Source organism: Providencia sp. wls1943 (assembly GCF_009706275.1).
Lineage (GTDB): Bacteria > Pseudomonadota > Gammaproteobacteria > Enterobacterales > Enterobacteriaceae > Providencia > Providencia zhijiangensis.
On record NZ_WLTU01000020.1, the window covers coordinates 1 to 57,671 of the forward strand.

Below are 57,671 nucleotides of genomic sequence, written 5' to 3' on the forward strand. Positions count from 1 at the left end.
GAGGCGCGGAAGTTATCGGAGCCCGCTTTCATCACTAAGCGATACACACCGACTTTACGTGGTGCTTTAGCGATAATCGCATCCGAGATAAAGTCTTTACGGGTGCGGTTTGATTCGACAATCGCGTTAATCAGGTTATTCGGCACATCATCGTAGTTCGCCAGTAACTGCTTGGTGTCTTTCGGTAAGCAGTAGCCACCATAACCGAATGATGGGTTATTGTAGTGGCTGCCGATACGCGGGTCTAAAGAAACCCCTTCAATGATTTGACGCGCATTTAAGCCACGGCTTTCTGCGTAAGTATCTAATTCGTTGAAGTATGCGACACGCATCGCTAAGAAGGTGTTTGCGAACAGTTTAACCGCTTCGGCTTCAGTCCCGTCAGTGAACAGCACCGGTACATCTTTCTTAATCGCACCTTCTAACAGTAAGTCAGCGAAAATCTGTGCACGTTCAGAACGTTCTCCCACCACGATACGGGACGGGTACAGGTTATCCCACAGCGCGCGTCCTTCACGTAAGAATTCTGGGGAGAAAATCACGTTGGTGTAACCAAACTCTTCACGCAGACGCTCCGTAAAGCCCACTGGAATGGTAGATTTGACGATAATGGTCGCTTCCGGGTTCAGTTTGTTCACATCATGAATAACGGATTCCACTGAATTGGTGTTGAAGTAGTTAGTTTTTGGGTCGTAGTCTGTCGGGGTCGCCACAATCACGTATTGTGCGCCCATATAGGCTTCGACTTTATCTTCGGTCGCACGGAAATTGAGTTGCTTTTCCGTTAGAAACTGTTCGATTTCAGTGTCGATAATCGGGGATTGCTTATTGTTAAGCATCGCCACTTTTTCAGGGATGATATCGACCGCCACCACTTCGTGGTGTTGGGACAGTAACATGGCGTTAGATAGACCGACGTAGCCGGTACCTGCGATTGCTATTTTCAAACTTGCCTCTCAAATCCTTCTGCGGATATTACAGGTGGTTTATGGTATCGATGGTCAGTATTAACGGTGATAATACGATTTATACCAGTCAACAAATGCCTGAACACCCTGTTCAATAGAAACTTGTGGGCGATAGCCGGTGACGTCAAACAGGTCTTCGGTGTCTGCCCATGTCGTGTAAACATCTCCCGCTTGCATCGGTAAGAAGTTCTTAATGGCTTCTTTTCCTAACGCATTTTCCAATGCAGAAATAAAATCAATCAGCTTCACTGGCTGACCATTACCAATATTATAGATGCGGTAAGGTGCGCTACTTTGCGCTGGCGAATCAGAACGATTTTGCGGGTCTGCTTGCGGGATTATATCTGAAACGCGAATAACACCTTCGACAATATCATCAATGAAAGTGAAATCACGGCTAAGATCGCCGTTATTATAAACATCGATAGGTTCACCCGCTAAGATAGCTTTGGTGAATTTAAACAGCGCCATATCCGGGCGTCCCCACGGACCATACACGGTGAAAAAGCGTAAGCCAGTCGTCGGCAGCTGATAAAGATGCGAATAAGAGTGCGCCATTAACTCATTAGCTTTTTTGGTTGCGGCGTACAATGAGATAGGGTGATCGGTGGACATGTCCGTGGTGAATGGCATTTTATCGGTTACGCCATACACCGAGCTCGAAGAGGCATACACCAAGTGTTTTACTTTCGCTTGGCGGCAGCCTTCTAAAATCGCCAAATGCCCATTCAAGTTACTGTCCGCATAGGCAAATGGGTTTTGTAATGAGTAACGCACCCCTGCCTGCGCGGCAAGGTGGATAACGCGGTCGAAATTCTCTTGAGTACACAACACCAGTACTTTTTCGCGGTCAGTGATATCAAGATGAATAAACCGGAACTGCGGATATTGTTCAAGAATATGCAGTCGAGACTGTTTCAATCCCTGATCATAATAGGCGTTCATATTATCAATACCGATAACTTCATGCCCACTTTCTAACAGTCTTTGACACAATCTAAAACCAATAAACCCGGCACTTCCCGTGACCAAATATTTCATATTCGTTATCTTCTTACGTTATTAAATGATGGTTTATCAACATTCTAGCACTAATTAGAGATAAACTACTTGGTCTCATCTTTATTGGCGACACCGAGCACATGATAAACATAGTGGCGATAACCATCGAGCAACTGCTTATCTTCACAGTCATTCAGTTTACCGTCGCATAAATGGCGCATCTTAATGTTTGCTTCATAGAATGGCGATACTTTTAAGTTCGCGCGTTCCAATAACATTCCACCAAGGAATGAAATATCCGTTAACTCACCCGTTTTAATTGCGGTACCCGCTTTGAGATTATCTCTTAGGGTAAACTGCGTCGCATAAGCAGGAGACGATAATGTGGACTTATACTTGTCCAAACTGATCCCCGGTTGATGGTCACCAAAATAGAGGAACATCAGTGGGCGCTGGCGCTTTTCCATAAACGAAACAAAGTCACGAATCGCATCGTCGGAGTGGACGATTTTTTCCATATAATGACTAAATTCGCCTGCAGAATCTTTATTATCTAGCTTATCTTTAATTCCGTAATCATCACTGTGCCCTTCTTTATAAGGCCCGTGTTCATACATGGTTAATGCAAAAATAAAGACGGGCTTGTCCGTTTCTGTTGCCAAAATTTCTTTCACGTACTTCAGCATATCTTCCGTGCTGATCGTCCATAAATTATCTTGCAACTTACCGGGATAGCCTAACTCTTGAGGCTGAATGATACGGTCAACGCCCAACGTTTCATAAGCGTGACCTGAATGATAAGCCCCTTTATTAAACGGTGTCAGGACGACCGTGTAATAGCCATTGGCTTTCATCTCTTTAAATAAGCTGTTATTTAAATGATCGACCACAAAATAGAACACGCCACTTTTTTGTGCTCCGAAATCATCGCTATTTAATCCCGTTAATGCAGAAAACTCGGATAACCATGTTCCGCCACCGAAGGTTTGTACGCGCATCGGACTATGTGCAATCATATTGGCATCTTGCTGGAACATAAATAACTCTGGCAGTTTCGTTCCCGCAGGTAAATCATAAACTTTTGGATCAACCGTGGATTCTTGTAATAACAACAGAATGTCAGGCTTTTCGGTTTGTTCATTCTTCACCAAAGCAACATTGGCGGCTTTTTGCTCAAAATAGCTCGCATCACCCACAAAATGCGGTGATTTGTATTTCGCATTCTGTGCAGTCATCACCAAGTTAGTGACTGTACCGCGCCCTTTCGGCAAGGTTTGTGACCATTTATCAAAGTAATGCGCACTTGCCCAATCCGCCCCGAAGTAACCCACGATAACCATCAGCACGCTAACCACGCGTGATACCTTACGTTTACATGGTGTAAATAAACGCCAGCTGATCACACCGTTGATGATAAGCAGAATAAATAACGCAAGTACCGCCACACCCGCCAACCAATAGTGACCTAATGTCCCTAAGTTGGAGGTATCCGTCATCAAATTAATATCAGTGAAGAAAAGTTGCTCTTTATAATAGTGAACTTTCAACTGGTTAAAGATTTTGATGATAATAAACAGGGTACTCGTAATAATTGCAGAGAAAACCCAACGAGCAGTGACTGTAAATAAAACGCCAAATATGACAGCGTAAACACAAATGGAAATCAGACCAGGATAAATAACGCCACTTTTTTCAAAGACTAAAAATAGCGAGCCAATAAAAATCAGCGCCAGATAAATACTCGCAATTAGTTTTTTATTCATTTGACTTCCACAATTCACAAAAAGGTATCGAGGTTAATAAAACTGTCAGCATTATAATGGCGGAAACCCTACAACTTATTCAACAAAAATGCCTTTGTCTCGTAAATAATGCCCATCTTCTTTACGACGAGTAAAGCCGCTTTTATCAAAAAACTCGAGAATTTGAATCGCCAGTTTGCGACCAATACCCAATTCATTACGAAAATCAGCGGCAAAAATCACCTCGTGCTCAGCACAGTGGCACGAAATAATTTGGGCAAATTGACGGATCTGTTCGCTGCTATAATACCTATCGCGCACAATCGCCACGATCAGCCCCATTTGTGCGGCTTTTTTCAATATACGGCGAATAGTATCTTCATCGTGACCCGTTTCTACGGCAATATCGCGTACCCAGCGAGCTTCCGGATGTGTAAATAGCCCTTCCACTTGTTGCCAAATACCTTGCTGCTTGGCATCAAACACTAACCCATGCTGCGGCATATGCAGCCAGCCACGAGTCTGCTTAATCGCCCCCTCGGCAATCAAATCATTAATCAATTTGAATACCAAGGTTTCATCCATCGTGGGTAGCGCCATTCGTTTCAATCGCGCTTTACCTACACCTATCTGGTCACTATGAACTTCATTGAAGTTTTCGAGGGACTGAATCAATTTATCCTTGGCAACCTGCGCCTTAAACGCCGAAAGTACTACATCGCCGACACGGACGATATCAACTTGTTCCAGCAAGGAATCTAATGCCAACTGAGTTAACTGACGCGACCAACCGTAACTGTTTAAGTCTAGCTCACCACTAGGTAACTGTAAGTTAAGCTGCGCCAGCTCATCATCCGTAGCACATAAACGAGATAACCAATCGAGGAACTCAGGCTGTCTCTTACCACGACGCGGAGAGACTAAGCGAATAACACGCGCACCAGCTAGGGTTTGTCGCGCACTAATATCGCGAATAATTAATCGGTCATTATCCACCAGCCACAGTGGCGTATCTAAAATCAGCTCGGCCAACATCGGCGTTTCGCCTGATTCCGTCAGCAAAGAGACTCGCCCTGTAATGTGACTTGCACCGTGGTAAAGATGCACGGGTTGCCAATGTTTGAGTGGCGCATCGCAGGTCAGTTCCACTATCACCCGAGAAGCGATAAAAGCAGGTTGTTCTGCCAGCAGCCAATCACCGCGGGTTATCGATTCTTTATCTATGTTCCCCGTTAAATTCAGCGCGACGCGATCTCCTGCTTGAGCAAACTCAGCCACTTGGTTTTGGCGATGAATACCACGAATTCGGACTGGAGTATCCGCCCCCGTCACCCATAAGGACTCACCCACATTCACTTTACCCGCAAGCGCCGTTCCTGTGACCACAATCCCCGCCCCTTTCACATGGAAAATACGGTCGATGGCTAAACGGAAACGCTGTTGCAGGTCAGTAGAAGAATTGTGTTGTTGGTGCAGTTGCTGCAAGTATTGACGCAGCGCATCAATACCCAGCCCTGTACTTGCTGAAGTAATAAATAGTGGCGCATTCGACCAGCCTTGGCGACGCAGTTCCGCATGAACCTGCTGAGTAACGTCTGCCACTCTCTGTTCATCAACACGGTCGGCTTTGGTTAAAATCACCGAGACATCTTGGCAACCCGCAAGTCGTAAAATCGACAAATGCTCAAGGGTTTGCGCCATTATTCCATCGTCGCACGCCACCACCAGTAAAGCATGATTAACTCCACCGATCCCCGCCAACATATTTGCGAGGAATTTCTCATGCCCAGGAACATCAATAAAACCGATTGAGCTACCATCAGATTGCGGCCAATACGCATAGCCGAGGTCGATAGTCATTCCGCGTTTCTTCTCTTCTGGAAGATGCGCGGTGTTCACGCCTGTCAGCGCTTGAATTAACGATGTTTTACCATGGTCAACATGACCGGCTGTCGCAAAAATCATGACAATAACGCCTGCACTAACTCGTGTTCATTCTCAAGGCAACGTAGGTCTAGCCACAATTTGCCCTCTTTTAAGCGCCCGATAACTGGCTGAGGTAATTGCCGCCAGCGGCTGGCAAGACGCTCTAAATTACCGCCTTTTCCATCAAGAGGCGCGAATGTAATCGCATAGCTGGGTAATCGGTCAACAGGAAGAGAGCCGCTACCAATTTGCGATAAGCAAGGCTCAGCCTCGACAAAGAAGCGATCCCCATAATAGGCTTGCAGCTTCACGAGGATATTTTCGGCACTCTGCCTAATTTCTTCTTGAGAACGAGTTAACCAGCGTAATGTTGGCAGTTCAGTGGTGAGTTTTTCTGGGGTTAGATAGAGTTTTAGCGTCGCTTCTAACGCAGCCAGCACCATTTTATCTACGCGAAGGGCGCGTTTTAAAGGGTGTTTTTGAATGGCATCAATCCATTTTTTCTTACCGAGAATGATCCCCGATTGAGGCCCCCCCAGTAATTTGTCTCCTGAAATAGAGACTAAATCAATGCCTTGAGATAAATATGCTTGTGGCATCGGCTCCGCAGGCAATCCATACGCGGTCATATCAATCATCGACCCACTGCCTAAATCAATCGCCGTCGGTAATTGGTATTTTTGCCCTAAAACAGCCAGCTCTTCCCCTTCAACTTCCGCGGTAAAGCCTTCAATGCTGTAGTTACTGGTATGCACCTTCATTAACAACCCAGTTTGGTCATTAATGGCATTTTCATAATCCCGTAAATGAGTTCGGTTCGTGGTACCCACTTCAACCAATTTACAGCCAGCCTGAGCCATCACATCGGGGACGCGAAATGCGCCCCCAATTTCCACCAGCTCACCGCGAGAGACTATCACCTCCCGCTGCGGGGCAACGGTAGCTAATAACAGTAAAACCGCTGCTGCATTGTTATTCACAATACAGGCATCTTCTGCTCCTGTGAGTTGGCACAGTAAATCAGCAATGGCGCGGTCGCGATGTCCTCGCGTTGCGCCATCAAGAGAATATTCTAACGTGACTGGTGAACTCATCACTTGCGAAACAGCATGAATGGCAGAGTTGGACATCACTGCACGCCCTAGGTTGGTGTGCAACACAGTCCCCGTCAAATTAAAGACGTTTTTTAACGCACTGTGTTGCAACTCATCATGGCGAACAGAAAGTTCTGCTAACCAATCACCGTGCCAATCCGGTAAACATCCGTCTTGTGCAATAGACGCTCGCGCTTGTTCCTGCATTTCACGTAGGCATTCTGTTACCCAATGCAGACCCGATTTTTCCACCAATATCTGTGCTTCATCGCATTGCAAAAGCTTGTCGATGGCAGGTAACTGGCGGTATAGCGCGACATTCGATTCATCCATAGTCACTCTTCTCTTTTCTTACTGTGTCGCTAACAGATTATTTTTCGCCCGGGAATAAGAATGGGTTAATGCTGCTACGAGCAAAACCTTCTTCTTCCATACGCGCATCTAAAATGATCGAAGCTAAATCATCCGCTACCGCTTCCACTTTGGCTTCTTTCTCTTGATATAACACTTTCAGATAGCTACCGCAGTCACCACAGCTTTCCGCTTTCACTGCTGCATTTTCATCATCCAGTGACCAGTAGTTAAGATCACGAGTTTGTTCGCAGTTACTGCATTTCACACGAACCATGTGCCACTCTGTTTCACACAGTGTGCAGTGTAAATAGCGTAAACCTTGGCTAGTCCCAATTTGTACAATGCTGGAGACAGGCATACTGTTGCACACAGGGCAGTAATGACGGTGATCGCCGTGCTCTGCGCGAGCTTTACCCGGAATATTGGCCGCCATTTGTGCCCAATAGACAGACAATGCCGCCCAAATGAACATAGATTTATCCGCAGGGACTTTTTCAAACTGTTCGTTTAATAGCGCAGTTGCCATCTCTTCGAGTTCAGCTTCTGAGGCTTTTTCTAAGTTTTCGAGTGCAGTATGCACAGAATCTGGCACGATCGGCATCAATTCGGCGATGATTGAACGTAATAATTTGTGCCAGTGATCCGTACGTGGAAATGTTTTTGCGTCTAATGGTGCGGTATTCGTTGCCATTGAACGTGCTAAAACCGCTTCCATATCCATCTCTAATGGATTGTCATGCTGCGCATTATTTTGCGCCGTTGCCACTTCCGCAGCGAAGTTCAGATAATCTGCAAAAGGATGTTCACCAACGCCTAGCTCTTTTAATCTTTCTGCACGACGTTGGTAAAGGCTTTTTAAATTCGGGAATAAAACAGGCGGAATAAAACCGATGCCTTTCTCTTTTAATCTTTCTTGACCTAATTCTTCTTTCGGGACGATACGAATACCCATTGCTCTCTCTCTTTTATATTTTTTATAACAACTTACCCCGAGAAATTGCCTATTCGCATTTCCCCGCAAGCCTCTAAGAAAATATTCGATTAACCAGCAAGTCTTGCCGTTGTACCCGTCAGGATAAAACAAAAGTCACTGATAGGCTACTCTAGCCCTCCGAATATTCACCGTTGTTAACCCTAGTTTGTCTGTGGAAATAACAAATTGGTATTAAGGTATTTTTATTTGATATAAATACTGTTATTTCCATGATGTTAATCCAATTGGCACCTATAATGGTGTGCTCTCTATCCGCATAAAGGGCAATAATATGTCGTCATTATTTCACTTCGAAGCGAAGTCTCACACACCCTTCTTTTTATTGCTTGCCTTTATTGGCGGATTTGTCGATGCCTGCTCATTTGTCATCTTTGAGGTGTTTACTGGCCATCTGACAGGAAATAGCATTTTAAGTATGATTTACCTCGCCAAAATGAATATTGGCATGTTGCTACTCTCTGCAATTTCCATATTAGGATTTTTTGCAGGAACATTTTTAGGTTCTTGGATTCGGCTCAAGCATAGCGCAATTGTGTTATATCGCTTTGTTCTAGGTCTGGTATTTTTAATATTTAGTAGTGTTTTCACTATTTATTTTTTCATCCAGCCTTTGTATTCGCCTGATTTAGCCATTTTACTGATCAGCTTATCAATGGGCATTCAAAATGGTTATTTTAATAAGGCGGGCACGGTTGGGATCCATTCCACCTATGTCACCGGCATGACCACATCCTGCATTAATGCCTTTTTAAAAAATGTGCCTGAAGATAGCAGCAAAAAAGTTTTACTCTTGGCGGTACTCTCTTTTATTGCGGGGGGATTAGCTGGCGGGATTTTATCGGTGAATTACAAGTATGTTGGGTTTTCTGCCGTATTAGTTCTTTTGGGATGTGCGCTAATTTACAGTTTCACAATCCGTGATTAGCACTATCTATTTTAGTGATAAAAAAAGCCCACAACCAATGTTGTGGGCTTGATTCATCGAGATAAAAACCCTTAGTTTTTCTCTTGCTGCTCTTGTTGCTGTTTCTCTTTAGCAACTAGCTCGCGGTACCAGCGTGGGTGGTGCTTTCTCGCCCAACCACGTGTTACCCAACCTTCAACCATCGCACGCACAGAGCCTTTGACCCAAATTGCCGCATATGCATGCACAACAATCATCAGGATCAAGCCAATGGCTGACAGCGAGTGAATAAGAATCGCTGCACGGTACACTGGAATTGGGAAATAATCTGCAAAGAATGGACGCCACATAATCACACCAGTGACAACCAATGCCAGTAAGCAGATAGTGACCACCCAATACACCCCTTTCTGACCGAGGTTGTATTGGCCTACGTCGCCAGCTTCTTCGTTTTTCAGTACTTTACCGATATTTTTCCCCCATTTAATATCTTCTTTATTAATGAAGTTATGGTGGAAATAACGGAAGAACATAAACACGAACAGCAAGAACATTGCCGTACCCACGAATGGATGCAAAATTCGAGACAATTGTGGCGTGCCTAAAATGTTCATAAACCAGTTCAGCGATGGGAAGAAAAAGCCTAGTCCGCTGATAGCCGTGAACAAGAAGCAAATCACAACCGCCCAGTGATTGATCCTTTCAATCGGTTTATGGCGAATAATTTTGTCGTTATCATCTGGCATCATTTCTGATCCTCCCCTTCTTTTGATTTCGAAGTGTCAGACGACATTGCGTTGTGCAAATCTTCTAGAGCCTCTTCTTCATCTTTCTTGGAGACGCGGTTTGGACCAATTCCCACATAGTGGAAAATTGCCGCCGCAAATGTTGCCGCAAAACCAACCGCAGCAATCGGCTTCCAGATACCTTTCCAGAAGGTAACTGTTGGGCTGATGGTCGGGTTTTCTGGTAATCCGTGATACAACTGCGGCTTATCTGCATGGTGCAATACGTACATAACGTGCGTACCGCCCACACCTTGTGGGTCGTATAAACCTGCGTTTGCATAACCACGAGTTTTCAGCTCTTCAACACGTTCGCCAGCCATGCCAATCATGTCTTCTTTGCTACCAAAATGGATAGCGCCAGTTGGACATGTTTTCACACAAGCAGGCTCTTGACCGACTTCAACACGGTCGACACACAGCGTACATTTGTATGCGCGGTTATCTTCTTTGTTGATGCGTGGCACGTTGAACGGGCAACCCGCGATACAGTAACCACAGCCGATACAGTGTTCAGATTGGAAATCCACGATACCGTTTTTGTACTGGACGATTGCGCCTTCTGACGGACATGCCTTCAGGCAACCCGGATCAGCACAGTGCATACAGCCATCTTTACGGATCAGCCATTCAAATTTATCGTTCTCTTCCACTTCAGAGAAGCGCATGACTGTCCATGACTTAGCGGTCAAATCCGTTGGGTTGTCATACACCCCAACGTTTGTTCCGATTTTGTCACGGATATCGTTCCATTCGGAACACGCAACCTGACACGCTTTACAGCCGATACAGGTTGTGACGTCAATCAGCTTTGCAACTTCTTCCTTATAGTCCCGCACCTGAGGTGCGGGCGTCAGGGAATTGGTGGCCGAGCGACGAATAATGTCCTGTGATTGCATTGACATAATTTATCTCCTTACACCTTTTCCACGTTGACAAGGAATGATTTAAATTCCGGCGTCTGAGTATTCGCATCACCCACATATGGCGTTAATGTGTTGGTGATAAAGCCCTTCACTGCAACACCTTCAAAGCCCCAGTGAATTGGAATACCGATGGTATCGATGTCTTTTCCATCCACTTGCAGGGTTTTAATGCGTTTAGTGACCACGGCTTTCGCTTTGATGTAACCCCGTTTAGAACTGACTTTAACCGTATCGCCTTGCTCGATGCCTTTTTCTTTCGCTAAACGTTCACCAATTTCAATGAACTGTTGAGGTTGGATAATGGCATTTAACAGTGCATGCTTCGTCCAATAGTGGAAGTGCTCAGTTAAGCGGTAAGTGGTACCCACGTATGGGAACTCAGTCGCTTTACCCATTTGCACCCAGTCGTCTTTAAACACACGAGCAGCAGGGTTTGACACCACATTTGGATGCAGCGGGTTAGTATCCAGCGGCGTTTCGATTGGTTCGTAATGCTCTGGGAATGGACCTTCTGCCATCTTATCCAGTGCAAATAAACGCCCCATACCTTCAGGCTGCATGATAAATGGACCGACACCGCTTCCCGGCGCTGCTGTGCTGTAGTCTGGAATATCCATACCTACCCACTTGCTACCATTCCACTCAAGGATTTGGCGCTTCGGATCCCATGGTTTACCCATTGGATCAGCAGATGCACGGTTATAAATCACACGACGGTTCAGTGGCCATGCCCATGCCCAACCTAATGTGTTACCCAGACCGGTTGGATCGGAGTTATCACGGTTAGCCATTTGGTTACCTTTCGGCGTCCAGCTACCAGAGAAGATCCAGCAGCCGCTCGCTGTTGTACCGTCATCACGTAATTGAGCAAACGAGCTAAGCAGTTCGCCTTTTTTCACAATCACGTTACCGTCCGCATCTTTCAGGTCTTCTAATGCGTAACCGTTACTTTCTTGAGCCACTTCTTCCGGCGTTGGATTATCGCGGTCGAGGTAATCCCAAGTCATGCTCAGAACCTGTTCAGGTGCTGCGCCGCCTTCGGTTTCATACATTTGACGCAGGCGATGGTAGATACCCGACAGGATTTCACCATCACTGATAGCTTCACCTGGGGCGTCCGCACCTTTCCAGTGCCACTGTAACCAACGTGCTGAGTTAACAATTGAACCGTTTTCTTCAGCGAAGCAGCAAGATGGCAGACGGAACACGGTCGTTTGAATTTCTTCCGGTTTCACATCGTTCATTTCGCCGTGGTTTTGCCAGAAGTTTGCAGTTTCTGTATTCAGCGGATCGATAGTCACTAAGAATTTCAGCTTAGAAAGTGATTTCGAGACTTTGTTTTTGTTCGGGAATGAGGCTAATGGGTTAAAGCCTTGGCAGATATAGCCATTCACTTCACCTTTATCCATCATGTCGAAATAACGTAAAACATCGTAGCCCTGATCCCACTTAGGTAACAGGTCGAAGCCCCAGTCATTCTCTTTCTGCGCTTTATCACCATAGAAAGTTTTCATTAAGCTGACGAAGAATTTAGGGTAGTTACCCCAATAGTTCACCTGACCAGCAACGGTCGCTTTTGGTGTATTCGCCGCTAAATAGCTTTCTAAAGTTGTTTGTTTTTCTGATGGTAATGTCAGGTAACCCGGTAAGCTCTGAGATAACAGACCTAAGTCAGTCAGACCTTGGATATTAGAGTGTCCACGCAGTGCGTTAACACCACCACCTAACATACCCATGTTACCAAGCAGTAACTGGATCATCGCCATGGTACGAATGTTCTGCGCACCAACGGTGTGTTGAGTCCAACCCAGCGCGTATAAGAAGGACGCTGTTTTGTCTTTCGCGCTCGTTTCTGCAATGTATTCGCAGACTTGTAAGAAGTCTTTGATTGGCGTACCACAGATGTTGTTAACCACTTCTGGGGTATAACGGCTAACGTGTTCTTTCAGTAAGTTCAGAACACAACGCGGGTTTTTCAGAGTTGGATCGCGCAGCGCTAAGCCGTTCTCATCCATCTCGTAGTTCCACGTGGTTTTGTCGTATTGACGTTTTTCTGCATCGTAACCGGTGAACAGACCGTCATCAAAACCGAAGTCTTCACGGATAACTAAGCTAGCGTTGGTGTACGCCTCAACGTATTCACGTTGAATTTTTTCGTTATCCAGCAAGTATTTAATAACACCTGACAGGAAGGCAATATCAGTACCTGAACGAATAGGCGTATAAAAATCCGCCACAGCCGCAGTACGGGTAAAGCGAGGATCGATTACGATTAATTTGGCTTTGTTATGGATTTTTGCTTCCATCGCCCAGCGGAAACCAACTGGATGCGCTTCTGCCGCATTACCACCCATAACAACGACTAGGTTTGCGTTTTTAATATCAACCCAGTGGTTGGTCATCGCACCGCGACCAAATGTTGGAGCAAGACTTGCTACCGTTGGTCCGTGTCAGACACGCGCTTGGTTATCCACGGCAAGCATGCCGAGGGCGCGACTAAATTTTTGGGTGACAAAACCTGTTTCGTTACTTGCCGCTGATGCACACAGCATACCGGTGGTTAACCAACGGTTGACCGTCACACCATCTTTATTCTGTTTAACGAAGTTTGCATCACGGTCTTCTTTCATTAACTTGGCGATGCGGTCAAACGCGTCGTTCCAAGTGATGCGTTTCCATTCATTAGTGCCTGGTTCGCGAACTTCTGGATACTTGAGTCGACTCTCACTGTGGATAAAGTCGATTAATCCTGCACCTTTAGGACAAAGTGCACCACGGTTTACCGGATGATCCGGGTCCCCTTCGATATGAAAAATGCTTTCTTTCGCATTCTTCGCGCCATCACCTAGGCTGTACATTAACAGCCCACAGCCGACAGAACAGTAGGTACAGGTATTTCGAGTCTCTTTAGCACGCAGTAATTTATACTGGCGTGTAGAGGCTAATGCAGTTGCTGGAGCAAAACCCAGCGCTGCTGCCGTTGTACCTGCCATACCGCCAGCGCAGATCTTAAAGAACTGCCTTCTGCTGACTTGCATGGGGGATCTCCTCATATACATTGCTCATGTTTACCTAACTTCGTTATAAAATTTGAGGTAAACTGTTCTTATTCAACGTCTTCCTTACGTATTCAGGTTCATTGCCTGATAAATGGTGTAAATTCTTTTTACCCATATCGAATATTATGTATCATTAGTGATAGGAATTCATCTAATGTATGAAACAAATACTACAAATAACCCCAAATTATCTAAAATGATCGGCGTTCAATCCACAATCGTGCAACAAAAAAATAACCTCGGTTCGCTGGTTAATGATTTCGTTGCAGAGGAAATCCCTATCGCTCTCGTTTATAACGGGATATCTCATGTGGTAATGATGGCGACACCCAAAGATCTGGATGATTTTGCTGTCGGTTTTTCATTATCAGAAGGGATCATACAATCCCGTGATGAAATTCGCGGAATTGATATTGTGCAAGGTTGTCACCGAGGCATTGAAGTTCATATCGAGTTATCAAGCCGCCGTTTTATGGCGCTCAAAGAGCGTCGGCGTAATCTTACAGGGCGAACTGGTTGTGGTATTTGTGGCACAGAACAACTCGACGAGATTTTCAAACCTATCACTCCGCTGCCATTCACTCAAACATTCTCATTATCTTATCTCGATAACGCCCTACAAGAATTGAAGACAGTTCAAGAAATTGGCGCATTAACCGGTTGCACTCATGCCGCTGCGTGGGTCTCTCCTGAAGGTCGTTTAGTGGGCGGATGCGAAGATGTGGGTCGCCATGTGGCGCTAGATAAATTGCTCGGAATGAAGAGCCGTTCAGACTGGCAGCAAGGGGCTATTTTGGTGTCTAGCCGCGCAAGTTATGAGATGGTACAAAAAGCCGCAAGCTGCGGTGCGGAAATTTTATTTGCCGTCTCTGCTGCAACGTCCCTCGCGATTGAAGTCGCCGAAAAAGCCAATTTAACGCTGGTCGGTTTCTGCCGCCAAGGTAAAGCGACGGTGTTTACCCATCCAAGTCGGGTAATTGACTAGCCTATATCCACTCACTGCTTAAATGAATTTACTGGTAATTTCTGTGGGCTAAAACCATTTTCCCGATGTCAAGAAAATGGTTTTTCTATCTATTTATCTTAATCACTTACCAATACAGAAACTCGAGAAAATACGCCCTAACAAATCATCAGAGGTAAATTCACCCGTAATTTCGCTCAGTTCTTGCTGAGCTAAACGTAGCTCTTCAGCCAATAGCTCACCAGAGCGAGCATTCACTAACTGGTCATAACCTTGAGCAAGATGGGTTGCCGCATTATTTAATGCTTGTAAGTGACGACGACGAGCAAGGAAGCCTCCTTCCGTATTGCTATTGAAGCCCATGGTCTCTTTCAGGTGATCGCGCAGCAAATCGATACCTTTTTCTTCACGAGCAGATAAACGAATTAGCGGATAACGAGCATCGGCAACAAACTCTACAGATTCCCCTGTTTTATCCGCTTTATTACGAATAACCGTGACCGGCAATGTTTCTGGCAAGCGAGCCATAAATTCAGGCCAAATCTCTTGTGGCTCCGTAGCATCCGTCGTAGTGCTGTCTACCATAAATAGAACACGGTCGGCTTGCTCGATCTCTTTCCATGCGCGTTCGATACCGATGCGCTCTACCTCATCACTGGCTTCACGTAAACCGGCGGTATCAATAATGTGCAGCGGCATACCATCGATATGAATATGTTCGCGCAACACATCACGGGTGGTACCTGCTATATCCGTCACAATCGCCGCTTCGCGCCCCGCTAATGCATTCAATAAGCTAGATTTACCTGCGTTTGGACGACCGGCAATCACCACTTTCATGCCTTCGCGCAACAAACTCCCTTGGCGAGCCTGTGAGCGTACATCTTCTAAGTCCGCCACTACTTCGTTTAATTTGGCTTCAATTTTACCGTCAGATAGAAAATCAATTTCTTCATCTGGGAAATCAATCGCTGCTTCCACGTAGATACGCAAGTGAGTGAGTGCTTCCACCAATTGATGAATATGGGAGGAAAAGGCACCTTGCAAAGAGTTCATCGCGGAACGCGCCGCTTGTTCTGAACTCGCATCAATCAGGTCGGCAATTGCTTCAGCTTGCGCCAAATCGAGTTTGTCATTTAAAAATGCACGCTCAGAAAATTCCCCCGGATTGGCAATACGGATATTGGCAATGGTCAGAATTCTTCTGAGTAATAAATCGAGGATAACAGGACCGCCATGCCCTTGTAGTTCAAGAACATCTTCCCCGGTAAAAGAGTTAGGTCCCGGGAAATAAATCGCAATCCCTTGGTCAAGGACAGAGCCATCTGCATCACGAAATGGCAGATAATCGGCATAGCGCGGCTTCGGTAACTTTCCGAGTACTGTTTCAGCAACAAGAGCTGCTTGCGGGCCGGATACACGTAAAATTCCAACCCCACCACGACCGGGAGCGGTTGCCTGTGCGACGATAGTATCGTTGATTTGCATGATGTTTCTCTGTCTATGACTAAAAAAATTGAGGCGACCCTAAATGGATCGCCTCAATGTTACTATAGAATCTGGCTTTGTGAAGCCCTCTAAACTCGATTGGAATTTAGATTATTTCTTCGCTTTCTTATCACGGCTATGTAAGCCACGTTTTTCCAGACCGCGGTAAATAACTTGCTGCTGGATAATGGTGACTAAGTTGCTCACGATATAGTACAGAACCAGACCTGATGGGAACCACAGGAAGAACACGGTAAACACGACTGGCATGTAAGTCATGATCTTCTGCTGCATTGGGTCAGTCACGGTAGTTGGTGACATCTTCTGGATAACAAACATCGTCACACCCATCAGCACTGGTAGGATGTAGTACGGGTCTTGTGCAGACAAGTCTTGGATCCAACCAAAGAACGGTGCGTGACGCAGTTCAACAGAACCCATCAACATGTAGTACAACGCAAGGAAGATTGGCATTTGAATCAGCAGCGGTAAACAACCACCCAGTGGGTTTACTTTTTCTGATTTGTACAGCGCCATCATTTCTTGGCTCATACGTTGTTTATCGTCACCAATACGCTCACGCATTGCAGCCAGTTTAGGTTGCAGTAAACGCATTTTCGCCATTGAGGTGTACTGCGCTTTAGTCAGCGGGTACATAATACCACGGACGATAAAGGTGATAACGATGATGGCAATACCCCAGTTACCGACGAAACCGTGAATGAATTTCAACAGTTTGAACAGTGGCTGAGAGATAAACCATAACCAACCATAATCTACGGTTAAGTCTAAATGAGGAGCAACTTCCGCCATTTCTGACTGAATTTCAGGACCAATCCACAGTGTAGAAGAGTAGGTCGCAGCACCATTTGATGCGATGGTCAGAGGTTCACTCTTATAACCAACGATAGCTGATTTCTTATCGAGATCAATGGTGTAGAAAGTGCTTTGCTCAGAAGAAGCTGGGATCCACGCAGTTGCAAAGTATTGTTGCAGCATGGCGACCCAACCACCTTTGGTTGTCAGGCTTAAGTTTTTATCTTCGATGTCACTGAAACTATATTTTTTATAGTTATTTTCATCAGAAGAGTAAGCCGCACCACGGTAGGTATGCAGAGCAAAGTTGCTGCTGCCAGTATCACGTTGTTCAGGTAAAGCGATGGTTTGCTTTAATTGACCGAAGAACGCAAGCGTTAAAGGCTGCGCAGTTGGGTTTTGAATGTTGTATTCAACATCAACAGTGTATTTGCCACGCTTCAGAATGTACGTCTTCTGATAAACCACACCGTTATTATCGGTGAAGGACATCGGAATACGTAATTCGTCTTGACCATCTTTTAACTCAAAGCTTGCTGCATCTGAAGTATAAAGAGGGCGTTGACCATTGTTATTCGCTGGGTTGTCTGGACCATGAGGACCGATCAGACCACTTTGTGCCTGATAAACAAAACCTGGTGTGGTTTCCAATAAACGGAATGGGTTTGGTGAATTCAGGGTTGCTGGATAGGCTAACAGATCAGCCTCATCGATATCACCACCACGAGTATTGATACGAATATCAAGTACATCGGTTTTAACGGCAATAAGCTTACCTTGTTCACTACCTGTGACCGCTTGACCATCATTGCTTGCACTGCTCGGCATGTCCGTCTTTTGCTGCGAAACTTGAACAGCCTTGGTTTCCTGAGCAACTTTATCGCTCTCCCAAGCCTGCCAAACTAAGAACGACACGAACAACAAAGCGATGAGTAGAAGATTGCGTTGGGAATCCATCGTTATAATTCTCTATTATCATCAGTTTTTCTAGGTGGGACAGGATCATCTCCACCAGCGTGTAAAGGGTGGCATTTTAATACGCGTTTGGCAGTTAACCAACTACCTTTTAGCATACCAAACCTGCGCAATGCCTCAATTCCGTAATTAGAGCATGTGGGATTGAAACGACAACGAGGTCCTAACAACGGACTAATAGCCAGTTGGTAACCTCTGATCAGCATGATCAGGACTTTTGAGCCAAGCGACGGTGACGGCGCCATAACTTATCCAATGATTCCGTAATCTGTTGATTGTCGAGATCGGCTACCCCTCTGCGAACCAGAACCACAAAGTCCATTGAAGGCAACTCATGTTGATGCAAACGAAAATATTCACGGGCTAATCGCTTGATACGATTACGCTCATGAGCACGTTTAACATTTTTTTTGGCGATGGTAAGACCGATGCGGGGATGCCCCAGCTCGTTAAGGCGACCAAGGATTGTTATCTCTGGGGAACTCGCCCTCTGCGGCTGCTTGAAGACATTGTCGAAATGCCTGGGAGTTAACAAACGTAACTCCCGGGTAAAAGCGAGCGTAACCACTATAGAGGGCTAGCTTTATTACTTAGATGAAACGGTCAGACGAGCGCGGCCTTTAGCACGACGGCGAGCCAGAACCTGACGACCATTTTTAGTGGCCATACGAGCACGGAAACCGTGTGAACGGTTGCGCTTCAGTACGGACGGTTGAAAAGTGCGTTTCATAACGATTTCTACCTAACTTTAAAATTTATTACTGATTCAGTAAACGCGTTGGCAACCAGTGGAAACTGATTTACACCTGTGCCTCTATCGCAACAATATAGAAAGAGGCAGGATTGTAATAAAACATAGGGGGTCACGTCAATAAAATGACGTAATCAAACCACTTTTTATTTAAACCTGGCTGACCGGTTTGCCGATATGTGCTGTGACAAGCTACGTATGGAACTCATTCATGCTGCCTTTTAGGCAAGTCTAACCGTTTAACTTTCAATCAACTCAAGCGTTTATTGACGTTATCCATAAAACCATGCTGCCTAAATTCATCATAAAAAGTGACATTCGCAGTGTACACAGGGAGGAAGATTATACGGACTCCTCCCTAAAGCGCAAGGATCTTAGCGGGATCCGAAAATATTTTTTGATCTTGGGAGATTATTTCTATATATAGGCTAAAGTTATCCCCAGACATGTGGAAAATTTGTCGTTGCCCGCGATCACCCAGCAAAATTCTCCCCTACCAGAGCCGCCTTATCACATTTGCCTGTGGATAAAAAGCATAAAAACTGTGTAAAAGAATGGAGATCTTGAGTGAATTTTGCGGTATGATCGCAGGTCTATTTCTGATCGGAGGATCAGGAATAGGCTGTGGATAGATATGGTGAGTAAAAGTTAGTCAAACACCTTCTCTGGCCCCCTATTCTCTTAGTGACCACGAAAAGTGACTAATGGAATAGTTGCCAGTAAAAAATTCTTAACGAAATCCGTAATTCTTGTTTCATTGACCTTGTTAGGGGAGTCCAACGTGTCACTTTCGCTTTGGCAGCAATGTCTTGCCCGATTGCAGGATGAACTACCTGCCACAGAATTCAGTATGTGGATACGCCCTCTTCAAGCTGAATTAAACGATAATACACTGGCACTGTATGCCCCGAATCGTTTCGTCCTTGATTGGGTGAGAGATAAGTACATCAATAATATCAATGAATTATTGAATGACTTTTGCGGTTCTGATGCCCCTGCTCTACACTTTGAAGTAGGCAACAAACCGATGACCATCGCGCCGGTGAGCCCTCAAGTACGCACTAATAATGAAATGCCTGCGTTCGCCGCACCATCTGCACCAGTAAAACCAAGTTGGGATAACTCAGCTAAAGTTCAACCAGACGTGTCATACCGTTCGAATGTGAACCCAAAACACACGTTTGATAACTTCGTTGAAGGTAAATCAAACCAACTGGCTCGCGCGGCCGCGAGGCAAGTTGCTGAAAACCCTGGTGGCGCTTATAACCCACTGTTCCTTTATGGTGGAACGGGTTTAGGTAAAACGCACTTATTGCACGCCGTGGGTAATAGCATCATGCAGCACAAGGCCAACGCCCGCGTGGTCTATATGCATTCTGAACGATTTGTACAAGATATGGTCAAAGCATTGCAGAATAACGCCATTGAAGAATTCAAACGTTATTACCGTTCTGTTGATGCCTTACTGATTGATGATATTCAATTTTTTGCCAACAAAGAGCGTTCACAAGAAGAATTTTTCCATACATTCAACGCCCTGCTTGAAGGCAATCAACAAATTATTTTAACCTCCGACCGTTATCCAAAAGAGATCAACGGCGTGGAAGATAGATTAAAGTCCCGTTTCGGCTGGGGTTTGACCGTTGCGATTGAACCACCCGAGTTAGAAACCCGTGTGGCTATTTTGATGAAAAAAGCCGATGAGAATGAAATCCAACTGCCCGGTGAAGTGGCATTTTTCATCGCAAAACGCTTACGTTCTAATGTGCGTGAGTTAGAAGGTGCATTAAACCGTGTTATTGCTAACGCGAATTTTACCGGTCGCGCTATCACTATCGACTTTGTTCGAGAAGCGTTACGTGACCTATTAGCACTGCAAGAAAAGCTGGTAACTATTGATAATATTCAGAAAACTGTTGCTGAGTACTATAAAATCAAAGTCGCTGATTTACTTTCTAAACGTCGTTCTCGTTCTGTCGCTCGTCCGCGTCAGATGGCAATGGCACTGGCGAAAGAGCTGACAAACCATAGTTTACCTGAAATCGGGGATGCTTTTGGCGGTCGTGACCACACCACGGTGTTGCACGCTTGTCGTAAAATTGAACAATTACGAGAAGAAAGCCATGACATCAAAGAAGATTTTTCAAATCTAATCAGAACATTATCATCTTAATTGCTATGAAATTTATTATAGAACGCGAGCAGTTATTAAAACCGTTACAACAGGTTAGTGGCCCTTTAGGTGGACGTCCAACGTTGCCTATTTTAGGAAACCTTTTACTTCACGTAAAAGAAGGTGCCCTGCAACTGACGGGAACCGACCTAGAAATGGAGATGATGGCCAATGTTCCGCTCACTCGTGAGCATGAAATTGGTGCCACCACGGTGCCTGCGCGCAAGTTTTTTGATATTTGGCGTGGTTTACCGGAAGGTTCTGAAATCCAAGTCGAGCTTAATGATGACCGACTGCTTGTCCGCTCTGGGCGCAGCCGTTTCTCATTATCTACTTTACCTGCTGCTGACTTCCCGAACTTAGATGACTGGCAAAGCGAAGTCGAATTCTCTCTGCCTCAATCCATACTGAAACGTTTAATTGAAGCGACCCAGTTTTCAATGGCACACCAAGACGTTCGTTATTACCTGAACGGCATGCTGTTTGAAACTGAAGGGCAAATGCTGAGAACTGTCTCCACAGATGGTCACCGCCTTGCAGTTTGCTCAATGGATATTGGTCAAGAATTGCCATCTCATTCTGTGATCGTACCTCGCAAAGGTGTCATGGAATTGATGCGCCTACTCGATGGCGGCGATGCATTATTGCAGCTACAAATTGGTAGCAACAATATTCGCGCCCATGTTGGCGACTTTATCTTTACCTCTAAACTCGTTGACGGTCGTTTCCCTGACTACCGCCGCGTTCTGCCAAAAAATCCAGATAAAACCTTAGAAGCTCGCTGTGATTTGCTCAAACAAGCTTTCTCACGCGCAGCAATTTTATCTAACGAAAAATTCCGTGGCGTACGCTTATTCTTCAGTGAAAACCAATTACGCATCACGGCGAATAACCCTGAGCAAGAAGAAGCGGAAGAAATTGTTGATGTTAATTACCAAGGTGGTGAGATGGAAATTGGCTTTAACGTCAGTTACATCCTCGACGTCTTGAATGCGCTGAAAAGCGAAAGTGTCACACTGTTTTTAACGGATGCCGTTTCTAGCGTACAAATTGAAGACTCAGCAAGCCGCTCTGCGGTATATGTTGTTATGCCAATGCGTTTGTAATCAGTCAGTATGATCCTTTCGCGTTTATTGATCCGCGATTTTCGTAATATAGAAGACGCCGATCTCTCCCTTGCAACTGGGTTCAATTTTTTAATTGGGCCTAATGGGAGTGGCAAAACCAGTATACTGGAAGCAATTTATACACTTGGACATGGACGAGCCTTTCGCAGCATTCAGGCGAACAGAGTTATCCGTCATGACCAAGAACAATTTATTTTACATGGTAAACTGGGACACTCAGACACCGAACGTAAAACATTGTCGCTGGGTTTGAGTAAAAACCGCGAAGGCGACAGTAAAGTCCGAATTGATGGTACCGACGGGCATAAAATTGCAGAACTCGCAAAGTTATTGCCAATGCAGCTCATTACCCCTGAAGGGTTTACCTTGCTGAACGGCGGTCCAAAATATCGACGTGCGTTTATCGATTGGGGATGCTTTCATAATGAAGCCCTCTTTTTCTCGACGTGGTCGGACTTAAAACGTTTGTTAAAGCAGCGAAATGCGGCTTTACGACAAGTGACTCGTTATGAGCAAATTCGCCATTGGGATCAGCAACTCGCCCCAATTTCCGAACAAATTAGCCAATGGCGCGGCGAGTATATTGCAGGTATCGCAGAAAATATTGAGCAAACCTGCAAACAATTTTTACCCGAATTTTCACTTTCAGTCTCTTTCCAACGAGGTTGGGACAAAGAAATTGATTATTCAGAACAGTTAGAGCGGCAGTTTGAGCGCGATAGAGCGTTAACCTACACCGCATCGGGGCCACATAAAGCTGACCTGCGAATTCGAGCCAACGGCATTCCCGTTGAAGATATGCTCTCTCGCGGCCAACTGAAATTATTAATGTGTGCACTCAGGTTAGCGCAGGGTGAATATTTCACCCAACAGAGCGGGCAACAATGCCTGTATCTACTGGATGATTTTGCTTCAGAACTTGATTCTGGTCGCCGGCAATTATTAGCGGCTCGACTCAAAGCTACGCAAGCACAAGTGTTTGTAAGTGCTATTACACCGGCGCAAGTCAATGATATGATTGATGCCAACAGTAAGATGTTTAGTGTAGAGCAAGGCAAAATAGAAGTTCAACCTCAGGAATAGAAAGAGCAGGAAACGTTGATGTCGAATACATATGACTCCTCAAGTATCAAGGTATTAAAAGGACTGGATGCGGTGCGTAAGCGCCCGGGCATGTATATCGGTGATACCGACGATGGAACAGGTCTTCATCACATGGTCTTCGAGGTTGTGGATAACGCTATCGATGAAGCCTTAGCGGGTTTCTGTGACGATATCGTCATCACTATCCATGCCGATAACTCCGTCTCTGTCCAAGATGATGGACGTGGTATCCCTACTGGCATCCACGAAGAAGAAGGTGTCTCCGCTGCAGAAGTTATCATGACCGTTCTGCACGCTGGTGGTAAATTTGACGACAACTCCTATAAAGTTTCCGGTGGTTTGCACGGTGTAGGTGTTTCGGTTGTTAACGCCTTATCTGAAAAACTTGAATTAGTGATCCGCCGTGACGGTAAAGTTCACGAACAAATATACAAACACGGCGAGCCACAAGGTCCTCTGACTGTCGTCGGTGAAACTGACCAGACAGGGACTCGCGTACGTTTCTGGCCAAGCATGGATACCTTCAAAGGTGTCACTGAATTCGAATACGACATTCTGGCAAAACGCTTACGTGAACTTTCATTCTTAAACTCGGGGGTTTCCATCCGTTTAATTGATAAACGCGATGGCAAAGAAGACCATTTCCACTACGAAGGTGGGATCAAGGCCTTCGTTGAGTATCTGAGCCGCAACAAAACCCCAATTCACCCATCCGTATTCTATTTCTCCACAGAGAAAGACGGTATTGGTGTGGAAGTTTCCATGCAGTGGAACGACGGTTTCCAAGAGAATGTTTACTGCTTTACTAACAACATTCCTCAGCGCGATGGCGGTACCCACTTAGCGGGCTTCCGTGCTGCGATGACCCGTACACTGAACAACTACATGGAAAAAGAAGGCTACCAGAAGAAAAGTAAAGTCAACGCAACAGGTGACGATGCGCGTGAAGGCTTAATTGCCGTTATTTCTGTGAAAGTGCCAGATCCAAAATTCTCTTCTCAGACCAAAGAAAAACTCGTTTCTTCAGAAGTGAAAACCGCTGTAGAAACCATGATGAACGAGAAGCTGGTTGAGTATTTATTAGAAAATCCAAACGACGCTAAAATCGTTGTTGGCAAAATCATTGATGCTGCGCGTGCCCGTGAAGCTGCACGTAAAGCGCGTGAAATGACCCGCCGTAAAGGGGCATTAGATTTAGCAGGCTTGCCGGGTAAACTGGCTGACTGCCAAGAACGTGACCCTGCATTATCTGAATTATACTTAGTGGAAGGGGACTCTGCGGGCGGCTCTGCAAAACAAGGTCGTAACCGTAAGAACCAAGCAATTTTGCCACTGAAAGGTAAAATCCTGAACGTGGAAAAAGCGCGTTTCGATAAAATGCTCTCTTCCCAAGAAGTTGCAACACTGATCACTGCATTAGGCTGTGGTATTGGTCGTGATGAATATAACCCAGACAAGCTGCGTTATCACAGCATCATCATCATGACGGATGCCGACGTCGATGGTTCGCACATTCGTACGTTACTGTTGACCTTCTTCTACCGTCAAATGCCAGAAATTGTTGAACGTGGTCATATCTTTATTGCTCAGCCGCCACTGTATAAAGTGAAACGCGGTAAGCAAGAGCAATACATTAAGGACGACGAAGCGATGGATGACTATTTGATCTCTATCGCGCTGGATGGTGCTGAGTTGCACTTAAGTGCAGAAGCCCCAGCCATGAAAGGTGAACAACTGGAAAAACTGGTTGTTGAATACAATGCAGCGCACCGTATTATCCGCCGTCTTGAGCGCCTGTACCCACAAGCGCTGCTGAACAGCTTAGTGTATCAATCCACACTGACTGAAGAAGCACTGAAAGATAGTGCGCAAGTTGAAGAGTGGGCGAAAACCTTAGTGGCGCGTTTAGAAGAGAACGAGCAAGCGGGTAGCTCTTACAGCTATATCATTCATGAAAACCGCGAGCGTCAGCTATTCGAACCAACCATCCGTATCCGTACCCATGGTGTTGATAGCGACTACAACCTCGATTTCGACTTCGTTCATGGTAGCGAATACCGCCGTATCACCGAATTAGGTGACATCATCGGTGGGTTAATCGAAGAAGGCGCTTATATTCAACGCGGTGAACGTCGCCAGAATATCGACAACTTCGAGCAAGCATTAGATTGGTTAAGCCGTGAATCTCGTCGTGGTTTATCCGTGCAGCGTTATAAAGGCCTTGGTGAAATGAACCCAGAACAACTTTGGGAAACCACCATGAACCCTGAAACTCGCCGCATGATGCGTGTGACGGTCAAAGATGCCATTGCAACTGACCAGCTGTTCACTACCCTGATGGGGGATGCGGTTGAACCTCGCCGTGCCTTTATTGAAGAGAACGCCTTAAAAGCCGCGAACATCGATATTTAATCGATTTTCCAGCGAAGTCATTGAATAACCTTATACTTCGGTATAGGGTTATTTTTTTATTTAATTTTAATCTTAAGTATCTATTTATTATTAATTAAAATTAAAACTTAATTAAATTAAATTAAATAACTAAATGAATTTAATTAATAGAATGAAGAATAAAAATAAAGTTTGTCTCATTTTATTTTCTATTTATAGAAAATAAAAATTACCTCATTAAGATGAAATAGATTTTACCCTTTCTAAAAATCTATAGGTCTATAATGAACAAAATAACTCCCGCGGTATCGCTTGGTCTATTTGCTCTATTTAACGCCCAAATTACCTTTGCAAACTCCGATTATATTGATGCCAGTGAATTCATCATTGAGCAACGAAATCAGCGGCTTGACGAACTAAGAAACCAAGTCATACCGCCGTATCCAGCCCTGCAATCTCAAGCCGCGCAGTGGGATAAAGACGTTAGCCAGCAGGCAATGCAATTAACAGGAAAACGCAAAAAGAACGCTGAAAAAGATAAAAAAAATACACCAGAATATCTTTTTAACCTTTACCGAGAATACGTATTTAATCAAAAGGGATTTAATTATAATGATTTTAAAGAAATTAAAGCCTATAACCGTTTAGAGAATTTATTCCATTTAGCTACTCTTGCAAATGACCCAATTCAAAATCAAACTCGTTCAATGGGTTTTATTCTCAAAGACTATTATTCACGTGGTCGTCCACATCAAGTACTCGATGATAAAGGCGAATATCTCCCAAACTATATTGATATTAGAGGCTCTTCTTACCCAAGCGAACATACTTGGAATGGGTTTAAACAAGCCGCTATATTTGCGACAATTTTTCCAGAAAAAGGCGCTCAATTCTTTGATAGAGCCATAGGCTATGGAGAAAGCCGCGTGATTGTCGGTTCGCATTTCCCAACCGATACCATTGCCTCACGCGCCGCCAATTATTATCTTCTCGCTCATTTACTAAAAGAGGATAAAACCGCCAATGCACTGATTAGCCAAGCCAAAGAAGTACGCCAAGAGCTAAACACCCAATGCACCATCAATGATAAAAAATGCAAACCACCGATAGGCTCGCTCCCCTCTTTTAATGAAAACCTAGGTTACTACGCTAAGCAAAGTGAGCAGCCATCTCCGGCACTCCGCGTAGATCAAGTTCCTGCTGATGCCGCGTATTTGCTACGCCCTCGCTTTGCCTATCTTAATAAATCGCAGTGGCAGCAAATTATTGCAGGCACTGCCTATCCCACAAACTCTTTAGCGGGCTGGGGAGTTAAACAAAATCAACCTGAAAGCCACTGGGGGCTGATTAACTTACCGAAAGCCTACAAAGGACCAACACATCTTGCTGAAGATTGGGTTGTGGATCAGCGTGTGACTCAAGACGATGTTGCAAACGTCGGTATAGCCGATACTTGGAGCAATAATATTGAGGGTAAAGGGCGCTTAATTAAACAAGGGGAAGGAACATTAACCTTAACGGGTACTAACCGTTTTGCAGGACTTGATATACAGCAAGGTCGTGTGATTTTAACGCAAGAAAACCACTTAACAGGCCCCATCAACATCAATGGTGGAGAGCTTAACGTCAAACATATTCTGCATGCGCCAGTCGACGTCACCAATGGCACATTAGCGCTCAGTCATAGCATCAAAAATACGGTGACATTAAACCAAGGAGCCCGATTTATTGCTTCTGGTTCAGTTGATGACTTAGTGATTAACAATGGTGCTATCTTAACCCTTGGAGATAATACTAGAGACCCGACAAGGCATCTCACGGTGAATAACACCGCCATCTTCCAGCCTGGCAGTGAATTTCATGTGGATCTTCAAACAACAAGCACACAGGAGTTTGATGCCCTACAGTCTAATGATACGGTGATCATCAACGGCGGTAAGGTCAAAGTGTTCTTCGCTGAGAAATCACCGCCATTCAATGAACGTATGCCAAATGAAGATGAAATTCAGGGGCGATTTCGAACCGAATATAAAATTATTAGCGCTAAAAAAATCCAAGGGAAATTTGATGGTGTAGAACCAAACTACCTGTTCATCGGCACTACATTAGATTACGGTGAAGATCCTCTCTCATCGAACACTAAATGGGTTACACTCAACGTGGGGCGTAGCGACCTTGCATTCGATACGTTTGCAAAGACGCCAAACCAAACCGCCGTTGCTCACGCCCTTGAAGATCTTCCCTTGAGTAACACGCTGTATGAACGCTTAGTGCTCAGCAATACCACCGCAGGGGTTAACGACCTTCTTCGCACCCTATCCCCACAAATTCATATCGATACCCTTGCTAGCCAGTTGAATAACCATCGCCAATATCACGGCACGCTGCTGCAACAAACACGCGTATCGGAAAATATCGTCAAAGAGCGCGGAGATAACCGTGGTAATGTGTGGGTAAATATTCCCTACCATTGGGACAGAACACAAAGCGATGGAAACGCTTCCGGCTTTACCAATAGCAATTATGGCGTGTTCTTAGGCGCAGATAAGCATTTCTTCAATGATGACTTTATCTTTGGCATGAGCACTGGTTTTACCAAAAATTCCGTCTCTGGTGGTGTCGGTCATAGCCATAGCAACAACTATTATTTAGCGGCTTATGGCTCTCTGCAATTAGCGCCAATCACCTTACGTGCAGGGCTTGGGCACACATGGCATACCATCAAAACCGATAGAACAGTCACCTCATCCATTTATTCCGATCACAATACCGCCGACTATAAAGGCAAGACCAACCACCTGTTTATGGAAGCCGCTTACCCGTGGAAATCGGCATTTATCAACGCCGAGCCGTTTGTGAACTTCGCCTTTACCAATGCGGAAAGTCATGGATTTAGAGAAAAAGGAGAAAAAGCCTCGTTCGTTACAGGTCGCCAATCCCTTGATGCCACCACTACAACGCTGGGATTACGTTTAGATAACCAGTGGAAAGTGGGTAAATCATCCTCAATCGATGTACACGGGGAACTCGGCTGGCTGCATCAATATGACAAGCAGGAACGCGAAATGGCATTTCGATTTGCCCAGCGCGACCTACTTGCACCACCGCTTAACTATCATGGTGTGAATGCACCGCAAGATGGAGTAGCACTCAAGCTAGGATCGAATATTCAGATTACTGACAATACCAAGCTATCCGTGGATTACAGCCAATTTACGGCCAAGGGATATTTAGAAAATAATCTTGATGCCAAATTGTTAGTATCGTTTTAATTCGTTAGTCTCGTTGTAATTCATCAATACGATAATTATCAACACAGTAAGCATCAATACAATAAAGCAAAATGGCACCGGAGCGTTTAATCACTCCGGTGCCATTCCTATTTAGGTTCGTTAAGAAAAGCGAACTACAGCAGAATTCTCAACATGCGGCGCAGAGGCTCCGCAGCACCCCATAGCAACTGGTCACCCACAGTAAATGCGGACAGATACTCAGGGCCCATATTCAATTTACGCAGACGCCCTACTGGCGTGCTCAGAGTGCCTGTCACTGCCGCAGGAGTCAGTTCACGCATCGTGATTTCACGGTCATTTGGCACCACTTTCACCCACTCATTATGGGAAGCCAGCAGCTGCTCCACTTCGTTCAGTGGCACATCTTTCTTCAGTTTTAGCGTGAACGCTTGGCTATGGCAGCGTAATGCACCCACACGAACACATAAACCATCAACCGGAATAATATTGCTGCCTGTTGCCAGAATTTTGTTGGTTTCCGCCTGACCTTTCCACTCTTCACGGCTTTGACCATTTTCTAACGCTTTATCAATCCACGGGATCAAACTGCCCGCGAGTGGAACACCGAACGCATCCGTTGGCATGGAACCACTGCGCGTAAAGTCTGTGACTTTTTTCTCGATTTCTAAGATAGCCGACGCCGGATTTTGCAGCTCTTTCGCCACTTGCGCGTGTAAAGAACCCATTTGCGACAAAAGCTCACGCATATTACGCGCACCCGCACCGGATGCAGCTTGATACGTTGCGACGGAAGCCCACTCAACCAAGTTATTTGCAAATAGACCGCCCAGTGACATCAGCATTAAACTCACCGTACAGTTACCGCCGACGAAGGTCTTAATGCCTTTATTTAAGCCGTCTTGGATATGCTGGTGGTTCACTGGATCTAAAATAATAATTGCATCGTCTTTCATACGCAGTGCAGACGCGGCATCAATCCAGTAGCCTTTCCAGCCCGCTTCACGTAATTTTGGATACACTTCATTGGTATAATCGCCACCTTGGCAACTAATAATAATATCCAGTGCGCTCAGTGCATCGATATCAAATGCATCTTGCAGCGTACTGCGATGACCACCAAAAACAGGCGCTTCAGCCCCGTGTTGGGAGGTGGTAAAAAAGACCGGGTGAATAACGTTAAAATCCCCTTCTTCTGCCATTCTTTGCATCAATACGGAGCCGACCATTCCGCGCCAGCCAATAAACCCTACATTTTTCATTCTCTTCACCCTGTCTGTTTACATACATCACCCAAAAAATTTCTACCCTCGACTTTCACTTTGCCAATCGAAGCGGGAAATTTTTCGGAAAGATAAAATTCAGAAATCATCAATCAACCGTATTAAACGTGACAAAATATGAACCAGTGTGCAAGTGAATTTCATCACTAATAGCAAGAAGATTAGTAATAACGCTAATAATTAGTAAAAAGTTATTGATTGATAATTTCCATTTTGGAAAATACTATTTTCCAATTAATCCATACATCCCATCACTCAACCCAATTAAGATTAGCGGGTTAATCCTCACAAAGTAGCGTATCTCATGACCAAATATGTCCTTTTTAGTTTCTGGATCGTCCTTATCTATCCTTTGGGCGTCGACCTCCATTTAACCGGTATTCCTTATATTGCCGCCGATTTAAATGCCAATGAAAGCCAGCTCCATGTGGCATTTTCTATCTATTTAGCGGGTATGGCATCCACCATGTTAATTGCCGGATGGTGCGCCGATCATATTGGTCGAAAACCTGTCGTTTTAGTTGGTACGATGGTATTTGCCATCGCCTCTGTTATCGCCGGAAATGCCACATCTATCGATATCTTCTTGATAGCACGATTCTTCCAAGGGATTGGTGCAGGCTTCTGTTATGTCGTGACCTTCGCTATTTTGCGTGATGTGTTGACGCCGCAGCGACGCACCAAAGTGCTCGCCGCAATGAATGGCGTAACCTGTATCGCCCCCGTATTAGCGCCTGTCATTGGATTTGCGATTTTGCTGATCTACCACTGGTCTGTAATGTTCTACTTTATGGCGGGTTATGCGGTTATCAGTATGCTCTTTTGCTTAATCTTGATTAAAGAGACAAAGCCTTCTTCAGCATCACCCGCAGCACAATCGAATGCCCAGACTGCCACTGAAGAACAGTTATTTAGCCCCTTCTTTGTCACACGCTTGATTATCTCCTGCTTCGGCATGGGTGTGATCCTGACTTACGTTAACGTAGCCCCAATTATCTTGATGGAAAACCTTGGTTTTACGACAGGTCAATACTCTACTGCCATGACCTTACTAGCGATGGTCAGTATGGGAACCTCATTCTTGATGCCAAAACTGATTTCGACATTTAATAGTCGAACCTTACTGAATACCGCGTTAAGCCTGTTTTTGGTCAATGGCGTCCTGCTTGCCATCTATCTGATTGCACTCCCACATTTGGCGCTGCTGTACATCGTCTTTGCCTTCTGTGGTATTGGTTTCTCAATGCAGTTCGGCATCATCATGAGCCAAGCACTATCGCCATTTGCCAAAAAAGCGGGTATTGCCAGTTCTGTATTGGCCATCTCACAATTAAGCTGCGCCTCGGCGTATATTTGGGTGATGGGTGTGATGGGCGTTCCATCAATCAGTATGTTGTTAATTATCTTGCTTGCAGCGGGAATGATTGGCATGGTGTTGCTAAGAGTACCCACCACGCAAGTCAACCAACAGGTCGCTACATGTGAATAAGCAACTGCATCGATTAGACTTAAATTTACTGGTTATTCTGCAGTATTTGATGGAAGAACGCAGTGTTAGCCTTGCGGCTAATCGCTTGGCAATCACCCCATCTTCGGTCAGTAAATCCTTGGCAAAATTACGCCAATGGTTTGATGACCCCCTATTTATCCGCAGCCCGCAAGGGCTGCTTCCGACCCCACTCATGCTACGTATTGAAAAATCACTGCCTGAGTTTTTAAATCTTTCACACTATATTGCTGAAATTCGTGATACCGAAAAACCCAGCGGGATGACTTTCCGCTTAATGATGGAAGCCCCGTTAAACTTAATCATGCTTCACGATTTATCCCTGAATATCCTCAATCAATACCCAGAATCCGAGGTCATTGTACGAGATTGGGATTATAACTCGCTGGCCGCACTGATTGCGGGGGATGCGGATATCGGGTTAGTCGGTCGTGAAAGTTTTCATTTATCCAGAGAGTCGATAAGCCAACTACCCGATATTCTAAATTTCGAAGTGTTATTCACCGATAAACCGCTGGCGTTTATCCGTAGTGACCATCCGATTTTGCAAGAAGAATGGACGTTGGCAAATTACTTAAAATATCCCCATATCAGCACCGAATTTGGCAACCGTATTCCGTGGGCGCTCGATGATTTACTGGAAACCATGGGATTACACCGCCAAATCCATTTATCCTTTTCGACCTTTGAACAATCCCTCTTAATGGCTTCTCGCCCGGATCATAACCTTATTACTAGCTCCCCCGGCTATTGCCAACACTATGTTAATGATTTCAATCTTGATTTAGTCTGCCTTCCTCTTCCTGTTGATGACATTCTCTACCAGCAGCTCGAAATTCCTTTTTTAATGCTGTGGCACAAGCGCAATTCCTATAACTCAAAAACTCTGTGGCTCAGAGAACAGATCAAAAACAGTACGCTTGAATTTGTGAAACCCTGACTTTGTGAAACTTTAAGTTTGTAAAACTCTAAAAAAACGCCCTAGCAAGGAGTATGAATTGCTAGGGCGAAAGCAAGGATGCGAAGAAACAGAGACTAACGGAATACTAACCTTGTACAGCTTTGAAACGAGGATTGGTTTTGCAAATCACGTAGATACGACCACGACGGCGCACAACTTGGCAGTCAGGATGGCGCTGCTTAGCGGTTTTTAATGAGCTGAGAACTTTCACGGTAACTCCCAATAACAATTTAAGGTAAACTCAATGTAATGTTATAATATTACAATTATAGGGTATGACAATAATCCAATTAAAATCATCCCGCAATCATTTTTTGGGAAACTTTTGTATAATTAAGCCATTACTGACTCTCTGTCATTATTTATCAAATAGATACATTTCTATTTAATGAAATAGACCAATTTGAGGAAGATGAAATGTATTACGGCTTTGACATGGGCGGCACCAAAATTGAGCTAGCAGTGTTCGACCAAGCGCTCAATCAAGTGTGGCAAAAGCGTGTTCCAACCCCCAAAGATGACTATCTCGCGTTGCTCAATGCTTTTCGTGATTTAACGGCTGAAGCGGATGCGCAGTTTAACTGCCAAGGTAAAATTGGTATTGGTGTTCCGGGGATCGTCAATCACTCAGAAGGCGTGGTATTTACGACCAATGTCCCAAGCGCACAATATAAACCTTTCATTCATGACCTGACCAAGCTGTTAAATCGTCCAGTTAAAGTTGAAAACGATGCCAACTGCTTTGCCCTATCAGAAGCGTGGGATCCTGAATTCAAGCGTTACCCTAGCGTTCTAGGCTTGATTCTTGGCACTGGCGTTGGCGGCGGTTTTGTCATCAACGGTAAGGTTTTATCGGGAAAAAATGGCATTGCAGGGGAAATCGGACACATGAATATGAGTGTTCGTGCCGCAAAATACCTCGGGGAAACCGTCCCTGAAATTGTCTGTGGTTGTGGTCAAACCGCCTGTTTTGAAACCTACCTGTCAGGCCCCGGCTTCGAACGCATCTATGCTGCATTTGCCGGTGAGAAGCGCTCAGCCATCGAGATTATTGAACGTTATTACAACGGTGATATTGCCGCTAAACAGCATGTTGAACGCTACATGATGGTGCTGGCGATGTTTATGGGGCAAGTTATCACCGTCTTTGATCCTGACTTAGTGGTGATTGGCGGCGGTCTGTCGCAATTTGATGAGATTTATCACCTATTACCGGAAATAGTACCGCAATATCTTTATGGCATTGCGAAAATGCCCGCTATCGAAAAAGCCCGTTACGGAGCCTCTGGCGGCGCCCGTGGCGCTGCATTCTTGAATCTCGTCGACTAATTTTCCACGCATTATTATTTCCGCATATTGTTCCGCAATCGCATCTCTACTCTTTCGACTTATCGAGAGTAGAGATGACCAATACCTCAAAATCACCAAAATATAATTGAGAATGGTTATCATCTTTGTTAGGTTTAATTAAATTGACTAATAATCAATAAGTTGAATCTATTTTTCTTTTTCAGATTGACTACAGAAAATTAACCATAGAAATCAGCGAGATAATCTAGAAACTAGACTTGTCCTATATTGTTCACTTGAAAAGCGCTTATGATAGATTCAGTTCTGCTCATTTTTTGATAAGTGAGTAATAAAAACACAATTAAAGGTCATATTCGCAGCCGACAAATACCCGCTAAAGTCACATTCAGCCACTTAACTAAAGAGAAAAATAAATGAATTTGTTTTTAGAAAATTGCTTGGCTTTCCCGACCATTATCTTTAGCGGTTTACTGATTATTGTCCTTTTTTACTGGCTCTGTGCCGCTTTTGGCCTGTTAGATATTGATTTATTTAATATCGATACCGAATTGGATGCTGACGGCCTCGATCTTACTGGCTTTGCTGGCTGGCTAACAAAACTCGGTTTAGCCGGAATTCCCGTCACCATTATCTTGACGCTATTTACCCTTTTCGGCTGGCTGATTAGCTACTTTGCTGCGCATTTATTCCTCCGTTTTATTGATATGACCTTGCTGCGTTATGCCGTCGGCGTCACATCACTGGTGATCACTGCCTTTATCTCCCTGCACTTAACCGCCATTTGCCTAAAACCCATCCGTAGTCGACTGATTAACTTTAATAAACCCAAAACGGTTCATCAGCTAATGGGAAAATTGGCAACCGTACGCTCCGGAACAGTCACAGAACAAAATGGGGAAGCCACTTTAGAAGATGGTGGTGCAGGGCTGATTTTGCAGGTTAGAGCACCTAGCGATGAAAATATTAAACGCGGAGATCGCGTCGTTATCATCAGTTATGACCCTCAATCCCACAGCTACCAAGTTGTCACCGAAAACGAATTCAGGCAGTAAACACAAAAAATAAACTACCTACTTTGCTAATTAATAAAGAATGACGATATCGTCAGAACCCATGGAGAAGAAATATGGATTTGGCTGAATACATGCCTTTTTTAACGGTTGTTGGGGGAGTGATCATCATCATTCTTGGGTTCTTTGGTTTATTTAAAGCTTTCTACATCAAAGTCCCTCAAGGTACCGCTCTGATTGTCAACGACATGTCCTCACAACCCAAAGTGCATTTTACGGGTGCGTTAGTGTATCCCGTTATCTACAAAAAAGAGTTTATGCGCATTTCGCTACTGACTCTGGAAGTCGACCGCCGTGGTAAAGATGGCTTAATTTGCCAAGATAACTTACGTGCCGATATTACCGTTGCCTTCTATCTACGGGTGAATGAAACCACCGAAGACGTATTAAAAGTAGCTAAAGCTATCGGTGTTGAGCGCGCATCTGACCATCAAGCCGTCAGTGCTCTATTCAGTGCTAAATTCTCAGAAGCCCTGAAAACCGTAGGTAAGCAATTAGAATTAGCCAAACTGTTCGAAGACCGCCAAAGCTTCCGTGATCGTATTGTGGACGTGATTGGTAAAGATCTTAACGGTTATGCGTTAGAAGACGTGGCAATCGACTATTTAGAACAAACACCGAAATCTGCCCTCGACCCGAATAATATTTTCGACTCCGAAGGTATTCGCAAAATCACCGAAATTACCGCTATCCACAATATCGAAACTAACCAAAAAGAGCGCGACCAAGAGTTAGCTATCAAGAAGAAAAATGTGGAAACCCGTGAAGCGAGCCTGGCATTAGAGCGCCAACAAGCCGATGCAGAAGCCCGTCAAAAACGTGAAATTGATAATATTCGTGCACGTGAACAAGCCGAAACGCTACGCGTTCAAGAAGAAGAGCGCCTCAAGTCAGAACAAGCTCGCATTCAAACTCAGCAAGAAATTGAAATCCGTGAAGAAAACCGCATGCGTGAAGTGGAAGTGGCTCAACAGAACCGCACCCGCGCCGTGGCGATCGAAGAAGAGCGCGTAAACCGAGCTCGCGAACTCGAAATTGTCGCTCGTGAACGTGAAGTTGAACTGCAACGTATTGAAAAAGAAAAAGCGCTAGAAGAAGAACGTAAAAACATTTCTAACGTGATCCGCGAACGTGTCGCCGTCGAAAAAACCGTCGCGCAAGAAGAGGAACGCATCAAGGAAGTCCGCGAAATTTCAGAAGCTGAGCGTATGAAGCAAGTTACTGTGATCAACGCCCAAGCAGAAGCAGAAGAAGCGTTAGTTCGTCAGGTGAAAAAAGCCGAAGCCGATGAAGCCAGTGCCAAGCACCGTGCAGAAGAAATCAGCACTATGGCACAAGCCGAATTGGAAGCGTCCGCCAAACAGGCTGAAGCCAAAAAACGCTTAGCGGAAGGGATTGAAGCAGAACATGCCGCACTTGGTTTAGCAGAAGCCCGCGTTCGCCAAGCGACCGCTGAAGCTGAAGAGAAAGAAGGTCTGGTTCAAGCCAATATCACCGCGGAAAAACTGTTAGCCGAAGCCCGTGGTCTGAAAGAAAAAGGCTTAACCGAAGCGCAAGTGATGGAAGCCAAAGCCAATGCCGAACGCGAACAAGGTTTCGCCGAAGCGAAAATTCTGGAAGAGAAGTTGGCAGCACAGGCACGTGGTGAAGAGCAACAAGCCAATGCGAAAGAAAAACTCGGCTTGGCAGATGCCAAGGTCTTGGAAGAAAAACTGGCCGCTCAAGCTCGCGGTGAAGGCCAATTAGGGGCAGCGCAAGCCGAAGTTATCCGTCAACGTCTGAAAGCGGAAGCTGATGGTCTGACTGATAAATTCCAATCAATGGATCATCTCAGTGATACCGCACGTTCACACGAAGAGTTCCGTATGCGCCTTGAGAAAGAGTTCGAGCAATCCATGGCATCCATTGAAGCGAACAAAGAAATTGCTCGCGAGCAAGCGGATGTACTGGCTGCGGCTCTCAGCAAAACTAACATCGAAATTGTGGGCGGTGATGGCGACTTCTTTAACACCTTCTCCAAAGCACTAAGCTTAGGTAAAGCCGTTGATGGGTTTATGGATAAAAGCAGCTTTGCCAAAGATAACCTTGAAAAGTTAGTCAATCGCGTCACAGAAGAGAAGAAAATTGATATCGCTTCCTTACTGCAAAACCCTGAAGTCAAAGAGTTAATCAATGGCTTTATGGCAGCAAAAAGCGCGCCACAAACAGCGAAAAATATCGTGAGCAAACCTGTGTCTTACGATAATAACCAAAGCTAATTTATCAATATTCAGGCTTTTCAAGTAAGTTTTATACCTCATCCCGCCAAGTTGCTGCATATAGGCAACTTGGCGTTTATGAGCGTATCTCTTTTTAAGACCAAGGAAATTCGTTAAACATGTCAGAAACCCAAGATGTGAATCGCGAACAGGAAATTCTCGACAGTGCCGTCGCAGAAGGTGGCGCGTACGAAATATTACGCAAGCGCCTAACCGAACAAGGGCAGCAACTTCACCAAAAAGCAGCTCAACTCAACGACCGCCGGTTGACTGAATTTGGTCAAAGCCAGATGGACATCATCGGGCGTATCCGTATTCGTACCGAAAATAACTGCCAAGCGAGGGACATTGTCCGCGTCGGTGATTGGCTGCTATTTGGCTATAACGTTTTTCTGGGTCTGAAAAAAGAAACTCACATTGAAGATGTTTTTTCCCTCTATCAGCTCACTGAAAATGAAGGTGATTTTGATGTAATCTCTGTCCCTTACGAAGAGACATTCCTCAATGACACCCGCTTTGTTCAGGATTTTACTGAGCTGTATACCTATTACAAAAACACGCAATTACTGCAATTAGTTGAGCGCGATGGCAAGCTATTAGCCAGTTTTCAAATTGGTGATCGGTTAACCGACGTGCGTGTTTTCCGCTGGTCAATTTCCAGCGATAAATCCCGCATCGAATACATCGATAACCGTGGCGAACGCGATATCGCCCTGCCGCCAACCAATGATTTCGAATGGGTGCGCACCACGCGGGAAAATACCGTTAATGGTCGCTATCCTCACATTAATATTCTCGATACCGTCTTTGTGGAAACCATCGGCGGCGACCTGACCATCAAATGTGAAAATAATACCGAAGATGGGTTAGGCATCTACCGAGAAGCGGTTCTCGATAAAAACCAATCCCTCGATGACGCCCAGATTGAATATGCGCAGACTGGCAGCCTGATTTTACTCAAAATATTGCCATACCGCGAAGAGAGCTGGCGCTATCTGATTTACAACATTCTCAACCAAACCGTTCAACGAATTGATGCTATTGGGCAAGCCTGTGTGCAGTTGCCAGAAGATCATGGGATTATCTTCCCCGGCGGCTACTACCTGCAAAATGGGGAGTATAAAACCTTCGAGCAACAAATGGATGGCATGCGTTTTCGCCGCCTGCGTCGTTCGCCTAATGGAGAGGATGTGCTGTATGTGTTTTATTCCCCAAACCAAGGCCGTATCGCTCTGTTCAATTACAATTTAATTGAACGTAAACTCGCTGTGCCATTAATCGGCCACGGTTATGCCATGCTCGAAGATGGCAAAATGGTACTGTTCGAAGGGGAAGGCGATGAAGCCACCCGCGTACACCCAATGCAGGTTTGGCAAACCCCATTCTATTCTGATGAATTTGCTGATAAGCAGCCGCCTCGGGGTGGGTTTCTTGGGCGCATCGGTAATGCTGATTTAGTCCGTGGGATTTCTGAGATTCTCCATGTCGCCAAAGAGATTGAAGGCAACCAAGTTTCCGTTTCTCGCTATGAACAACTTAGCCAGCAACCGAAAAACTTGCTGGATATTTTCTATTGGTTTAACGACGACCAGTGCCTAGGTATTGGCAAACTCTTAAAAGAGATCGCCCAAACCAGTGAGCTGGTGCTCGACGAATACGAAAAAGTCGAAAGCATCCGCCAGCAATCCGTCAAATCCATGAATGAGGCGGTCACTCGCCAACGCTCTTTACTGTCCCTCACCTTGCCGGAAGGATGGACGGACATTCAACAATTTGTGGATGGGCTAAACGCCTTAAACGCCCAACAAGGGCACCTGATTTCATTGCGAGAATTCCGCTATATGGATCTCACTAAACTCAGTGAGATGGAAAATGAAATCACCGAGGCACAGCAGCGCGTCTCCCAAGGTACTGCGCAGTTTCTTGCCAGCGACAAAGCCCTGCAACCGTTTAAAACTCAGCTCGCAACCTTTGAAGAGTTAATTGAAAAGGCACAAACCAGCGCGCAGTTAGATATCCCAATGAATGACATGGAAAAAATGTCAGCGGATTTGGATATGCTCTCTAACTTAATGGCTTCCTTGAGTTTTGATGATGTCACTTTACAGACCCACATCATCGATGCCATTTCACACATTTATGCCCAATTAAACCAATCTCGTGCCCGTCTACAACAAAAACGCAAATCCCAAACCAGTGTTGAGAGCGTGGCGCAATTTGGGGCGCAGTTCCGCCTATTTAGCCAAGGGATCACTAACGCACTATCCCTCGCGACCGACCCAGAACGTTGTGATGATCAGTTATCCCGATTACTGGTTCAGTTAGAAGAGCTAGAAAGTCAGTTTAGCCATCATGATGAATTTCTTGATGATATTCTGGCAAAACGTGAAGAATTACTGGAAACGTTTGAGTCCCATAAACAAGTTCTGATTGATGACCGCCAGCGCCGTTCGCAGAATTTATTAACCGCCGCCGACCGCTTGTTAGAAAGCCTTCAACGCCGCACTGTACGCTTGCAAAACCAAGATGAACTGAATGCGTTTTTTGCCACCGACCCACTCGCACAGAAAACCCGTGAAATCATCGAAAAACTTCGGGAAATCAACGATAACGTTAAAGCCGACGATATCGACGCCAGACTCAAAGCCTCTCGCGATCAAGCCATTCGTATTCTGCGAGATAAAACCGACATCTTTGAAGATGGAGGAAACATTATTAAGCTGGGCCGCCACCGTTTCAGTGTGAACACCCAAGAGCTTGACCTGACTATCTTGCCAAAAGATAACCAACTGTGGGTGTACCTCACCGGAACGGATTTCCAAGAACCCATTGAGAACGCCGAACTTGCACAGTTGCAGCCTTATTGGACTGCCAATCTTGAATCTGAATCTGATGCCGTTTATCGCGCTGAATACCTTGCGTATTCCATCATTTATGCCACAGCAAAACGCCAAGATGGTTTGAATTACGACGCCCTAAAAAATGCTCTGTCTGCCCCTGAAAAAATCGATAAACTGGTGCGTGATTTTGCGGCTCCACGCTACAAAGAAGGCTACGAAAAAGGGATCCACGACCATGACGCTATCGCGATATTGAAAAAGCTGATCCCGATTGGTGAAAGCGCTGATTTACTGCGTTTCAACCCAACAGCTCGCGCCATCGCGGCGATTTTTTGGCATCACATTCAAAGCAACGAATACCCTGCCCAATGGCCAGAACGTGCCAGAACCGCGATGAATATCCGCCAGCTGTTCAATAACGATGATGCCCTTTTAGATCTTCAAGCGGAGATCGAAGCCGATATCAGCTTATTCCTGCAAGATAACCCGATTAATTGCCAAGCTCATGAACAAGCTCAAGCCGCGGAATACCTCAGTTTTGCGTTAGCCAGAACGCCGATTGAATTGGTGTACAGCAAATATGCGCGGGACTTAGTGGCGGCACTACAAACGCGCTTAGAAGAAGCCCATATGTGGCTGGATTTCAATCATTCACAACAAAACCTTGGCACTCGCTATGCTCAGCGCTGGGCGCTGTTGCAAAATTGGCTGCAAGGGCTGTGTTCGATTGACGAATTTGCACACTTACGTCCGTACATTCCGGGTGCCATCGCCATTATTATCTTAGATAAAATGGCATCGGCACGTTATAGCGAAGCCGATTTATACTTTAAGGTTACTGGATTACTGGGGGATCACCCAACCATCCACAACCAAACCCTCTCATTAAGTTTGGATGACTTTTTCAGCCGAATGCGCGAACAGCGTAAGCAATTTATTCCGGCCTTCCGTCAATACCAAGCGCTACGTCAACGCATTGTGAGTGAAGAGCGTAGCCGCCTAAAACTCCATGAGTTCAAAGCTAAGCCGCTGAGTTCATTTGTGCGTAACAAGCTGATCAATGACGTCTATTTACCAATTATCGGTGACAACATGGCGAAGCAAATTGGTGCCCTAGGCGAAAACAAACGTACCGATTTAATGGGCTTGTTACTGATGATCTCCCCGCCAGGTTACGGTAAAACCACCCTGATGGAGTACGCGGCTGACCGCCTTGGTCTAATCTTTATGAAGATTAATGGTCCTGCACTTGGGCATGATGTGTTGTCCCTCGACCCAGAACAAGCCCCGAATGCTACCGCCAGACAAGAGCTGGAAAAACTCAACCTCGCCCTCGAAATGGGCAACAACGTGATGCTGTATGTGGATGATATTCAACATACTCACCCTGAGTTTTTACAGAAATTTATCTCCCTGTGTGATGGAACCCGTCGCATAGAAGGGGTATGGAAAAACAAAACCAAAACCTACGATATGCGCGGTAAAAAATTCTGTGTTGTCATGGCGGGTAACCCGTATACCGAATCAGGCGAAGTGTTCCGTATCCCTGATATGCTCGCCAACCGTGCGGATATTTATAACCTCGGTGAAGTACTCGGTGGGATGGATGATGCCTTTGCACTGAGCTACATTGAAAACAGCCTGACCTCAAACCCTGTATTGGCACCGTTGGCGCTGCGCGATTTAAACGATTTGTACTTGCTGGTGGATAAAGCCATGGGCAAATCAGTTTCCACTAACGCACTCAGCTACCCATATTCCGATGCGGAAGTAAATGAAATTACTGCAGTTATTTCCCGATTACTCAGCCTACGTGATGTGGTACTGAAGGTAAACCAGCAGTATATTGCCAGTGCCGCACAGTCCGATAAATATCGAACCGAGCCGGCATTCCGCCTGCAAGGCAGCTACCGAAATATGAATAAACTCAGCGAGAAAGTCTCTTCCGTTATGAATGATGATGAATTGGAGAGATTGCTGGATGACCATTATCTTGGGGAAGCGCAATTATTAACGACCGGTGCTGAAGAGAACTTATTGAAGTTGGCAGAATTACGCGGAAGGCTGAATGAGAAAGATGCCGCTCGCTGGCAGCAAATCAAGAAAGACTTCTTGCGTAACAAAGCATTAGGTGGTGATAATGCCGATGTGGGCGACCGCGTTGTGACTCAGCTCGCTCAACTGGTTGAAAGCGTACAATCTCTCGGACATCGATAATGCAAACTTGGCTAAGCCCGCGAATTAAATTACTGATTACCCTTGCGGGTTTGCTGATCACTATCCAAATCGCCAATAGTTTAAGTGGCTACGCGCTTGTTGGGTTCGGTATCCAACCAAGAACGCTGCACGGGCTGGTGGGGATTATCTTCGCCCCACTGATCCACGGGGATTGGGCGCATCTTCTGAGTAATCTGCCGCCATTACTGGTGTTAAGCGCCCTACTGCTACATGATTCCATTCGAAAGTACGCTTACGCCAGCGCATTTATTATTGTGGTTGGCGGCTTGATTGTCTGGCTAGTGGGCAGAAATGCACTGCACATTGGCGCTAGCGGCTGGATTTTTGGGCTTTGGGGGCTATTGATTGCCCAAGGTTTTTTCCGCCGCAAACTGTTAGATATCATTATCGCCCTGTTGGTACTGTTCTATTTTGGCGCGATGGCGAGCGGGTTATTGCCTGTTCATCAACAAATATCGACAGAATCTCATATTGCGGGTGCCATCGCCGGAATAGCCTATGCGTGGTTAGCCAATAAAAAATTAAAAGCGACGCCGCCGACTACCCTTTCAAAGTAACTCGCTACACACTGTAACCCTATACACACAACGCCCTGCGCCATCAAGCAAGTATTGCTCCCGTTCAACATTCACTTGGCTCCCTAATACTTCGCGAAACAGTGCCAATTCCGAACGGCAAAAGTTTTGGCACGCGGTTGCCGCGGCGCAGATAGGGCAATGATTTTCGATAAATAACCAGCTATCGCCTTCCTGTTCCACCTTTGCCATATAGCCCTCTTCGCTACGAACCTCGGCGAGTGCGGCTAAACATTTTTCCAATGGCAACCCTTGGCAACGCTCTAAATATTTACTGCGGCTTTCCGCTTCTCGCTGTTCAATCAGTTTTTCTAGCCCCGCATCACCAAAAATGGTTTTCACTGAATCAATGAGCTGCAAGGCCAGCTGGGCATGGGTATCGGGAAAACGCTGATGCCCCAGTTCTGTTAAGATCCAGTTCTGTCGAGGACGCCCAGCACCTGACTGAGCTGTACATTGGACACCTTCCACCAGCCCCAGAGACGTTAATTTATGGATATGCTGGCGTGCCGCTTCCCCCGTTAAACTTAGGTCATGAGCAATCACAGCCGTAGAAACGGGTCCTTTGGTTTTGATGCAAAACAGCACCTTATCCACTGCTTGAGTAAGATTTAGATTATCAAAGTATTTACTTGCTTTATTCATAGTGCGATTTTATTATCCAAGACAATACTTGGATAATACCCTTTTCTATACTCTTTCGTCCAGCAGGTCTTCGTATGAGCAACAAAACAGTCACCGAATCCAATAAAACAGGCACCGAACCTCAAGGAAAATGGGCCGATTTACTCAGCGGCACCAATGCCTTATTGACGATAGCCCTCACTGGCGGCGTCGCACTCCATGCTATCAATATTTATATTGTCACTACGATTTTACCGAGCGTCGTCAATGATATTGGCGGCCTTGAATATTATGCGTGGAATACCACGCTGTTTGTGGCAACCTCCATTATTGGCTCTGCATTATCCAGTAAAGTACTGGATAGCCTAGGGCCTAAACTTGCCTATCTTAGCGCCCTCACACTATTTTCCTTGGGTGCCATTTGGTGTGCATCCTCACCGTCCATGTTCACCTTATTGGGTGGACGCGCCTTGCAAGGGCTTGGCGGCGGAATGTTATTCGCGCTTAGCTATGCGCTGATCCGCATTGTCTTCACGCCAAACTTGTGGTCACGCGCCATGGGAGTGATATCCGGTATGTGGGGAATAGCTACGTTGTGTGGTCCTGCCATTGGCGGTATTTTTGCTCAAGGGGGTCATTGGCGCTGGGCTTTTTGGGCTTTATTGCCCGTGGCGGTTGTTCTGGCAATGATTGTTATCAACCAATTGCCAGGAAAAAAATCTCAGCAAGCGCAAACAACAAAAATTCCCGTTCTGGCGATTTCACTGCTGGTTATCTCCGTACTTGCTATCTCAATCGGTAGCTTATCTGAAAGCTTGCTCAGTAATCTTGTCGGGTTACTCATTGGTATTGCCTTGCTCATCACCATTGCGTTTATTGATGGCAAGAATGGAAAGCGTTTACTCCCCACAGGGGCTTACTCCCTGAAAACTCAACTTGGGGTTATTTTCCTGACGATGTGTCTGCTAGTGGGGGGAATGACCACCGAAATTTATGTCCCTTACTTCCTGCAAACCATTCACCAGTTTTCACCGTTGATGGCAGGTTATTTAACTGCCGTGATGGCAGCTGGGTGGACGGTGGGTGCTTTACTCAGCGCCAATAAAACGGGCACCATCGTTTTACGTATTCTCAAGATAGGCCCTGTTATCATCTTGGTATCATTGGTTATTCTCGCGATACTGACCCCTAACCTTGCCTTAGTCACCTCCATGTCTTTATTTATTCTCTATTTAATCGCCATGATGGGGGTTGGATTAGGGATTGGCATTTGCTGGCCTCATTTAGTTCTGCGGGTCTTTAAGGCCGCGCCAAAAGGAGAAGAAAACCTCGCTTCTTCCTCTGTTATCACTATTCAATTATATGCGACCGCATTATCCGCAGCATTAGTGGGAGTGGTGGTCAATAATAGCGGATTGATTAATCCTGGTGGGTTAGTCGGTGCTCAGCAAGCCTCTGTATGGCTATTTGCCTTGTTTGCCATTAGCCCACTCTTGGCTGCGATTTTAATTCGCAAAGTTAAATAGTTAAGTCACTGAAGGATACCCAAATGTGAGTATCCTTTTCTTATATTAACTATTTTTTAAATAAAAATAATGGGTTAGATATCACTTTATTAAGATGCTTATTGGTTTTGATTTCGATAAGCGACAAACATTCCGGACCATGCAGTACTTTTTGTTGATTCAAGCATGTTTGTTTAAATGCTGGTTCAAACAGATTTAATCGCACATACTTCTCGTGTAATTCCGGGTGCTCTTCCTGATATTCATGAATATTATCCGCAACCAATCGCCAGAAATCATCCTCATCTAAGCATTGATTTTTATCTAAAATAACAGCCATATAACGGAAGAAATAGTCGAATGATTCAGTCCAAAAATGTTCAATTTTCTCACTGTCTAACATAGTGTAAGTGCGTTCAACTAGTGCCTCAGGTAACTCACCTTCATGGTTTAAAATACCAACCTCTTCCGCAATGTCCTTCATGAAAATGCCGGCAGGTTTGTCCTCTTCGATAATCAAAATGACGTTTTCACCATGAGGCATAAATACAACATCGTAAGCGTAGAAGAGATGCAATAGCGGCGATAAATAGCGTTTTAAATACTCACGTATCCATTCTCGCCCAGACAAACCGGATGCTTTGATTAATTCAATAAGGAAAGATGTACCGTGATTATCAATATGGAGTAATGACGCCATGGTCATTATTCTCTGATTTTTATCGATTTTATTATATGGATTTTCTCGCCACAGTGCGGACAACATATGTTTTTGAGGCGATTCTTCAGAGATAACCCTTTCAAACAAGGTGTCTCGGTACCCTATTGCAGCAACTTCTTTCAGTAACTTGAAATTTTTCTCAATCAAATAAGCATCTTGTGAAAATATATTATCGAGACTTTCATTAACTATCGGTGCCGTTTTCATTGCATAAGGGGAAAGCCCGCGCATAAATCCAGTGTTAAAAATAGAGATGGCTAGCTTGATATAACGCTTATTTGGCTGACTGATATTGAACAGTGTTCGAATCGATTGCTGGGCCTTATAAGAATCAGAACTTATTCCTAAGTAAATAATTTTTTGACGAGCAATATCAGCTGCAAATCGAATTAAGATTTTTTCACGCCACTGCCACTGATGCACTGGCATCCAGTAGTAATCTTCGTTCAATACCTCATGCTGTTGAAGCACCTCATTGAAATGACTAATTTCCTCTTTGGAGAGCTCTGAATGGATTAAATCTTGGTAATTTAATGAGGAAATTGCACTGAACGTAGCTTTATCTTTATGAACCGCTATCCACACAACATGTTGTTGAGCGCCACATTCTGGGGAATATTTAAGAGAGTCAATAAAATCAAATCCATAACACCCTTTATTGATGGCTAAAACGGGGTGCCCTTCGTCCATCATTGATTCTATTAATTGATAATCGGCATGTATCAGTGATTCCGCGTTAAGACGTTCAGTCGCTCGCTTATAGGTCCAACTGTTTAATGTAGATATCAATTCATCAATGTGTATGGGCAGCAATGATTTATCTACCTCTAAAAATTCAAATAATTCAATAAACAGTTCTAAGGCATCAATAGGAGCTTCTTGCTCTTGCTTATATTTTTTAATGGACTCAAGACAGATATCTAAATGCTCTAAGAGATACGGCTTCGCTTTAAAATGATATCGAACCTGTTGGCTATCAATATTAAGCACATAATTATCATCATTAACGAGTATCGGCGTGATAATTCCTTCGTGAGTAAATTCCGTCAAAATCTTCTTTGCCATGATTTTATTCGCCGCAATCCAACTGTCTTTATTCAAGTAATTATCACGGAAAATCAAGCTATCACGGTGGTTTAGTTGCATAAATCCCCTCTATTTTCATTCTCACTAAATTGAAAATGCAGAGTAAGTAAAATGCGCTAGATAAACCATTTTAAAGGGTGTTAGATATACATACTTATTAGATGATTTTAAAATTAATGAAAAGTGCGCTTTTATTCAGCGCACTTTATGCTCAATTTTTAAACCATATTATTTTGGCAACATGATTTAGACAACATTGCTTAGGCTGTACGCTTTTGGCGAAAGAAAAACGGCAACACCACAATACTCACCACCAGCACGATTGTCGTGGCAATCATGACAGACATAAATGCGCTATCAAATGCCATATTCGCCTGATTTACTAAGAGATTTGCACTATCTTGCGGTAACCCCTCTGCCACAATTAACGCTTCATCGAGGCTATCATAGACTTTGTCTGCTACCGTTAAACCTGCCGGTAATACCAGCTTGGCGGTATAAACCGCACTCATCAAGCCACCCATAAATGTCACACCAAGCACGCTACCTAACTCGTAAGCCACTTCTTCAATGGATGCTGCCATTCCTGCTTTTTCATCTGGCGCATTTAACATGATGGTGGTTGATGCTGTGGTAAAAATGGCACCTAACCCGAACCCAATACAGAATAAAAATGACAGTAATACCAAACCAGTTGAGGTTTTGAAGACCCACGCAACCCCAATCACGCCGACTAATGTGCAAAGAAATCCTAAAATCATCATCAGCTTTGCGCCGACTTTATGCAAATACATGCCTGCTAATGGAGCCGCTAACACGGACGCAATCGGGATCGGAATAATGTATAGCGCCGCTTCAAATGGGGTGTAATCCAGAACCAACTGTAAGCGTTGACTTAACAGAAGTTCAACACCAACGATAACCACGATGGATAAAATCGCCATCATGATCCCAGCAAAAAACCGTGTGTCGCCGAGTAATTTGAAATCAATCATCGGCGATTCTGATACTAATTGTCGACGGCTAAAAATAACCAAAAATACAATGCCTACCGCAGCCGCTATCAGCAACGTAAACCAATCAATATTCTGTTTCCCCAGCTCTTTTAAGGCATAAATTGAGCCAATCAAGCCCACCAAAATAAATAAAGAGCCTAAATAATCAATAGGTTGATTAGAATTCTTACTACTTTTCGGAATTAAATAGAGTGCAAAAGGGATCACCAACAGAACCACCGGTACGTTGATCAAAAATACAGAACCCCACCAAAAGTGATTAAGCAATATACCACCAACTAGTGGTCCTATAGCCGCACCACCGGATGCCACAGCAGACCAAATACCAATCGCCAGCGCGCGTTCTTTCGGGTCTAAAAAGACTTGGCGAACAATCGCTAACGTCGCTGGCATGCTAATCGCAGCACCGACCGCTAAGAAACCACGAGATAAAATTAAGCTAAATGCTGTTGGTGAAAATGCCGCACACAAAGAGGCAAGTGCAAATAGAGGCAATCCAAGTAGAAACATAAATTTATGCCCTACTTTATCACTTAACATTCCCGCAGCGGGTAAGAGACCCGCAACGACTAATGGATAAGCATTCATGATCCATAATTTTTCAGATGCTGTTGCACCTAAATCATGGGTTAACTTAGGTAACGCGGTATATAGCACGGTGACATCAATGACGATGAGAAATAACACACTCGATACTAATAGGAGGATAATCCAACGTTTATAATCTGTTATCATAAAATCTTCTCAACTTGTTTAATTGATCACCTTGATGGATGATCGTGTTACAATATAATTCCATACGTATGTATTGAAAAGAGGTTTTTTTAAATGGGACGTCAACGAACGATTGATCGTGAGAAAGTGCTGGAAGCAGCAGAAGAGATTGTTATCAAACAAGGTGCTACTGCACTCACGATTGATGCAGTCGCCAAATCAATGGGGATTTCTAAGGGTGGAGTCCAATACTGCTTTGGTAATAAAGAAGCGTTAATTGATGCGATGTTTGAGCGTTGGGGTCACTCTTATGATGAAATTTTCAGTAAAGCAATAGCCCAAGATAACAGTCCTGAAGGTCAAGTGATTGCGCACATAAAAGCCACAGCGGATCACGATAAAACCAGTATCGCCAAAGGTGCTGCGTTAATGGCATCACTGCTTCAGACGCCTGAATATTTAGAAAGCACTCGTAAATGGTATCGAGAACGCATTGCTAATTTAGACTTATCAACCGAAAGCGGCAAACGAGCTCGATTAATGTTTTTAGCCACTGAAGGCACTTTTATTTTGCGCCATTTTGGTTTGATGGATATTGATGATGCAGAATGGCAATCAATCTTCAGTGATATCGAAAACACCTTTAAATTTTAGGTGAAAATCCATTTTTGATATCGCTAACACTCTCTTTTTTATATTTTTATCTAAAAAGGAGAGTATTCAATGAATAAAATAAGTAATGGGTGCATAGGTAAAGTATTTCAGCCACATATTAACCAAAACCACCCGCTTTGGCACAACCTAAAAACAGAAAAAACCGGTTTATAGAGAGAATAAACAGGTTGTTTAATACCGGGTTGTTCAATAAATTGCTAAAACATCCCAAGAAGACAAAAAGACAGAAATCGCACCACCCCATCCGAGTTTCGTAAAGCTGGCTATACCTGAAGTTATCCCTCTAAAGACACTCAAAAAGACGAATTTAGTACCTAATAAAGTACATATTGAACTGATCGTACATATTGAGCCTAAAATCGCAGAAATAGTCCAATTCACAGAAAGCTTGCCTCGTATCAATATCGCCTTTAAAGATAATTCGCTCGGTGCTGATCATCGACCTACCTTTTTAGTCAAAAATAGCCCTGAATATCCCACAGTCACCCTAGACAATCGTCATTATCTTGGTAAGGAGGAATATGGAACCGCCTATCGCATGGGTGACTTTGCGATTAAAATTCCTCATCGCGATTTAATATTTGAATACAATAAATATGCTGAGTACGATCGCTGCGCTAGAGTATTAAATGAAATAAATCAAGATGTTAATTTTTCGCGCTCTACTACACTACCAAATGGCAATGTCATTTTAGTCACTAAATTTATTGATGGAAAATCGATAAAAGGTAAGGAGGCTTTTGATTTTGTTAAATCAAGAGGGCGCACTCTTTTTGATCCTGACTCCGAAGGTAACGTAAAAAAAGACAGGCACAATAATCTGTTTTTAATTGATGCTGATTTTGCTGCTCAGCCTAAACAGTTAAATCGCACCCTGTCTATAGGTACCATTGAAATCTATAATTGTTATAGAAAATAGCAATATCCGTTAGCTTATAATTAAACAAACCAACAACGTAATACACGCTGTTGGTTTTTTATTAATCATGGCTTCATTGCTTATCATACACACTCGGCACAAACACATTTCGCTCGATCATTTTCTCGATTTGCTTATTTAAAATGGTTTCTCGGTAATGTTTATGATTGCCTTGTGGCTCATGCAAGTAGGTATTTTTCGGGTAAATTGGTGTTTCATAAATGAGCTGAGCGCATTCAGTTCGAATATCTTTCAGCCAATTACTGACCGAGGCGTTTGCGCGGTGATGGCGCATGGCTTCAATATCAATCACTCCATACACATAGGTTGAGCCGTTAGTATCCTCTTGTTTACCCACAATTTTACCCTTGTAGTCCACAATCAGTGAACGACCACCACCACAGTCAATTGGTGCTTGTGTGGTCGGGAACATATACATTGAGCCAATATTCGGCGCCACAACATAGAAGTTATTTTCCAACGCACGGGCGCGGTTAGAAATTTCAAATAGGTCATTTTCAGTAAATGGTGTCGGTAACGAGGCACGATACACCACCTCTGCCCCATTTAATGCCAGACCACGACCGTTTTCAGGGAAGTTGCCTTCCATGGCCATCATTACCCCTAATCGACCAATTTCAGTATCAACAACTGGCCAAAAAGATTGTAATGAACGCCCATATTTTTTTATCCACTCATCGTACAGATCATGAGGCGATGCCGAACGTTCACACGGCAACAAAGAGGACATTTTATGGTGTTTCAGAATAATGTTGCCTTTGGGATCAATAATAAACCCAACGTTAAACATAATACCCGGCCAATCTGGATCACGGGTTTTTGCCTGTGCCATGATGTACACATTTTGAGATTTCGCTAATTCGCCTAATCTGTCAGTCTCTGGACCAGGGATATCAATGGCACCATCTTTTAAAAACTCAGCAATCGGCAAATCCAGCGCTTCATCGTTGAAACCTTGTAAAGCTCCCTCAGGAAGAACGAGTAAACGAACAGGGAGATCCAATGAAGATAGCCACAGCGCACCGTGAGATAGCTCTTCAAGATGGTCGATATTTTTCATAATATCGCTACGCGTTTTTATTCCCCACGTTGTTGGCACTAAACCCACTACACCATATGGCTTTATCATAATAATTCTCCGATTCTATTTTCGATTTACCTGCATTTGGTATTGTTCAAAAATCAAACTCATCGAATATTATTCATATGTTAAATTTATGTCAAATAAATATTAAATTGCATTTTTTGGATATTCACTCTTAATCTGTTCAAGATTTAAGGTTAATATTTAAAATAAAAAATTAGGCTATAAACATATTAACAATCTAGCAATTATCTTATTAATTATAAATATAACCTCGCGTTATTTTATTTTAAAATCATTAAATATCAATAACATGTAAATTTGTTGTTATTTTTAATTTCCGCTTAAAACTAATATAGGAAAACATTTTCATTCTTAAAAACAGAAACAAAAATAGCGAGTAAATATAAGATTTATTAATATTTAACCAAAAAACAAAAACTGCAATAAATATCCTATTCCTGCATTTATTGTACATTTTATTAACATTTCTATTGTGATTTAACTTAAAAAAGTAAAGTGTAATGTCGGCTTTTCAGATTTAAAAAATATACGTACTTGCCATTAAAAAAATATCGGTCGAATAACGATTAGAGAGTGATTTATGACAATACAAACATCTGAAATTACATCTGTCTCCTCAAAGCGCACGACCTTCAAAGTCATGTTGGTTTGCTGGCTAAGCATTTTATTTGAAGGTTATGACGTGGGGGTGATGGGTGCTGTTTTACCGACACTCTCTGAATATAAAGAGTGGAATTTAACCCCTATTGAATTAGGTGCCTTGAGCAGCTACACCCTCGTGGGAATGTTCTTTGGTGCTTTTATAATCGGAACGTTAAGCGAGTTATATGGTCGACGACGCATGCTATTAATCTGCGTTACACTCTTCTCGTCCACCATGTTAGCTACTGCTTTAGCGCCAACACCTTGGTTTTTTGGATTAATGCGTTTTATCGGCGGAATCGGACTTGGGGGCGTGATCCCTGTCGCTGCCGCCCTCACCATTGAATATTCACCAACCGAAAAACGCTCGTTTAACTATGCCATTATGTACTCCGGCTACTCTCTGGGTATCTTATGTGCCGCCTTAGTCGCGATTGCGATTCTTAGTCAATTTGGTTGGCGTGGCGTAATGATAGTCGGGTCATTACCTTTATTATTAATTTGGCCAATGTCCCGCCTGTTACCAGAGTCGATTGAATACCTCAATAACCGAGGGCAACACGAAAAAGCGAGAAAACTGGCGGAGAAACTTGAAGTCACCTATCACGAACCCGTGAAGCTAGAAAAGCAGGCTTCTCGTAGCCTAAAAGAAGTCGTCGCGATTATCTTTTCCAAAGATTACCTGCGAGCAACTTGCTGTTTTTGGGTCGCGCTGTTCTGTGGAGGCTTCATCGTTTACGGCTTAAATACGTGGCTGCCATCCATCATGCGTAAAGAAGGTTATGATCTCGGCTCCAGCTTAACGTTCTTAGTGGTGTTCAGTTTATCTTCCGCATTAGGCGGGTTATTCCTCGGAAAAGTCGCCGATAAATGCGGCGCTCGCGGCACAGTTGCGTTCTTCTTTATGCTCGGTGCAATGGGGATTGGATTAATGGTCTTCAAGCAAAATATCTATATGAATTATTTGCTTGTTGGTCTCGCGGGGATTGGCTGTATTTCTGCGCCATTAATTTTGACGGGCTATGTCGCCCATTTCTATCCATCCAGTGTGCGGGCTTCTGCAACAGGTTGGACAATGAGTATCTCCCGTGTCGGAGCCATGTCAGGTCCTATGTTTGGTGCCTATATTGCCAGCCTTGGGGTCGCCAGCAGTTGGAACTTTGCTGCGTTCTCTGCGGTGACGGTAATAGGCGGTATTGCCGTAATGCTACTGCCAAGTAAACGCTTATAAACCCAAAAACAAAATCCCCTCGGTAATTTCGAGGGGATTTCTATCAATACCAATTACCAGAAACGAGCAATTTGTTCACGCAGTGCTTCTGCGGTGGCTTTTCCTTTTTCCCCAACCAATGCACGCCCAGCAATAAAGGCTTTAGCTTTGATGCCTTCGAAAAGGTGAATATCTTCTGGCACAATCCCGCCAGTTATCGACAGTTCGAGTCCTAAATCAGAAAGTTGGCGCATTTTAGTGAGATCTTCAGGTCCCCAGCCCACGCCAGCGAGCTCAGCATCACGAGAACGGTGGTAAATCGCCTGTTTGATCCCTAAGTCTACCCAGTGCTGCGCATCGTCTAATGTCCAGTTACCATACAGTTCAATTTGGATTTCACGACCAAATTCTTCCGCCACTTTTTTGCAGGCCGTAATAGTGGCAATATGCGCCGCCGCTGAAACTGTGATCCAATCCGCGCCTGCTTCAAATGCCATTTTCGATAAAATCGCACCGCCGTCCGTGGTTTTCATATCGCAAACAATAATGTGTGATGGATGATTTTTACGTAGGGTTGAAACCGCATTCATGCCTTCCGCAAAAGCCAAAATAGTACCAATTTCAATCACATCAACAAAAGACTCCACATTGTCAGCAACTGCCAGCGCATCTTTCAGATTGGTTTGGTCTAATGCAATTTGAATTAAAGGTTTAGTCATTTGATTATCCTAGTGTTTTAGATTAAATCGGGTATCTGGTGAATGACGGCTTAAGCTAATGCGGCATCAATCACCTGATAGACCTCATCTGCACTGGTGCAACGGCGAATTTTATCGAGATCAATCCCCGTTTCGCTCTCTTCATCATCCAGTACTTGAGTCACTTCCATTAAGCCTTCCATATGTTCATCAGAAGAACTTCCAGCGAGTGTAATGAGGACATCCACAGGCTCACTTTCCCCATCAAACACAATCGGTTCTTTTAATGTCACCAAAGCAAATGCGGTTTTTAAAACGCCATTTTCTGGGCGGGCATGAGGTAAGGCTAAATTAGGTGCAATACAGATATAAGGGCCTAACTCTTTGACGCTGCTAATAATGGCTTCATGGTAATCCGGCAAAATCGCCCCAGATGCGATGAGCATATCGGTGCCAATCTTAATTGCATCCTGCCAATTATCCGCTGAGGCATGTAATTTAATGGAATTGTTATCCATTAGAGATTGTTTGAAACCCATGGCATTGCTCTCCTATCGTCATGGACATACATCACTCAATCCCCATGACAAATTTAGTTATTGGATTTATTTCGATTCACTAAAGTTATTATGAATAATCGCCAGTAATTCATCGCCAAATGAGTTGGGATTTAACATATTCTGCACACCCAGTACGAATTTACCTTCCCCCGCATCCATTTCAGAAGAGAGATGCTTGGAAGAGACAATAATGTCTGTATTCGCCAATTTTGATTTGTAATCAGAGACAGCGCAGGAATCCATCACATGAGGAATGCCTTTACCTTCAAGGTACTTAGCAATTTTCATTTTCATCATCATCGATGAGCCTTGCCCATTACCACATACCGCGAGAATACTGACGGGTCTAGCACCCGTAGAAATAGGCTGTTCTATTGGTTCGACAGACGCATTTTCAACACTCAGCTCCACTTGTGGCTCTGCTGCCGTAGCGGCTTGTGCATCTTCTTCCGCACGCAATCTTTTCGACGCAAAATACATGTAAACAAACGACAGTCCAATCAAGACAAAGAAGAAATATTTGGAGAAGGAAAGCCCCTGCATCACCGGCGGGAACACTAACGCCCAGTCGGCCATGCCCATCCAACCGCTAAAATCCGTTCCTTGCTGGCTAAATAATGAAATCGCCCATGCAGACCCAACAACTTCAATGATCCCCATCACGAAACAGATTTTCATGACCGCTTTCCAGCCACCGAAATGGTTAGCAAATACCCCAATTGTCGCGTTGGAGAAGAACATCGGGATAAAGCCAGGAATAATCATGATCGGGGAACTTAATCCCAACATAATCAATACCGCAGTAAACTGCCCCAACGCCCCCCACATAAAGCCGAATACCATGGCATTAGGAGAGAAAGCGTAAATTGCGGCACAGTCAATGGCGAGTACCGCGTTAGGAATAACGCGCTCGGAAATCCCTTTAAACGCTTCAGAAAGCTCAGCAACAAACATCCGCACACCAGTAACAATAATCTGAATGGCGACCGCGAATTTCAAACCCGTTTCGAGAATATAGATAGTCCAATGGGTTTTCCCTGCCATTTCTTGCAAGTTAGTTAACCCAAAGGAAAGAAGAATAATGCCGAAGAAAACGGTCATCACAATCGCGGTGGCTGCGATGCTATCATGGAAAATATGCAGCCATTTCGGTAGCTTAAGATTATCAACGCTATCGTTTTTATCGCCGAGTTTATGGGCAATTTTAGTGGCAACCCATGATGCGACTTGCTGCTGGTGACCGATTGAAAACCCAGCCCCCCCAGTAACTGATTCCGTTGGCTTAAACATTATATTGGATGAAATTCCCCAATACAGCGCCATGAGAACGGCTGAGTAGATAATGGTTTCCCACATGCTGGTACCCAGCACAAAATAGAATACGGCGATCAATCCCGCTTGCTGGAACATGATATGCCCCGTCAGCATTATGGTGCGGATCCCCGTAATACGGCGGAAAAGTACCAAAAGAATATTAATCGCCAATGCAATCAGAACCGTATATCCAACCCATGAATAGTTATCCCCCATGGTTTCCATGGTGGCCATCATTGAGGTGTATGGGTCGATAACTGAACCGGTAAGGTGATGATACTCTGACATTTTTGCAATGACAGGTTTGAAGCTGGAGACTAATGTATCGGCTCCCACTTGCACTAACATAAAGCCGACAATCGTTTTTATGGTTCCCTTCAGGATGGTTGTGCCATCTCTCTTTAGAAGCCAGTAGCCAATCAATGTCACTAATCCCAGTAATAACGGGGCTTTGGTCATCACTTGGCTGTAAAAAATATAGAATGAGTCATACAGAAAATCCATATTTTTACCCCTAAATCAAATTTAGTGTGAATTATTATCTTATTTAAAATTACATTACCCTGATCACAGACAAGCATTCTCACGCTATAATCAAACAGTTCATCAATTTAATCACTCAAATACATTTTGCAATCATAAGTAATCACCATTTGCTCATTTATGATTATTTAAAGTGACACTTTTTGACCAGTAAAAAACCCTACATTTGTTGAGCTGATCACAACAAATATAGTAAAAATCAATATTTACATATAGTTAAAGAATTAAATTGGCATGGGTAATTTTTGAATTTAGTGAGTTGACAATTTTCACCACGATCATATAGAATCAAATTCAATCATTTTGAGTCAAAAGTTGTCATGGTACTGTGATTATAATAATCATCACTAAAGACGAAAAATGATTATACAGAAATAAGGCGCTACACATGAATGAGACACAAAGACATCATGAAATTTTGTCTTTATTGAAAGAAAATCAAATCATTAACGTATCTTTTATCACAAAACATTTTGATATCTCGCCTGCAACTGCTCGCCGAGATATCGCCAAGCTGGATGAGCAAGGCAAACTCAAAAAAATACGTAATGGTGCAGAGCGCATTGAAGAAAAAAGACTCAGATGGTCACCGCTGAATATCAACAGCACCGACCATTATGAGGAAAAATCACAAATCGCCATGAAAGCGGCAGAACTTTGCCAACCGGGAGATAGCGCTGTTATCAACTGTGGATCCACCGCATTTTTGCTAGGACAGCAACTGTGTGGAAAAGGGGTTCAGATAGTAACGAACTATTTCCCCCTCGCCAGCTATTTGATTGAAGAAGAACATGAAGATGTGGTTCTGATTGGCGGGCAATATAACCGAACACAAGGTATTTTCCTCAATCCAGCATTAAGCACATTGATGGGATATGCCGGTAACTGGATGTTTACTTCAGGGAAAGGTTTAACCGAAACAGGGCTGTACAAAACAGATATGCTGACTGCGGTCGCGGAGCAACAGATGCTCGATCGTATTGATAAATTGGTTGTCGTTGTGGATAGCTCAAAAGTCGGAAGTCGAACAGGAATGTTATTTTGCCCTGCCGAAAAAATTGACTATCTCATCACTGGTAAGAACGCCGATCCAAAAATTATCAAAGCCATCGAAGCCCAAGGCACGCAAGTCATCCTTGTATAATTAGATTAACTATCTAATTCAACGAATTAACAAATTTATTCTGTATTTCGCCTTATTTTCATGAATAAGGCGCTAATCCCTTACATTTGAAATTCTGGATAGGAAAGGTGTTGCTATGAGTAAAGTAAATGAAATTACCCGTGAATCTTGGATTTTAAGTACATTCCCAGAGTGGGGAACCTGGCTCAATGAAGAGATCGAAAAAACCGTCGTAGAACCAAACACATTTTCTATGTGGTGGCTGGGCTGTACAGGTATTTGGTTGAAAAGCGAAGGTAATACTAACATTTCCATCGATTTTTGGTGTGGTACAGGTAAAAAGACCCAAAAAAAA

The 57,671-nt window shown here is 44.2% G+C and carries 43 protein-coding genes (1 of these 43 running past the window's edge); 20 read left to right on the top strand and 23 right to left on the bottom strand.

All coding sequences use genetic code 11. The features are described 5' to 3' along the window. From GKR48_RS10410 to fdhE, 6 genes are all read right to left on the bottom strand, one after another. A partial coding sequence (locus GKR48_RS10410) for a nucleotide sugar dehydrogenase (protein ID WP_154628038.1) occupies window positions 1-947 on the bottom strand: 947 nt, incomplete at its 3' end. Window positions 948-1,007: 60 nt separating this feature from the next. Further along, entirely contained in the window at window positions 1,008-2,009 is a 1,002-nt protein-coding gene (locus GKR48_RS10415; protein WP_154628039.1) for an NAD-dependent epimerase, read from the bottom strand. Between the two features lie 65 nt (window positions 2,010-2,074). Beyond that, the gene (locus tag GKR48_RS10420; RefSeq protein ID WP_154628040.1) at window positions 2,075-3,733 is read right to left on the bottom strand and encodes an LTA synthase family protein; all 1,659 of its coding nucleotides are present in this window, start codon (window positions 3,731-3,733) and stop codon (window positions 2,075-2,077) included. 75 nt (window positions 3,734-3,808) lie between these two features. Continuing rightward, entirely contained in the window at window positions 3,809-5,677 is a 1,869-nt protein-coding gene (selB, locus tag GKR48_RS10425) for a selenocysteine-specific translation elongation factor (RefSeq protein ID WP_154628041.1), read from the bottom strand. Then, entirely contained in the window at window positions 5,674-7,065 is a 1,392-nt protein-coding gene (gene selA, locus GKR48_RS10430; protein ID WP_154628042.1) for an L-seryl-tRNA(Sec) selenium transferase, read from the bottom strand. Before selA ends, selB begins: the two co-directional genes overlap by 4 nt. A 37-nt stretch (window positions 7,066-7,102) precedes the next feature. Beyond that, window positions 7,103-8,038, bottom strand: coding sequence for a formate dehydrogenase accessory protein FdhE (fdhE, locus tag GKR48_RS10435; RefSeq protein WP_154628043.1), 936 nt, complete (start codon window positions 8,036-8,038; stop codon window positions 7,103-7,105). 313 nt (window positions 8,039-8,351) lie between these two features. On the opposite strand from fdhE, the gene GKR48_RS10440 reads away from it, so the two are divergent. Then, window positions 8,352-9,005, top strand: coding sequence for a YoaK family protein (locus tag GKR48_RS10440; RefSeq protein WP_154628044.1), 654 nt, complete (start codon window positions 8,352-8,354; stop codon window positions 9,003-9,005). 71 nt (window positions 9,006-9,076) lie between these two features. Here GKR48_RS10440 and fdoI read toward each other — a convergent pair whose 3' ends face one another. From fdoI to fdnG, 3 genes are read right to left on the bottom strand one after another with little or no spacing between them, the layout of a single operon-like run. Beyond that, the gene (gene fdoI / locus GKR48_RS10445) at window positions 9,077-9,733 is read right to left on the bottom strand and encodes a formate dehydrogenase cytochrome b556 subunit (RefSeq protein WP_036950687.1); all 657 of its coding nucleotides are present in this window, start codon (window positions 9,731-9,733) and stop codon (window positions 9,077-9,079) included. Continuing rightward, window positions 9,730-10,674: a formate dehydrogenase subunit beta gene (fdxH, locus tag GKR48_RS10450; RefSeq protein WP_036950684.1), complete on the bottom strand. Its 945-nt coding sequence runs from the start codon at window positions 10,672-10,674 to the stop codon at window positions 9,730-9,732. The genes fdoI and fdxH overlap by 4 nt, the downstream gene beginning before the upstream one ends. Window positions 10,675-10,685: 11 nt before the next feature. Continuing rightward, entirely contained in the window at window positions 10,686-13,733 is a 3,048-nt protein-coding gene (gene fdnG / locus GKR48_RS10455) for a formate dehydrogenase-N subunit alpha (RefSeq protein ID WP_154628045.1), read from the bottom strand. A 175-nt stretch (window positions 13,734-13,908) separates the two neighbouring features. On the opposite strand from fdnG, the gene fdhD reads away from it, so the two are divergent. Beyond that, window positions 13,909-14,739: a formate dehydrogenase accessory sulfurtransferase FdhD gene (fdhD, locus tag GKR48_RS10460; protein WP_154628046.1), complete on the top strand. Its 831-nt coding sequence runs from the start codon at window positions 13,909-13,911 to the stop codon at window positions 14,737-14,739. 102 nt (window positions 14,740-14,841) lie between these two features. Here fdhD and mnmE read toward each other — a convergent pair whose 3' ends face one another. The 5 genes from mnmE to rpmH all read right to left on the bottom strand — a co-directional run bounded on the left by mnmE (window position 14,842) and on the right by rpmH (window position 18,727). After that, window positions 14,842-16,206, bottom strand: coding sequence for a tRNA uridine-5-carboxymethylaminomethyl(34) synthesis GTPase MnmE (gene mnmE / locus GKR48_RS10465; RefSeq protein ID WP_036950677.1), 1,365 nt, complete (start codon window positions 16,204-16,206; stop codon window positions 14,842-14,844). Window positions 16,207-16,317: 111 nt separating this feature from the next. Next, window positions 16,318-17,979, bottom strand: a complete 1,662-nt coding sequence (yidC, locus tag GKR48_RS10470; RefSeq protein WP_036950675.1) for a membrane protein insertase YidC — start codon at window positions 17,977-17,979, stop codon at window positions 16,318-16,320. 2 nt (window positions 17,980-17,981) lie between these two features. Further along, a complete protein-coding gene (gene yidD / locus GKR48_RS10475) occupies window positions 17,982-18,242 on the bottom strand; it encodes a membrane protein insertion efficiency factor YidD (protein WP_154628047.1) in 261 nt (86 codons plus the stop codon). Beyond that, entirely contained in the window at window positions 18,206-18,565 is a 360-nt protein-coding gene (gene rnpA, locus GKR48_RS10480; RefSeq protein WP_006660612.1) for a ribonuclease P protein component, read from the bottom strand. The genes yidD and rnpA overlap by 37 nt, the downstream gene beginning before the upstream one ends. A gap of 18 nt (window positions 18,566-18,583) precedes the next feature. After that, complete coding sequence (gene rpmH / locus GKR48_RS10485) at window positions 18,584-18,727, bottom strand: 50S ribosomal protein L34 (protein ID WP_004906236.1); 144 nt, start codon at window positions 18,725-18,727, stop codon at window positions 18,584-18,586. Between the two features lie 802 nt (window positions 18,728-19,529). On the opposite strand from rpmH, the gene dnaA reads away from it, so the two are divergent. The 5 genes from dnaA to GKR48_RS10510 all read left to right on the top strand — a co-directional run bounded on the left by dnaA (window position 19,530) and on the right by GKR48_RS10510 (window position 28,815). Further along, a complete protein-coding gene (dnaA, locus tag GKR48_RS10490; RefSeq protein WP_036950671.1) occupies window positions 19,530-20,921 on the top strand; it encodes a chromosomal replication initiator protein DnaA in 1,392 nt (463 codons plus the stop codon). A 5-nt stretch (window positions 20,922-20,926) separates the two neighbouring features. Then, complete coding sequence (gene dnaN, locus GKR48_RS10495; protein WP_154628048.1) at window positions 20,927-22,027, top strand: DNA polymerase III subunit beta; 1,101 nt, start codon at window positions 20,927-20,929, stop codon at window positions 22,025-22,027. 9 nt (window positions 22,028-22,036) lie between these two features. Further along, on the top strand, window positions 22,037-23,131 hold the full coding sequence (recF, locus tag GKR48_RS10500) for a DNA replication/repair protein RecF (protein WP_154628049.1): 1,095 nt from the start codon (window positions 22,037-22,039) through the stop codon (window positions 23,129-23,131). Window positions 23,132-23,149: 18 nt separating this feature from the next. Continuing rightward, the gene (gene gyrB, locus GKR48_RS10505) at window positions 23,150-25,564 is read left to right on the top strand and encodes a DNA topoisomerase (ATP-hydrolyzing) subunit B (protein WP_154628050.1); all 2,415 of its coding nucleotides are present in this window, start codon (window positions 23,150-23,152) and stop codon (window positions 25,562-25,564) included. A 263-nt stretch (window positions 25,565-25,827) separates the two neighbouring features. Then, entirely contained in the window at window positions 25,828-28,815 is a 2,988-nt protein-coding gene (locus GKR48_RS10510) for an autotransporter domain-containing protein (protein ID WP_154628051.1), read from the top strand. 134 nt (window positions 28,816-28,949) lie between these two features. Here GKR48_RS10510 and asd read toward each other — a convergent pair whose 3' ends face one another. Then, entirely contained in the window at window positions 28,950-30,056 is a 1,107-nt protein-coding gene (gene asd / locus GKR48_RS10515) for an aspartate-semialdehyde dehydrogenase (protein WP_154628052.1), read from the bottom strand. A 325-nt stretch (window positions 30,057-30,381) separates the two neighbouring features. Here asd and GKR48_RS10520 point away from each other — a divergent pair, with 325 nt between their 5' ends. After that, window positions 30,382-31,566 carry an MdtL family multidrug efflux MFS transporter gene (locus GKR48_RS10520; RefSeq protein ID WP_154628053.1) on the top strand — a complete coding sequence of 395 codons (1,185 nt, stop codon included), beginning with the start codon at window positions 30,382-30,384 and terminating at the stop codon, window positions 31,564-31,566. Further along, complete coding sequence (gene yidZ, locus GKR48_RS10525) at window positions 31,559-32,524, top strand: HTH-type transcriptional regulator YidZ (protein WP_336431147.1); 966 nt, start codon at window positions 31,559-31,561, stop codon at window positions 32,522-32,524. The genes GKR48_RS10520 and yidZ overlap by 8 nt, the downstream gene beginning before the upstream one ends. A gap of 106 nt (window positions 32,525-32,630) precedes the next feature. On the opposite strand, the gene ykgO is transcribed toward yidZ, so the two are convergent. Next, window positions 32,631-32,756, bottom strand: a complete 126-nt coding sequence (gene ykgO, locus GKR48_RS10530; RefSeq protein WP_006660624.1) for a type B 50S ribosomal protein L36 — start codon at window positions 32,754-32,756, stop codon at window positions 32,631-32,633. A gap of 206 nt (window positions 32,757-32,962) precedes the next feature. On the opposite strand from ykgO, the gene nagK reads away from it, so the two are divergent. The 5 genes from nagK (at window position 32,963) to GKR48_RS10555 (ending at window position 42,819) form a co-directional block, all read left to right on the top strand. Further along, window positions 32,963-33,874, top strand: a complete 912-nt coding sequence (gene nagK / locus GKR48_RS10535; protein ID WP_154628054.1) for an N-acetylglucosamine kinase — start codon at window positions 32,963-32,965, stop codon at window positions 33,872-33,874. Between the two features lie 395 nt (window positions 33,875-34,269). Continuing rightward, on the top strand, window positions 34,270-34,908 hold the full coding sequence (locus GKR48_RS10540; RefSeq protein WP_154628055.1) for an OB-fold-containig protein: 639 nt from the start codon (window positions 34,270-34,272) through the stop codon (window positions 34,906-34,908). 74 nt (window positions 34,909-34,982) lie between these two features. Continuing rightward, complete coding sequence (locus GKR48_RS10545) at window positions 34,983-37,184, top strand: flotillin family protein (RefSeq protein WP_154628056.1); 2,202 nt, start codon at window positions 34,983-34,985, stop codon at window positions 37,182-37,184. A gap of 119 nt (window positions 37,185-37,303) precedes the next feature. Next, window positions 37,304-42,241: a DNA repair ATPase gene (locus GKR48_RS10550; RefSeq protein ID WP_154628057.1), complete on the top strand. Its 4,938-nt coding sequence runs from the start codon at window positions 37,304-37,306 to the stop codon at window positions 42,239-42,241. Beyond that, complete coding sequence (locus GKR48_RS10555) at window positions 42,241-42,819, top strand: rhomboid family intramembrane serine protease (protein ID WP_154628058.1); 579 nt, start codon at window positions 42,241-42,243, stop codon at window positions 42,817-42,819. The genes GKR48_RS10550 and GKR48_RS10555 overlap by 1 nt, the downstream gene beginning before the upstream one ends. On the opposite strand, the gene GKR48_RS10560 is transcribed toward GKR48_RS10555, so the two are convergent. Then, on the bottom strand, window positions 42,811-43,482 hold the full coding sequence (locus tag GKR48_RS10560; RefSeq protein WP_154628059.1) for a helix-turn-helix transcriptional regulator: 672 nt from the start codon (window positions 43,480-43,482) through the stop codon (window positions 42,811-42,813). The two genes, GKR48_RS10555 and GKR48_RS10560, sit on opposite strands and share 9 nt — an antisense overlap. A 74-nt stretch (window positions 43,483-43,556) precedes the next feature. Between GKR48_RS10560 and GKR48_RS10565 the strand changes: the two genes are divergently transcribed. After that, window positions 43,557-44,987, top strand: coding sequence for an MFS transporter (locus GKR48_RS10565; protein ID WP_154628060.1), 1,431 nt, complete (start codon window positions 43,557-43,559; stop codon window positions 44,985-44,987). A gap of 49 nt (window positions 44,988-45,036) precedes the next feature. Here the strand turns inward: GKR48_RS10565 and GKR48_RS10570 are convergent, their stop codons facing one another. Together GKR48_RS10570 and GKR48_RS10575 are read right to left on the bottom strand one after the other, a co-directional pair. Continuing rightward, window positions 45,037-46,833 carry an IucA/IucC family protein gene (locus tag GKR48_RS10570; protein ID WP_154628061.1) on the bottom strand — a complete coding sequence of 599 codons (1,797 nt, stop codon included), beginning with the start codon at window positions 46,831-46,833 and terminating at the stop codon, window positions 45,037-45,039. Window positions 46,834-47,033: 200 nt separating this feature from the next. Further along, complete coding sequence (locus GKR48_RS10575; RefSeq protein ID WP_154628062.1) at window positions 47,034-48,524, bottom strand: MFS transporter; 1,491 nt, start codon at window positions 48,522-48,524, stop codon at window positions 47,034-47,036. A 93-nt stretch (window positions 48,525-48,617) separates the two neighbouring features. Between GKR48_RS10575 and GKR48_RS10580 the strand changes: the two genes are divergently transcribed. Both GKR48_RS10580 and GKR48_RS10585 read left to right on the top strand, forming a co-directional pair. Continuing rightward, window positions 48,618-49,157, top strand: coding sequence for a TetR/AcrR family transcriptional regulator (locus tag GKR48_RS10580; RefSeq protein WP_154628063.1), 540 nt, complete (start codon window positions 48,618-48,620; stop codon window positions 49,155-49,157). 409 nt (window positions 49,158-49,566) lie between these two features. Continuing rightward, window positions 49,567-50,097 (top strand): hypothetical protein, encoded by a 531-nt coding sequence (locus tag GKR48_RS10585; protein WP_154628064.1) that lies wholly within the window; start codon window positions 49,567-49,569, stop codon window positions 50,095-50,097. Window positions 50,098-50,170: 73 nt separating this feature from the next. On the opposite strand, the gene GKR48_RS10590 is transcribed toward GKR48_RS10585, so the two are convergent. Continuing rightward, entirely contained in the window at window positions 50,171-51,247 is a 1,077-nt protein-coding gene (locus GKR48_RS10590) for a nitrilase-related carbon-nitrogen hydrolase (RefSeq protein WP_154628065.1), read from the bottom strand. 559 nt (window positions 51,248-51,806) lie between these two features. Between GKR48_RS10590 and GKR48_RS10595 the strand changes: the two genes are divergently transcribed. Continuing rightward, window positions 51,807-53,099 carry an MFS transporter gene (locus GKR48_RS10595; RefSeq protein ID WP_154628066.1) on the top strand — a complete coding sequence of 431 codons (1,293 nt, stop codon included), beginning with the start codon at window positions 51,807-51,809 and terminating at the stop codon, window positions 53,097-53,099. A gap of 53 nt (window positions 53,100-53,152) precedes the next feature. On the opposite strand, the gene GKR48_RS10600 is transcribed toward GKR48_RS10595, so the two are convergent. From GKR48_RS10600 to GKR48_RS10610, 3 genes are all read right to left on the bottom strand, one after another. Next, window positions 53,153-53,797, bottom strand: coding sequence for a 3-keto-L-gulonate-6-phosphate decarboxylase UlaD (locus GKR48_RS10600; RefSeq protein ID WP_154628067.1), 645 nt, complete (start codon window positions 53,795-53,797; stop codon window positions 53,153-53,155). A gap of 50 nt (window positions 53,798-53,847) precedes the next feature. After that, a complete protein-coding gene (locus GKR48_RS10605) occupies window positions 53,848-54,315 on the bottom strand; it encodes a PTS sugar transporter subunit IIA (RefSeq protein WP_154628068.1) in 468 nt (155 codons plus the stop codon). A 66-nt stretch (window positions 54,316-54,381) separates the two neighbouring features. Continuing rightward, window positions 54,382-56,154 carry a PTS ascorbate-specific subunit IIBC gene (locus GKR48_RS10610; RefSeq protein WP_154628069.1) on the bottom strand — a complete coding sequence of 591 codons (1,773 nt, stop codon included), beginning with the start codon at window positions 56,152-56,154 and terminating at the stop codon, window positions 54,382-54,384. 427 nt (window positions 56,155-56,581) lie between these two features. Here GKR48_RS10610 and ulaR point away from each other — a divergent pair, with 427 nt between their 5' ends. Next, window positions 56,582-57,337, top strand: a complete 756-nt coding sequence (ulaR, locus tag GKR48_RS10615) for an HTH-type transcriptional regulator UlaR (protein WP_036950625.1) — start codon at window positions 56,582-56,584, stop codon at window positions 57,335-57,337. A 115-nt stretch (window positions 57,338-57,452) separates the two neighbouring features. After that, window positions 57,453-57,671: the 5' end (the start) of an L-ascorbate 6-phosphate lactonase gene (gene ulaG, locus GKR48_RS10620; RefSeq protein WP_154628070.1), read on the top strand. The gene runs 849 nt beyond the window's last position; the window shows 219 of its 1,068 coding nt (coding positions 1-219); the start codon lies at window positions 57,453-57,455; its stop codon lies off the right edge, out of view.

Coding starts and splice junctions, on each gene's coding strand:
- GKR48_RS10415 (WP_154628039.1), bottom strand. CDS start 2,009: ATGAAATATTTGGTCACGGGAAGTGCCGGGTTTATTGGTTTTAGATTG.
- GKR48_RS10420 (WP_154628040.1), bottom strand. CDS start 3,733: ATGAATAAAAAACTAATTGCGAGTATTTATCTGGCGCTGATTTTTATT.
- selB (WP_154628041.1), bottom strand. CDS start 5,677: ATGATTTTTGCGACAGCCGGTCATGTTGACCATGGTAAAACATCGTTA.
- selA (WP_154628042.1), bottom strand. CDS start 7,065: ATGGATGAATCGAATGTCGCGCTATACCGCCAGTTACCTGCCATCGAC.
- fdhE (WP_154628043.1), bottom strand. CDS start 8,038: ATGGGTATTCGTATCGTCCCGAAAGAAGAATTAGGTCAAGAAAGATTA.
- GKR48_RS10440 (WP_154628044.1), top strand. CDS start 8,352: ATGTCGTCATTATTTCACTTCGAAGCGAAGTCTCACACACCCTTCTTT.
- fdoI (WP_036950687.1), bottom strand. CDS start 9,733: ATGATGCCAGATGATAACGACAAAATTATTCGCCATAAACCGATTGAA.
- fdxH (WP_036950684.1), bottom strand. CDS start 10,674: ATGTCAATGCAATCACAGGACATTATTCGTCGCTCGGCCACCAATTCC.
- fdhD (WP_154628046.1), top strand. CDS start 13,909: ATGTATGAAACAAATACTACAAATAACCCCAAATTATCTAAAATGATC.
- mnmE (WP_036950677.1), bottom strand. CDS start 16,206: ATGCAAATCAACGATACTATCGTCGCACAGGCAACCGCTCCCGGTCGT.
- yidC (WP_036950675.1), bottom strand. CDS start 17,979: ATGGATTCCCAACGCAATCTTCTACTCATCGCTTTGTTGTTCGTGTCG.
- yidD (WP_154628047.1), bottom strand. CDS start 18,242: ATGGCGCCGTCACCGTCGCTTGGCTCAAAAGTCCTGATCATGCTGATC.
- rpmH (WP_004906236.1), bottom strand. CDS start 18,727: ATGAAACGCACTTTTCAACCGTCCGTACTGAAGCGCAACCGTTCACAC.
- dnaN (WP_154628048.1), top strand. CDS start 20,927: ATGAAATTTATTATAGAACGCGAGCAGTTATTAAAACCGTTACAACAG.
- recF (WP_154628049.1), top strand. CDS start 22,037: ATGATCCTTTCGCGTTTATTGATCCGCGATTTTCGTAATATAGAAGAC.
- gyrB (WP_154628050.1), top strand. CDS start 23,150: ATGTCGAATACATATGACTCCTCAAGTATCAAGGTATTAAAAGGACTG.
- GKR48_RS10510 (WP_154628051.1), top strand. CDS start 25,828: ATGAACAAAATAACTCCCGCGGTATCGCTTGGTCTATTTGCTCTATTT.
- asd (WP_154628052.1), bottom strand. CDS start 30,056: ATGAAAAATGTAGGGTTTATTGGCTGGCGCGGAATGGTCGGCTCCGTA.
- GKR48_RS10520 (WP_154628053.1), top strand. CDS start 30,382: ATGACCAAATATGTCCTTTTTAGTTTCTGGATCGTCCTTATCTATCCT.
- nagK (WP_154628054.1), top strand. CDS start 32,963: ATGTATTACGGCTTTGACATGGGCGGCACCAAAATTGAGCTAGCAGTG.
- GKR48_RS10540 (WP_154628055.1), top strand. CDS start 34,270: ATGAATTTGTTTTTAGAAAATTGCTTGGCTTTCCCGACCATTATCTTT.
- GKR48_RS10545 (WP_154628056.1), top strand. CDS start 34,983: ATGGATTTGGCTGAATACATGCCTTTTTTAACGGTTGTTGGGGGAGTG.
- GKR48_RS10550 (WP_154628057.1), top strand. CDS start 37,304: ATGTCAGAAACCCAAGATGTGAATCGCGAACAGGAAATTCTCGACAGT.
- GKR48_RS10555 (WP_154628058.1), top strand. CDS start 42,241: ATGCAAACTTGGCTAAGCCCGCGAATTAAATTACTGATTACCCTTGCG.
- GKR48_RS10560 (WP_154628059.1), bottom strand. CDS start 43,482: ATGAATAAAGCAAGTAAATACTTTGATAATCTAAATCTTACTCAAGCA.
- GKR48_RS10565 (WP_154628060.1), top strand. CDS start 43,557: ATGAGCAACAAAACAGTCACCGAATCCAATAAAACAGGCACCGAACCT.
- GKR48_RS10570 (WP_154628061.1), bottom strand. CDS start 46,833: ATGCAACTAAACCACCGTGATAGCTTGATTTTCCGTGATAATTACTTG.
- GKR48_RS10575 (WP_154628062.1), bottom strand. CDS start 48,524: ATGATAACAGATTATAAACGTTGGATTATCCTCCTATTAGTATCGAGT.
- GKR48_RS10580 (WP_154628063.1), top strand. CDS start 48,618: ATGGGACGTCAACGAACGATTGATCGTGAGAAAGTGCTGGAAGCAGCA.
- GKR48_RS10590 (WP_154628065.1), bottom strand. CDS start 51,247: ATGATAAAGCCATATGGTGTAGTGGGTTTAGTGCCAACAACGTGGGGA.
- GKR48_RS10595 (WP_154628066.1), top strand. CDS start 51,807: ATGACAATACAAACATCTGAAATTACATCTGTCTCCTCAAAGCGCACG.
- GKR48_RS10600 (WP_154628067.1), bottom strand. CDS start 53,797: ATGACTAAACCTTTAATTCAAATTGCATTAGACCAAACCAATCTGAAA.
- GKR48_RS10605 (WP_154628068.1), bottom strand. CDS start 54,315: ATGGGTTTCAAACAATCTCTAATGGATAACAATTCCATTAAATTACAT.
- GKR48_RS10610 (WP_154628069.1), bottom strand. CDS start 56,154: ATGGATTTTCTGTATGACTCATTCTATATTTTTTACAGCCAAGTGATG.
- ulaR (WP_036950625.1), top strand. CDS start 56,582: ATGAATGAGACACAAAGACATCATGAAATTTTGTCTTTATTGAAAGAA.